Origin of the sequence: Streptomyces sp. YIM 121038, from assembly GCF_006088715.1 — a bacterium.
Classification (GTDB): Bacteria; Actinomycetota; Actinomycetes; order Streptomycetales; family Streptomycetaceae; genus Streptomyces.
Map to the genome: position 1 here is coordinate 8776230 of NZ_CP030771.1, position 57333 is coordinate 8833562.

At 72.5% G+C, this 57333-nt stretch carries 45 protein-coding genes (2 of these 45 running past the window's edge); 20 read left to right on the plus strand and 25 right to left on the minus strand.

What is annotated here, in order from left to right; genetic code table 11:
- From C9F11_RS36565 to C9F11_RS36585, 5 genes are all read left to right on the plus strand, one after another.
- Window positions 1-1029 carry the 3' portion of a condensation domain-containing protein gene (locus C9F11_RS36565; RefSeq protein WP_171075955.1) on the plus strand. It extends 456 nt beyond the left edge of the window, so only the last 1029 of its 1485 coding nucleotides appear in the window; its start codon lies beyond the left edge, outside the window; the stop codon is at window positions 1027-1029.
- Window positions 1030-1213: 184 nt separating this feature from the next.
- Window positions 1214-1978 carry an alpha/beta fold hydrolase gene (locus C9F11_RS36570; protein WP_138963830.1) on the plus strand — a complete coding sequence of 255 codons (765 nt, stop codon included), beginning with the start codon at window positions 1214-1216 and terminating at the stop codon, window positions 1976-1978.
- Complete coding sequence (locus tag C9F11_RS36575) at window positions 1968-3578, plus strand: condensation domain-containing protein (protein ID WP_138963832.1); 1611 nt, start codon at window positions 1968-1970, stop codon at window positions 3576-3578. The genes C9F11_RS36570 and C9F11_RS36575 overlap by 11 nt, the downstream gene beginning before the upstream one ends.
- Entirely contained in the window at window positions 3571-4965 is a 1395-nt protein-coding gene (locus C9F11_RS36580; RefSeq protein ID WP_138963834.1) for an ATP-grasp domain-containing protein, read from the plus strand. The genes C9F11_RS36575 and C9F11_RS36580 overlap by 8 nt, the downstream gene beginning before the upstream one ends.
- Window positions 4966-5077: 112 nt before the next feature.
- Window positions 5078-5860, plus strand: a complete 783-nt coding sequence (locus C9F11_RS36585) for a response regulator transcription factor (protein WP_171075956.1) — start codon at window positions 5078-5080, stop codon at window positions 5858-5860.
- On the opposite strand, the gene C9F11_RS36590 is transcribed toward C9F11_RS36585, so the two are convergent.
- From C9F11_RS36590 to C9F11_RS36615, 6 genes are all read right to left on the minus strand, one after another.
- Window positions 5854-6840 carry an MsnO8 family LLM class oxidoreductase gene (locus C9F11_RS36590; RefSeq protein WP_171075957.1) on the minus strand — a complete coding sequence of 329 codons (987 nt, stop codon included), beginning with the start codon at window positions 6838-6840 and terminating at the stop codon, window positions 5854-5856. The genes C9F11_RS36585 and C9F11_RS36590 overlap by 7 nt on opposite strands.
- Before the next feature lie 217 nt (window positions 6841-7057).
- The gene (locus tag C9F11_RS49010) at window positions 7058-8830 is read right to left on the minus strand and encodes an ABC transporter ATP-binding protein (protein WP_138963840.1); all 1773 of its coding nucleotides are present in this window, start codon (window positions 8828-8830) and stop codon (window positions 7058-7060) included.
- Entirely contained in the window at window positions 8827-12162 is a 3336-nt protein-coding gene (locus tag C9F11_RS36600; RefSeq protein WP_138963842.1) for a lantibiotic dehydratase, read from the minus strand. The genes C9F11_RS49010 and C9F11_RS36600 overlap by 4 nt, the downstream gene beginning before the upstream one ends.
- Window positions 12163-12182: 20 nt before the next feature.
- Window positions 12183-13520 carry a lanthionine synthetase C family protein gene (locus C9F11_RS36605; RefSeq protein ID WP_171075958.1) on the minus strand — a complete coding sequence of 446 codons (1338 nt, stop codon included), beginning with the start codon at window positions 13518-13520 and terminating at the stop codon, window positions 12183-12185.
- Window positions 13517-14509: a sulfotransferase domain-containing protein gene (locus tag C9F11_RS36610; RefSeq protein ID WP_138963846.1), complete on the minus strand. Its 993-nt coding sequence runs from the start codon at window positions 14507-14509 to the stop codon at window positions 13517-13519. The genes C9F11_RS36605 and C9F11_RS36610 overlap by 4 nt, the downstream gene beginning before the upstream one ends.
- A gap of 61 nt (window positions 14510-14570) precedes the next feature.
- A complete protein-coding gene (locus C9F11_RS36615) occupies window positions 14571-14771 on the minus strand; it encodes an FDLD family class I lanthipeptide (RefSeq protein ID WP_138963848.1) in 201 nt (66 codons plus the stop codon).
- A gap of 514 nt (window positions 14772-15285) precedes the next feature.
- Between C9F11_RS36615 and C9F11_RS49015 the strand changes: the two genes are divergently transcribed.
- On the plus strand, window positions 15286-15564 hold the full coding sequence (locus C9F11_RS49015) for a hypothetical protein (RefSeq protein ID WP_249402035.1): 279 nt from the start codon (window positions 15286-15288) through the stop codon (window positions 15562-15564).
- Between the two features lie 161 nt (window positions 15565-15725).
- Here the strand turns inward: C9F11_RS49015 and C9F11_RS36625 are convergent, their stop codons facing one another.
- The 5 genes from C9F11_RS36625 to xylB form a co-directional block, all read right to left on the minus strand.
- A complete protein-coding gene (locus tag C9F11_RS36625) occupies window positions 15726-17249 on the minus strand; it encodes an aldehyde dehydrogenase family protein (RefSeq protein WP_138963850.1) in 1524 nt (507 codons plus the stop codon).
- A 148-nt stretch (window positions 17250-17397) separates the two neighbouring features.
- Window positions 17398-18675 carry a helix-turn-helix domain-containing protein gene (locus C9F11_RS36630; protein WP_171075959.1) on the minus strand — a complete coding sequence of 426 codons (1278 nt, stop codon included), beginning with the start codon at window positions 18673-18675 and terminating at the stop codon, window positions 17398-17400.
- A 116-nt stretch (window positions 18676-18791) separates the two neighbouring features.
- Window positions 18792-19466 carry an N-acetylmuramoyl-L-alanine amidase gene (locus tag C9F11_RS36635; protein ID WP_138963852.1) on the minus strand — a complete coding sequence of 225 codons (675 nt, stop codon included), beginning with the start codon at window positions 19464-19466 and terminating at the stop codon, window positions 18792-18794.
- Window positions 19467-20570: 1104 nt separating this feature from the next.
- Window positions 20571-21770: an ROK family transcriptional regulator gene (locus C9F11_RS36640; protein WP_138963854.1), complete on the minus strand. Its 1200-nt coding sequence runs from the start codon at window positions 21768-21770 to the stop codon at window positions 20571-20573.
- The gene (gene xylB, locus C9F11_RS36645; RefSeq protein ID WP_138963856.1) at window positions 21767-23218 is read right to left on the minus strand and encodes a xylulokinase; all 1452 of its coding nucleotides are present in this window, start codon (window positions 23216-23218) and stop codon (window positions 21767-21769) included. The genes C9F11_RS36640 and xylB overlap by 4 nt, the downstream gene beginning before the upstream one ends.
- Before the next feature lie 253 nt (window positions 23219-23471).
- On the opposite strand from xylB, the gene xylA reads away from it, so the two are divergent.
- The gene (gene xylA / locus C9F11_RS36650) at window positions 23472-24638 is read left to right on the plus strand and encodes a xylose isomerase (protein WP_138963858.1); all 1167 of its coding nucleotides are present in this window, start codon (window positions 23472-23474) and stop codon (window positions 24636-24638) included.
- A 326-nt stretch (window positions 24639-24964) separates the two neighbouring features.
- The gene (locus C9F11_RS49020) at window positions 24965-25267 is read left to right on the plus strand and encodes a hypothetical protein (protein ID WP_138963862.1); all 303 of its coding nucleotides are present in this window, start codon (window positions 24965-24967) and stop codon (window positions 25265-25267) included.
- 29 nt (window positions 25268-25296) lie between these two features.
- On the opposite strand, the gene C9F11_RS36665 is transcribed toward C9F11_RS49020, so the two are convergent.
- The 3 genes from C9F11_RS36665 to C9F11_RS36675 all read right to left on the minus strand — a co-directional run bounded on the left by C9F11_RS36665 (window position 25297) and on the right by C9F11_RS36675 (window position 31429).
- A complete protein-coding gene (locus C9F11_RS36665) occupies window positions 25297-26655 on the minus strand; it encodes an esterase-like activity of phytase family protein (protein ID WP_138963864.1) in 1359 nt (452 codons plus the stop codon).
- Between the two features lie 539 nt (window positions 26656-27194).
- Window positions 27195-28562, minus strand: coding sequence for an SWF or SNF family helicase (locus C9F11_RS36670; RefSeq protein ID WP_138963866.1), 1368 nt, complete (start codon window positions 28560-28562; stop codon window positions 27195-27197).
- Window positions 28559-31429, minus strand: a complete 2871-nt coding sequence (locus C9F11_RS36675) for a DEAD/DEAH box helicase (RefSeq protein WP_138963869.1) — start codon at window positions 31427-31429, stop codon at window positions 28559-28561. Before C9F11_RS36675 ends, C9F11_RS36670 begins: the two co-directional genes overlap by 4 nt.
- Window positions 31430-31679: 250 nt before the next feature.
- Between C9F11_RS36675 and C9F11_RS36680 the strand changes: the two genes are divergently transcribed.
- Entirely contained in the window at window positions 31680-32735 is a 1056-nt protein-coding gene (locus C9F11_RS36680; protein WP_138963872.1) for an acyl-CoA desaturase, read from the plus strand.
- Between the two features lie 188 nt (window positions 32736-32923).
- On the plus strand, window positions 32924-33106 hold the full coding sequence (locus C9F11_RS36685; protein WP_138963874.1) for a hypothetical protein: 183 nt from the start codon (window positions 32924-32926) through the stop codon (window positions 33104-33106).
- Window positions 33107-33149: 43 nt separating this feature from the next.
- On the opposite strand, the gene C9F11_RS36690 is transcribed toward C9F11_RS36685, so the two are convergent.
- Complete coding sequence (locus C9F11_RS36690) at window positions 33150-34004, minus strand: hypothetical protein (protein WP_138963876.1); 855 nt, start codon at window positions 34002-34004, stop codon at window positions 33150-33152.
- Window positions 34005-34483: 479 nt separating this feature from the next.
- Complete coding sequence (locus C9F11_RS36700) at window positions 34484-34759, minus strand: hypothetical protein (RefSeq protein ID WP_138963878.1); 276 nt, start codon at window positions 34757-34759, stop codon at window positions 34484-34486.
- A gap of 97 nt (window positions 34760-34856) precedes the next feature.
- On the opposite strand from C9F11_RS36700, the gene C9F11_RS36705 reads away from it, so the two are divergent.
- The gene (locus C9F11_RS36705) at window positions 34857-35762 is read left to right on the plus strand and encodes an oxygenase MpaB family protein (protein ID WP_249402037.1); all 906 of its coding nucleotides are present in this window, start codon (window positions 34857-34859) and stop codon (window positions 35760-35762) included.
- Here C9F11_RS36705 and C9F11_RS36710 read toward each other — a convergent pair.
- Window positions 35751-36272, minus strand: coding sequence for a PadR family transcriptional regulator (locus tag C9F11_RS36710; protein WP_138963882.1), 522 nt, complete (start codon window positions 36270-36272; stop codon window positions 35751-35753). The two genes, C9F11_RS36705 and C9F11_RS36710, sit on opposite strands and share 12 nt — an antisense overlap.
- 160 nt (window positions 36273-36432) lie before the next feature.
- Here C9F11_RS36710 and C9F11_RS36715 point away from each other — a divergent pair, with 160 nt between their 5' ends.
- Window positions 36433-37188, plus strand: coding sequence for an alpha/beta hydrolase (locus tag C9F11_RS36715; protein WP_138967456.1), 756 nt, complete (start codon window positions 36433-36435; stop codon window positions 37186-37188).
- 31 nt (window positions 37189-37219) lie between these two features.
- Here the strand turns inward: C9F11_RS36715 and C9F11_RS36720 are convergent, their stop codons facing one another.
- Entirely contained in the window at window positions 37220-37819 is a 600-nt protein-coding gene (locus tag C9F11_RS36720; protein WP_138963884.1) for a methyltransferase domain-containing protein, read from the minus strand.
- A 435-nt stretch (window positions 37820-38254) separates the two neighbouring features.
- Here C9F11_RS36720 and C9F11_RS36725 point away from each other — a divergent pair, with 435 nt between their 5' ends.
- The 5 genes from C9F11_RS36725 (at window position 38255) to C9F11_RS36745 (ending at window position 43133) form a co-directional block, all read left to right on the plus strand.
- Window positions 38255-39028 carry an MHYT domain-containing protein gene (locus C9F11_RS36725; protein WP_138963886.1) on the plus strand — a complete coding sequence of 258 codons (774 nt, stop codon included), beginning with the start codon at window positions 38255-38257 and terminating at the stop codon, window positions 39026-39028.
- Between the two features lie 79 nt (window positions 39029-39107).
- On the plus strand, window positions 39108-41675 hold the full coding sequence (locus C9F11_RS36730) for a nitrate- and nitrite sensing domain-containing protein (RefSeq protein ID WP_138963888.1): 2568 nt from the start codon (window positions 39108-39110) through the stop codon (window positions 41673-41675).
- Window positions 41672-42106, plus strand: a complete 435-nt coding sequence (locus C9F11_RS36735) for a roadblock/LC7 domain-containing protein (RefSeq protein ID WP_138963890.1) — start codon at window positions 41672-41674, stop codon at window positions 42104-42106. The genes C9F11_RS36730 and C9F11_RS36735 overlap by 4 nt, the downstream gene beginning before the upstream one ends.
- Window positions 42107-42124: 18 nt before the next feature.
- Complete coding sequence (locus tag C9F11_RS36740) at window positions 42125-42538, plus strand: DUF742 domain-containing protein (protein WP_138963892.1); 414 nt, start codon at window positions 42125-42127, stop codon at window positions 42536-42538.
- On the plus strand, window positions 42519-43133 hold the full coding sequence (locus C9F11_RS36745; RefSeq protein WP_138963894.1) for an ATP/GTP-binding protein: 615 nt from the start codon (window positions 42519-42521) through the stop codon (window positions 43131-43133). The genes C9F11_RS36740 and C9F11_RS36745 overlap by 20 nt, the downstream gene beginning before the upstream one ends.
- A gap of 91 nt (window positions 43134-43224) precedes the next feature.
- Here the strand turns inward: C9F11_RS36745 and C9F11_RS36750 are convergent, their stop codons facing one another.
- The gene (locus C9F11_RS36750) at window positions 43225-43653 is read right to left on the minus strand and encodes a PPOX class F420-dependent oxidoreductase (protein WP_138963896.1); all 429 of its coding nucleotides are present in this window, start codon (window positions 43651-43653) and stop codon (window positions 43225-43227) included.
- A 93-nt stretch (window positions 43654-43746) separates the two neighbouring features.
- Between C9F11_RS36750 and C9F11_RS36755 the strand changes: the two genes are divergently transcribed.
- Window positions 43747-44160 carry a roadblock/LC7 domain-containing protein gene (locus C9F11_RS36755; protein ID WP_138963898.1) on the plus strand — a complete coding sequence of 138 codons (414 nt, stop codon included), beginning with the start codon at window positions 43747-43749 and terminating at the stop codon, window positions 44158-44160.
- 132 nt (window positions 44161-44292) lie between these two features.
- A complete protein-coding gene (locus C9F11_RS36760; protein WP_249402038.1) occupies window positions 44293-45396 on the plus strand; it encodes a DUF6397 family protein in 1104 nt (367 codons plus the stop codon).
- Window positions 45397-45452: 56 nt separating this feature from the next.
- Here the strand turns inward: C9F11_RS36760 and C9F11_RS36765 are convergent, their stop codons facing one another.
- The 3 genes from C9F11_RS36765 to C9F11_RS36775 form a co-directional block, all read right to left on the minus strand.
- Complete coding sequence (locus C9F11_RS36765) at window positions 45453-46040, minus strand: tetratricopeptide repeat protein (protein ID WP_138963900.1); 588 nt, start codon at window positions 46038-46040, stop codon at window positions 45453-45455.
- 104 nt (window positions 46041-46144) lie between these two features.
- Window positions 46145-47044 (minus strand): acyl-CoA thioesterase II, encoded by a 900-nt coding sequence (locus C9F11_RS36770; RefSeq protein WP_138963902.1) that lies wholly within the window; start codon window positions 47042-47044, stop codon window positions 46145-46147.
- A 37-nt stretch (window positions 47045-47081) separates the two neighbouring features.
- Window positions 47082-49655 carry a DEAD/DEAH box helicase gene (locus C9F11_RS36775; RefSeq protein WP_138963904.1) on the minus strand — a complete coding sequence of 858 codons (2574 nt, stop codon included), beginning with the start codon at window positions 49653-49655 and terminating at the stop codon, window positions 47082-47084.
- 61 nt (window positions 49656-49716) lie between these two features.
- Between C9F11_RS36775 and C9F11_RS36780 the strand changes: the two genes are divergently transcribed.
- On the plus strand, window positions 49717-50511 hold the full coding sequence (locus tag C9F11_RS36780; protein ID WP_138963906.1) for a metal-dependent hydrolase: 795 nt from the start codon (window positions 49717-49719) through the stop codon (window positions 50509-50511).
- Window positions 50512-50684: 173 nt separating this feature from the next.
- Here C9F11_RS36780 and C9F11_RS36785 read toward each other — a convergent pair whose 3' ends face one another.
- From C9F11_RS36785 to C9F11_RS36795, 3 genes are all read right to left on the minus strand, one after another.
- Window positions 50685-52307, minus strand: coding sequence for an MFS transporter (locus C9F11_RS36785; RefSeq protein WP_138963908.1), 1623 nt, complete (start codon window positions 52305-52307; stop codon window positions 50685-50687).
- Between the two features lie 1167 nt (window positions 52308-53474).
- Window positions 53475-55256 (minus strand): ABC transporter ATP-binding protein, encoded by a 1782-nt coding sequence (locus C9F11_RS36790; RefSeq protein ID WP_138963910.1) that lies wholly within the window; start codon window positions 55254-55256, stop codon window positions 53475-53477.
- Window positions 55253-57333 carry the 3' portion of an ABC transporter ATP-binding protein gene (locus tag C9F11_RS36795; protein WP_138963912.1) on the minus strand. The gene runs 19 nt beyond the window's last position, so the window shows 2081 of its 2100 coding nt (coding positions 20-2100); its start codon lies off the right edge, out of view — the gene reads right to left on this strand; it ends in the stop codon at window positions 55253-55255. Before C9F11_RS36795 ends, C9F11_RS36790 begins: the two co-directional genes overlap by 4 nt.

Here is a 57333-nt window from a genome sequence, read left to right on the forward strand (position 1 = left end):
TGGCTGGCCACGCTGGGGCCGGACGACCACGTGCTGGGCATCGTGGTGCACCACATCGCCTTCGACCGGGAGTCCTTGGCCGTCCTGGCCGGTGAGCTCTCCGCCGCCTACCGGGCCGAGGCCGCCGCCGGCATCCCCGAACTGCCCCCGCTCGACGCCCAGTACGCCGACTTCGCCCTGTGGCAGAACGGCCTGACCGGCACGCAGGAGTACCAGAAGGAACTCGGCTACTGGCGCGAGACCCTGGGCCGTCTGGCGCCCGTACTGGAGCTGCCCGCCGATCACCAGCGGCCGAAGGAACCGACCTACCGGGCCGGCGAGGCGGCGATCCACATCGACGCCGAGACCGCCGACCGGCTGCGGGCCCTGTCCACCGAGCGCGGCGCCTCCCTGTTCATGACGTGCCTCGCCGCCTTCCAGGGCCTGCTGTCGCGCTACACCGCGGAGACCGCCCTCGCGGTCGGCTGCCCGGTCAACGGCCGGGCGAAGGTGGCGTACGAGGGACTCATCGGGTTCTTCGCCAACTCCCTGCCGATCGGCGTCCACCTCGACGACGACCCGGCGTTCGCCGCCATGGTGGACCGGACGCGCGAGTCGCTGCTTTCGGCGCACGCACACCAGAACGTGCCGTTCGACCGGATCGTGCGGGAGCTGTCGCCCGTGCGCGACCTCAGCCGCAACCCGCTGGTCCAGGTCTGGTTCGACCTGGACGCGGGCGACACCGGCACGGCGGCCGACCTCCTGGCCCTGCCCGGGGTGCGGAGCGAGTACTTCACCGAGGGGCGGGTGCGGACCCGGTTCGACGCCGAAATGCACCTGGGCGAGCGCGCCGACGGGACGATCACCGGCCGACTGCTGTACGCACAGGACCTGTTCGCGGCCGAGACGGCGAACGGGCTGTGCGAGCACTATGCGAACTTCCTGGCGGCGGTGGCCGCCGACCCGGCGCTGCGGCTTTCGCGCGTGCCGCTGTTCTCCGCGCACCAGCGGTCCACCCTGCTGGACGACTGGAGCGTGGGCAGCGGTTGACGGGCTGCCGGGCGGCACGGGCGGCGAGCGGGGGCCGCTCGGCCAGGAGCGGGCCGTACGGCCCGCGCGGACCGTGCCGCCGCGGCCTGCCCGCTCGACCGGCACACCGAGACGCCACCTCGCCGCCGCGCTCGCGCACCACAGACGACCGGGCCCAGACCATCCGCCGAGAGGGAATCCGCCGATGACGACCGCCGACGCTCTGCTGCCCTTCTGGGACGACCGACTGCCGGGCGCCCGAGCCACCATGTTCTGCCTGCCGCACTCGGGCGGGGGCGCCTCGGCCTACCGGGAGTGGGTCAGGGCCTCCACCACCCTCGACGTCCAGCCCGTCCAACTGCCGGGGCGCGAGCACCTGATCGGCACGCCCGGCATCGAACGCATGCCTGAGCTCGCCTCCCTGATCGGCGAGCTGATGGTCGAGCGGGCCCCGCGGCCCTTCGTGCTCTTCGGACACAGCATGGGCGGCGCGATCGCGGCCGAGGCGGCGGCCTGGCTGGAGCGCGGCGGGCATCCCGCGCCCGCACTCCTGGTCATCTCGGCCCGCCCGCCGGTGAACCAGGCCCGGCCCGGGCCCGGCGAGAGCGAGGACGAGTGGCTCCTGCGGCGCGTGACCGCCATGGGCGGAACCCCGGCCGAAGTCCTTGAGGAGCCCGAACTGCGCGAGCTGATCCTCGGGACGTTCCGCGCCGACACGCGCCTGCTGCGGGACTACGTGCCGCGGTTCGGCCGCCTGTCCCTGCCGCTGCTCGCCCTGGGCGGCACCGAGGACTACGTGACCGAGTCCCGCCTCGCCCCCTGGCAGGACCACTTCACCACGCCGATCCGCATCCGCATGTACCCGGGCGGTCACTTCTATCTGCGCCGGCACCGCGACGCCGTCCTGGCCGCCGTGGAAGAGGCCCTCACCGACACCCTGGCAGGAAAGGAGACGGCCCATGACGCCTGAGCCGACGGCCCACGCGCTCCTCACGATCTTTCAGGAAGAGATCGGGTCCGACCGGATCGGGCCGGACGACGACTTCTACGCGGTCGGCGGGGACTCCCTCATCGCCGTGCGGGTCGTCACGCGCGCGACCGAGCAGGGCATGCCGCTGCGCCTGATCGACCTGCTGATGAACCCGACGGTGGACGAACTCGTGGACCACCTGCGCGCCGCGGCCACCGACGGCGCCGACCCGCAGGAGGCGGCGGTCGCCCCGGCGCACCCGGGCGAATCCCTGGTGGAACCCGAGGACCGGGCGGCCCTGCCCGCGGGCGCGCTGGACGCGCTGCCCGCCTCGGCGCTCCAGACCGGTCTGATCTTCCAGTGCGAGATGGCCGAGGACCCGAGCCTCTACCACGACCTGATCGGGCTGCGCGTGACGGCGCCCTACGACGAGGACCTCTTCCGGTCGGCCCTGCGCGAGTTGATGGACCGGCACCCCGCGCTGCGCAGCTCCTTCGATCTGGGCAGCTACTCGGAGTCCCTCCAGGTGTTCTGGGACGACGTGGCCGAGCCACTGGAGAGCGAGCGCGTGGGCACGGCCGCCGAGGCCGACGCGGCCGTGTCCGCCTGGCGTGACAAACAGCTCTCCACCACCCTGGACTGGGAGCAGGCGCCCCTGTTCCGCTGCCACGTGGCCGCCGGTCCCGGCGACACCTTCCGGGTGACCGTGGCCATGCACCACGCGATCATGGACGGCTGGAGCTTCGCCACCGTCGTCGTCGACCTGCTCACCCTCTACGACGCCCATCTGTCCGGCACCGGCCACGGACTGCCGGAGCCGCCCGCGGCCGCGGCCGCCGAGTTCGTCCGCCTCGAGCGGGCCGCCGTGGACTCCCCGGAAGCCGCCGCGTTCTGGCGCGCCCAGTGCGACGCGCCGACGCTGGTGGACCGGGAGCGGTACGGCCGTTCGGCCAACGCCTCGGAGCGGCGTGCCACGGCACTGCCCGCCGGCCTCTTCGCCGACCTGCGCGCACGGGCCGCGGAGGCACGGGTCCCGCTGAAGAGCCTGCTCCTCGCGGTGCACTGCCGGTCCCTGGGCCGGATGGCGGGCCGCACCACCGACGTGGTCACCGGCGTGGTGGTCAACGGGCGCCCCGAGCTGCCGGACGCCGACCGGGTCGTCGGACTCTTCCTCAACACCGTTCCGCTGCGCCTGCCGTCCCTGTCCGGCACCTGGGCCGAACTGGCCCGGACGCTGCGGGAGACGGAGACCGCCGCCGCGCCCCACCAGCGCTATCCCCTCGCGCTGATCGAGGAAGACGCCGGGCGGCGGTCCTTCGACGTGGCCTTCAACTTCACCGACTTCCACGTCTACCGCCGCGTGTCCGACCTCACGGCCCTCTCCGCCGACGGATGGTGGGACCGGGACAAGGCCAGCCACCCGATGTCCTGCGACTTCACCCTCGACTACCCCGGCTTCGGCAGTGGCCTCCTCCTCTCCTTCGACCCGCACCTGGTGAGCGAGGAACAGGTGGCGAAGTACGAGGCGTTGACCATCGACGGCCTGCGCGCCGCGGCCCGGGACGTGCACACGGCCGGGACGGAGCCTCACGATGGGTGAACCGGCACCGCTCGTGGTGGCGTACGACGTGGGCTCCGTCTCCCCGGCTGAGATCGCGGTGGGCGTGGCGGGCCTGGCCCCGGTGGTCTTCCTGCTGCCCCGCTCCCCGCACGTACGCACGCTGCGCCCGGTCCTGGCCCAGCTGGGCCGGGTGGTCCAGTTGACGGGCAGCGCCCAACGGGACGCCGTCCTCGTACGACGGCTCGCCCCGGCGGGGGTGCTCACCTTCTCCGAGAACCTGCTGCGCGTCACGGCCGGTCTCGCCCACGCCCTGGGCCTGCCCCACCACACGCCGGAGGTCGCCGAGGCCCTCACCGACAAGTACCGGCAGCGGCAGCGGTTGCGGGCCGCCGGAGTCGACGCGGTGGCCTGCCGCCTGGTGCCGGACGCCGCCGCCTGGGAGGAGGCGCTTGCGGCCGTCGGACTCCCCGCGGTGGTCAAACCGGTACAGGGGCAGGGCAGCCGGGGCACCTTCGCCGTCCACGACCGGGCGGAGGCGGAAAGGCTGCGGTCACGGCTCTTCACCGACCCCGGCGAGTCCTGGGTGGTCGAGCAATTCCTGAGCGGACAGCCGGGCGGGCCCTTCGGCGACTACGTGTCGGTCGAGACCGCGACGGACCCGCACGGCACGCGGGTGCTCGCGGTGACCGGCAAGCACCCGCTGACCCCGCCCTTCCGCGAGACCGGCCAGTTCTGGCCCGCAGCGCTGGCCCCCGACCACACCGCGGCCGTGTCGGACCTGGCGGTACGGGCGGTCACCGCGCTCGGCGTCACGACCGGCATCTGCCACACGGAGATCAAACTCACCCCCCACGGCCCCCGCATCATCGAGGTCAACGGTCGTCTCGGCGGCCACCTCAACGAGCTGTCGCGCCGCGCCTGCGGAGTGGACCTCGTCCGGACGGCCGCGCTCCTCGCCCTCGGCGCCGCCCCGCCGCCCGCTCCGGCACCGCCCGACCGGGTCTTCTTCCAGTTCAACGGCCTGGCCCCGGACAGCCCCTGCCACTTGCGGGCCCTCACCGGCGCCGACGAGATCCGCTCCCTGGAGGGCATCACCGGCTACCGGCCCTACGTCCGCCCCGGCGACCACCTCTCCGGCGGTGTGGGCAGCACCTTCATGGACCTCCTCACCGGCGACGCGCCCGACCACTCCGCGATGGTCGATCTCCTGGACCGGGCCTTGCCCCTTCTTCGTTACGAGTTCACCGACGGCGCCACCACCTGGACCGTGTCCCCACAGCGGGCGCGGGGGGACGACACGGCGCAGCGCACTCCGGCGACGGTCACGGCCAAGGCGGTGGAGGGCGCGAGCGTGGGCCCCCGGGGCAGCACGCCCCCTGCCGGGGCCCGCCGCGTTTCCGTCCGCACGGCCCGGCCGAACCCTTAGTGGGTTGGAAAATCAAACTCACCCGGTTACCGTTCGACGTGCCAGTACATCCAGCTGTCACATCCTCAGGATTCCGGGGCGTGTGACCTGGCCTGTTCGAGAGGTGTGCGCAGTGACACATTCGTCGGCAGATCCGATTCGCGTGTTCCTCGTCGAGCGGAATCCCATCGTCAGGATCGGTATCCGTGCCGTTCTCGCGGACAGCGCCGTACGGCTGGTGGGCGAGGCCCCGGACGCCGGGACGTGTCTGGAAGGCATCGGGGACGCGCGACCCGACGTCGTGCTCCTGGACCTCGACCTGCCGGGAGGCTCGGGGCTCGACACCGTCCGGGCGCTGGCGCACCGCTCCCCGCCCCTGGGCATCCTGGTGACGGGGTGGGCGCGGGGCGGCTGGGACGAACTGGTGCTGGCGGCCCTCTGCGCGGGAGCCAAGGGCTTCCTGCTCAAGGATGCGGAACCCACCATGGTCCTCGACGCCATCAGGCTCGTCCGGGGCGGAGGCGTGGCGTTCAGCCCCGGCGTCGAGTACGCGCTCTCCGCCCTGCGGGGCCCGTCGGCACAGGTGCGGAGGCAGGGCGCCTTCCCCGCGCTCACGGCCCGTGAGTACGACGTGCTCCGGCTCGTCGCTCGCGGCTTCGACAACCGGCGCATCGCGCGCGAGTTGACCCTCTCGGACAAGACCGTGCGCAACTACGTCTCGGCCGTCCTGGGCAAACTCGGTGTCGGCAGCCGCGGTGAAGCCATCGTGGCGGCCCTCTCCGCGGGGCTGACGGGAACCGGCGACCGGAGCCCGGCCCGGTCGCCGCTCGCCTCCCGCCCGGGGCGGTTCCCGGAAGGCTTCCGGATGTTCGACGCCCGACCGCGGTGGCCCGCCGTGCTCCCCGGAGCTCAGTGAGGCAGAGCGTCCCGGACGAGCTCCAGCGCGCGGACGCGTCCGTGGAGGTCGGGGGACCAGACCGTCACCATGAGTTCGTCCGGTTCGTGGAGCGAGAGGTGGTCCGCCAGGGGCCGGCGCAGCGTTCGCCCGTCTCCGCGGATCAGCATGCTGCCGACGTCCGGTACGGGTACGGGCGTCAGCGGAGCGTCCGGGAGACACGAGGCCGTCGTCGGCAGGGCGCCGGAAGCCAGCTGCCTGCGCGCCTCGGGCGGCAGGTGGGCGGCACCGGCCAGGACACCGGCGAAGCCTGCGGTCAGGGCGTCGACCGTGTCGGCCGAGTCGGCCGCCGCCACACGGAGGGCCAGTACGGCCTTAGGAGTCTCCAGCCACGGCGAGGGCTCGAACGCCTCGCGGTACAGGCCCACCAGGTCGGGCCGTGGGTCCTTGAGGGCGAACTGGCCGAAGACGTAGGGGAGTCCCAGGCGCGCGGCGAGCCGTGCGCTGCCGGGCCCGGAACCGGTGATGATCAGGGGCATGCTCTTCAGGTCTCCCGCGCGGCGTCCGAGGAGCCTGACCAGTTCGGCGGCGAGTTCCTCGAAGGGCCGGGGGAGGCCCGGAGCGTGATGGGCGACCAGGGCCGCGAGCGCCTCCTGTGTGGCACCGGGACCGCGGCAGACTCCGGCATCGGTCCGTCCCGGAGCGAGACCCGCCAGGACGCTGATCGACTCGGCCACCTTCCAGGGCGCGTACAGCGGCAGGGGGAAGGCACCCACCCCCACCCTGATGCGGGTGGTGACGGCGCCGATCGCGGCGGCCAGCACCTCGGGGGAGCCGCAGGCGTGCGAGCGGTCGCCGTGGTGCTCGGCCACCCAGAAGCGGTGACAGCCCAACTCCTCGGCGGCCTGCGCGAAGGCGACTGTCTCGGCGAGGGCGGTGCTTCTCCGCGTCCCGTAGTGAACGGGTACCTGGTCGAGCACGCTCAAGGGGATGCGCGTCACGGTGTCACCGCCTTCGTGCCACCGGCTCGTTCCCCCGTGGCCGCCCGCGTCGCGCTTGTCGGCACGGCGGCGCCTGTCTGTGCTGATCGCATGCTGCTCCTCTGCGTCGGTGATCCGGTGCTTGTGGTGCACGGCGCGGGCGTCGGGCGGGCGCCGGCGCCAAGGGGGCGGCCGTGCGAGCCCGTTGGGCGGGCGCACGTTAGACCGCGGCCGGGCGCTATCGGTACCCCGCGGCCTGGAGGCGGAAGAGACGGGCGTAGAGGCCCTGTGACGCCATCAGGTCGTCGTGCGAGCCCTGTTCGCGCACTCTGCCCGCGTCGATGACGACGATGTGGTCGGCGGTGCGGACGGCGGAGAACCGGTGGGCGACGAGCAGGGACGTCGACCCTTCGTGCACCTTCCTGAGCAGGCCGAAGATCTCGGCCTCCGCGGCGGCGTCGACGGCGGCCGTCGGCTCGTCGAGGAGCAGGACGGGGGCCTCGCGGAAGAAGGCGCGGGCCAGGGCCACCTTCTGCCACTGCCCGCCGGAGAGCTGCCGGCCCCCGGAGAACCAGCGGCCCAGATACGTATCCAGCCCCTGCGGCAGTGCGTCCAGGAAGCCGAGTGCCCGTCCGCGGTCGGCCGCGGCGCGGATGCCCTGCTCGTCGTCGAGGCGTCCGGCCCTGCCCAGGCCGATGTTCTCGCGGGCCGGGGCCTCGTACTGGATGTAGTCCTGGAAGATCGCGCCGATGCCGTCCCGCAGCTCGGCGAGGTCGTACTCGGCAAGGGGGCGGCCGTCCACCAGGATGGTTCCGCTCGTCGGCTCGTAGAACCGGGCGAGGAGCTTGAGCAGGGTGGACTTGCCCGCTCCGTTGCTCCCCACCAGGGCGACGCAGGTGCCCGCGGGAACGGTGAACGAGACGTCTTCGAGGACCGGTTCCGCACTCCCGGGGTAGGTGAAGGACACATGGCGGAACTCGATGCCCTGGCGCAACCGCTCCGGAAGAGCGCGGTGCCCCTGTGCGACGGACTCCGAGGGGAGGTCGATGAAGGCGAACAGGTTCCCGAGGAACAGGTTGTTCTCGTAGAGCTGCGTGGCGCTGGCGAAGAGGGTCTGCACGGACGTCTGGATCAGCGCTATGCCGGTGATGTACCCGGCGAGCGCCCCGACCTGTCCGGTCCGCAGCGCCGTGTGCACGGCCAGCAGCACGGCCCCGCCGGTGACCAGCGTGCTCACCAGCCCGGCCAGCGCCGTGGCCAGGGCCTGGCGTCGCTCGATGTCCCGGTCGACGCCGTAGAACTCGTCCACCAGGGCCTTCGACCGGCTCAGCAGCAAGGGGGCGAGGTCGAGCAGGCGCGTCTCCTTGTACGTCTGGTCGTTGGTCAGCAGGTGTTCCAGATAGATGAGCTTGCGCCGGTCCTCCGCCCGCGCGTTCTGGACGGCGTGCGTGCGTCGGCTGAACGCCAGCCCCACCAGCGCGGACGGCACCGGGGCGAGACAGAGGGCGAGCGCCAAGGGAATGTCGTTGTGCAGCAGCACGGCGCCGACGGAGAGGAAGGACAGCAGGGACGAGACCACGGAAGCGAAACCGGTGAACGCCTGGTAGGGGCGGAAAGCAGCCTCACGGGTGGCACGTTGCAGCGCGTCGTAGGTTTCCGCGTCCTCGAACTGCTGGAGTGAGAGCCGGGCGGCCTTCTCCATGAGCAGCAGAGTGACGGCGTCCGACAGCCGGGTGCGCAGGAGCGTCTCCTGGTACGTCCGCAGCACCCCCAGGAAGTGACCGACGACGGACAGAGCGACCAGACAACCCCCGGACAGCAGCGCGGGACCCTGCTCGGCGGCACCGGTGCCGCCGAAGCCGTCCGCCACGAGCTGGACGGTGCGGGCCGTCAGGTGGACCTGGAGCGCGGGGACGACGGCGCCGAGCACGGTGACCGCGGTGAGCACCAGGACCTGCGCACGGCCGATGCCCCACAGGAGAGCCAGGGCCCGTTGCCACGAGCGGCTCATGCGGTCTCCGGGAGCGGCCGTCGGCGACGGCTCTCCTCCGGCGCGTCCGGGCGCCCCGACAACGAGCGCAGCGCGAGGGTCCACAGGTCGTGACACCGCCGCTCCCGCACCCGGTCCACGCCCGAAAGGCGGATGCTCTGCATGTGCAGCAGGCTGCGCAGGATCTCGTCCTCCGTGCCGACGAGCCGTCCGGCCGCCGCGAGCTGCCGGACGTGCTGCCCCGCCCGGGCCACCGCCCGTGACTGCCGGGCGAGGACGGCGCCGAGGTCGTCCGCCCAGAGCCGGGCGGTGGGGTCGGGATGGGCGTCCCAGGGGGCCAGGAGGTCGCACAAGGTGGCACGCAGCGCCCGGAACCGGGTTCGTGCCTCGGCGGAGACGCCGTGCGCGTCGCCCGCCGCCCCGGACGAGCTCGCCGGTGCCCCCCATTGCCGGGAGAGGGTGTCCATGGCGAACACCCCCACCACGTCCGGGTCCAGCTGCCCGGGGCGGGCATGCTGGAGGCCCACCAGGGCCGCGGCGGTGTCACTCCCCGCCTCGAAGGCCGCCTCCAGCGCCTCGATGGCCTCGGGTCCCCCGTACCGCTCGGTCTCCCTGTCGTACGCCACCACGGCGAGATCGCGCGCTAGCCCCTCGTCCACCAGGGCCCTGGCCCAGGCGATCGCGCGGTGGAGGAGGGACGCGCCGTCCGTGCCCGGCGCGCGCCGCAGCCGTATCCGCAGATGGGGGTGGGGGTCGCAGTAGCGGATGAAGAACCACCGGTCGACGAGGTGCTCCTCGCGCAGCTCCTGGACGAAAGCGGGCAGCGGACCGCTGATGATGTCGTCGTGCCGCGCGAGCGCCGCGTACACCTTGAGATGGGTCCAGTCACCGCCCACGAGGTGGTGCTTGACGTGTGCCGACGCGCTGCGGCGGGCGGCGGGCCCGGTGACCGGCGCGGCGACGGCCGGGCGACGGGTGGCCGCCGCGTCCCGCGCGAGGAGCGGAACGACGATCTCGCTGGCGTACGGGCGCCCGCTCTGGTCCCGCAGCCACAGCTGCGAGAAGTCGGGGAGCATCTCCTCCAGCATGAGGGGGAGCGAGCCGGCGGCCGTCGTGCGGCGCAGCTCGCGGTGGATCTCGTCCACGCAGAGGGGGTGGTCGAGATCGAGCAGGAGCTTGTTGTCCAGGACGGAGAGACAGACCCACTTCGGCACGCGCCACGTACGACGCCACTCCTGGAAGGCGTCGAAGAACCGGTCACGGTCGGGCAGCGCGCCGGTGAAGGGCTGGACCGCGCCGGGCACGCCGACGTCGATGCGCCACCGCGCCGGTCGCAGTACGACGCGGCCGCGCGAGACCCTCGGCAGCACCGGTGCCGAGTCCAGCAGGCCCCAGTCGAACTCCGCGAGCTGGGCGAAGCCGTCGTCCGACACCTCCAGGAGGAACCGGCAGATGTTCGGGGCCTTGTACGGGTTCAGCACATGGCTCTGAGTGACCCTCAGTTCCCTTCCCAGCGTCGCCGACCGCAGGTAGAGGCGGTCGTCGGTGGCGCCGACCAGCACGTCCGAGAGGAGGATCTGCTGGACGGGTCCGCCCGAGGGGGAGGTGTTGACGCAGATCTCATGGCTGCGCAAGGACGGGTGAATGGCCAGGTTGCCGCCCCTGCCTTCCTGGTGGACATAGCTGAGCTCGACGAACAGGGCCTCTGGACAGAGCGCTTCCTCCGCGGCGGCGATCTGCCGCAGCCGGGCCGTCAGATCGTGCCCGAGGACGTCGGAGAACCGGCCGAGCAGCCGTCCGCCGTCCCGCAGCGGCGCGGGGGAGAGCACCAGCTTCCACTCGCCCCGGTCGAGGGCCTCCTTGGAGCTGCTCGCGATCTGCGCGGTGACGTCCAGCGAGGGCCTGGCGGCAGGGTCCGCGGTACCGGCCGGGTCCCACGTCTCCAGGAAGGCGTCGGTGATCTCGATCTCGTTCCGGCCCTGGTGCAGGGCGGCGGCAGCGAGGGAGGCGAGTGCCTGCTCGGCCCGTCCCGGGCCGTGCTCGGGCAGGGGTGGCAACGGGGTCGACCGCGGAGGATAGGAGTAGGTCTCGGGTGCGTCGAGCCCCTGCTCCGCGTTGAGGAGCCGGAGGACCGGCACTTCGGCGCCCACGCCATGGCGTTCGACGAACGCCTGGTGGTACTGGGCCAGATGGCGCGGGCGGCTGCGCTGGAGCCCCAGCCGCAGGAGCGTCTCGGCGGCGTCCGCGGCGGCCTCCGCGACGTCGGCCTTGATCACGGGGGTGAGGAGAGCGGCGGTGGCGTCCACCTGGTACGCGTCGCGTTCGTAGTCGGGTGCTGTCGATCGCTGGTGGGCGTCCAGCAGGGACAGGCGGCGGGAGAGATCCGCTCGCGGCGCCTCGTCCACCCGGGCCGCGTAGGCGTGTGTGCGCTCCAGTGCGCTCCGGTACGGCTCGGCGCTGTCGATGCCCTGGATCCGTTCGAGGAGAGCCTGCTCAGGGCGGGTGTCAGTGGTGGCCGGGCGCAGATCGCTGGTGAGGATGTGCAGGTCCCAGAGCCCGTCCACCAGCGCCCTGGTCCTGTCCTCGCCCGCTCCGGGCAGCGCGGACCGCATGCGTGCGACCAACTCGGCGTACGAAGGCCGGCCCTCGGCGCACCGCAGCGCCAGGTCCACGGCGCGGGTGGTCCGCACGCTGGCCGAGCGGTTGTCGGACTGCCCGTAGACGTCGGTGACGGGCAGAACCAGGCGCCCGCCGCTGCGGTAGAGGCAGGGGTTCACCACGACGCGCAGGGCGTCCCGCAGGGACCGGTCGCCCTCCATGGTCCTGATCAGCGTCAGCAGCCAGCCCACGTCGGCCCGGGTCCGGGTGGAGGCCGGGGCCTCCCGCACCCGCTCCAGCCGCGTGGCGTCGCCGAACTCGCCCGCTCCCACCTGGGCGAAGAGACCGAAGGGGGTCGGCCGGGTGCTCATCCGCGCCAGGTACCGCAGGAGGGACGAGTGCACGCGCTCGTCGGCGTCGCCGTTGTCGCCGTCGCGTGCCATCCGTTCCAGCTCCCGGAACAGGCTGGGGCTCGCCACCTGGACGGCCTCGCGCAGCAACGGCTCCTGCGCCAGGTCCAAGAGCCGCGCACGGGCCCGTTGACGCCGGTGGGCGAGGTTCTCCGTCGGCCACGCGAGGGCGGAGAGCTCCGTCTCCCCGTCGCCCGTCACGGCGCTGTGGTAGTCGCGGAGCCCCCGCGGCTCGTCGTCCAGAACGTACCGGTAGGAGTCGGCGGTCAGAGTGGGGGTGCGCAGGAGGAAGAAGCCGGCGGGGCGGTACGGCGCCGGGCGTGCTGGGCTGTGGGACCGGGACATGAGGGTTCTCTCCGCGAAGGTCAGGCGATGAGCAGGCAGCGCTGCCAGCGTCCGGAAACCGATGAGGACACCGACCACAGGGCGGCCGCGACACCGGCCGCGCCCACCAGAAGGTCCGGATTGTCGATGGGCGGGTGGTGCGGTTCGCTGTTGCGCACCCCGAACGGCAGGTCGGGATGGCACGCGTCCACCACACGTTCGGTGAGCCACGGCAGCGACGCGCGCAGGGAGGCGCTCCGCGTGGTCCGCGCGGCCGCGGCGGTGATGGCGAGGACCCCGGCCAGACCGTGGCACAGCGTGGCCGCGTACGCGTGCCGCCCGGCCCGGATGCGCCGCAGCGACGCCTCCAGCGCGGTGGTCGCGAACTCCCTCAGCCTGTCGTCGCCCGTGGCGTGCGCGGCCTGGAGCAGGGCGCTCGTGATCCCCGGCGCTCCGTAGCACCAGGCGGCACGCGCCGGGCTCGCGGCCGGTGTCTCGTCGCCGTCGGGGCCCAGGGGCACCCCGGTCGGCCAGTCGACACCGAACTCGTCCCGCACGGCGGTGGCGCAGAGGTACGTCGAGGTCCGGTGAATGGCGGTGGCCAGGCCCTTGCGCCGGTATCCGGCCCGCCACGCCAGCGACAGCGCGGCCAGCGGCCCGGCGAGACCATGGGCGAGGCCGAGGTTGACGTACCCGTGCGGATACTCCTCCAGGTACTCGGGCAGCGGGTAGTACCGGGGCGGTATGACCCAGTGGGGGGCCGCGCCACGCCGGGTCGGCAGACACAGCTGGACCAGGTGGTCGATGAGCAGGTGGGCGCCCTGCCGCAGCCTGGCGCGGTGCGCGGGCACGGACACCAGATGGCCGAGGACGCCCGCGCTGCCCTGGATGGCGTCGTAGTCGCTGTCCCGGACTCCGCCCTCGCCGACCGTGGGCGGGGCGGCGGTGAGCTGGTCCAGGAGCTGGCCGTGCAGCTTGTCGAGGGCCTCGCCGTAGCGGGGTTCGTCGGCGGCGAAGTCCGACACGACCAGGGCGAGGCCCGCCGTGCCGTACCCCATGCCGGGGCCCCGCACCGGAATCTCCCGCGTGCTGCGCACCGCCGCGGCGAGGCGGGCACGCGCCGACCGCGCCCAGAACTCCGCTGATTCGGGCAGCGCGCGGGACGCCGTGCGCAGCACCAGGGCGATGCCCGCGTCACCGGCGAGCAGGGAGCTGTCGAGTCTCGCACCGGGTGTGTTCGGGTCCGTGGGCGACGCGGCCACGGTTGCCGTGACGTGCTCGGGGTCGGCGATCCGGGTGGCCAGGAGACGCGCGGTGGCATGGGCCCGCTCGGCGAGCGGCCTGTCGAGCAGCGCGTCGGCCGCGACGGCCGCCCTCACGCCGTCTCCCGGTTCCCGCTCGCGCCCCGGGCATATCCGAAGGCGTCGAGGACGTGTCCGTACCGGCTCTCGAACTGCTGGGTCAGTCGGGGGGTGAAGGCTTCGCGCCAGCGGCCCGCGCGCCCCTTGTTGAGCGTGAACGACTTCTTCCCGAGCATCGCGTCGGCCACCGACTCCCGGTCCACGTCCAGACCGAGCCAGTCGGCCACCTTGCCGACGGCGGCCAGCTGCTCCGCACGAGTGCCGCCGCCCCGGGGCCCGACCAACTCCTCGAAGGACACCTTGCACACCTGGGGGTGCCGCAGCAGGGTCATGGCGGACTCGAAGTCGTCGAGGAGGGGCATGTTCGGGTCGGTGATCGCGTAGGCGAGCTTGTCGGCCAGGGAATCGATCGATTCCATCGTCGGGCCGAAGACCGCGGATTCCGGATACCTGATGAAGTCGAGCCCGTTGCTCCGGGAGAAGAAGTTGACGAGCGAGAGCAAGGCGTCCCGCGGGTCCCGGTAGTTCAGGATGACCTTGGGGTTCCCGGTGTGGAGCCACTCGGCGAGGAACTTGTTGTCCATGCGCCAGACATCCACCGAATGGAAGATCCAGCTCATTCCCGCGGGGGTGGCGGAGAACGGCGAGGTCCAGAAGTCGGTGCGGGTCTTCAGCCTCAGGACGGATTCGGGGGCGACCGACTCCACCTGAGCGAGCGGTGCCACGGCCAGCCTCACCTGCCAGGCCCACGCGAGCTCCTGCCACAGCTGGTCCGTCGTGCGCAGGAACTCCGCCCGGTCGCGCCGGTGGTCGAGCCCGGCCAGCTCGTCCGGGTCGAGGTAGCGCTCGGCCAGCTCCTGCCGTTCCGTGACGCTGAAGGCGGGCCGGCCCTCGCGCGGCGGCACCGGCTCTCCGTACACCCGGTAGCCCAGCTGCACCATCAGTTCCTGGATGAGGTGCGTTCCGCTCTTGCGCGGAGATATCACCAGTACGCGGTCGGTGGTCATGTCTTCCTTTCTCCTGGAGGGAGCGGCCCTCCGGCGGGAGGGCCGCTCCGGCGATCTCAGATCAGCACAGTCGGCAGGACGTGCTGCCCCCGCAGAAGCAGAGGGAGAGGGAACAGGTCCCCTTGCAGGAGAGCCAGTTGCTGGATGAGCCTTCGGGCGAGTGGATTTCCGTGTTCACGGCGATCCGCACGTCCAGGTCGAATTCGTCGACCGCGTCGAATTCGTCGGCTCGGGTGGGCGTTTCCACAACCGCGTGCGTCATTGCTCCGCCTTCGATGAGAGAGAACCCGGCGCGGGATTTCCGCACCGGTGGCATCGTCGTGCGCGGCGCGTCCCGGTCACCAGGGGCGGTTGTCCCGATGGTGTCCCGGGACAGGTGCGTCGGGCTGGGCGGCGGTCGCCTCCCACCCCGCGAGCGCGTCAGCGCCTCGCGCTCATGGGCTTCCGGCTGCGCCCCGTTCCCCCATCCGGGAAGTCGTACGGTGGCCGAAGCCGAGCTCCCGGACGCATGCTGATGCGCTGGGCAGGGCCGACCCAGAGGACCCCGCCCCACTGCCGGCCGACGTCGTCGATGCCCCGCGCCGTTCGGCTCCTGGCCCGGGGCAGCACGACAGGGGCCACCGACGCGGCCCCGGCCAGGCACCAGGCTGCCGCACGCCGGGCGTGGCACATCGGTATGTGTTTTCCGAGCAGGACCAGTTTCCGCGCGACAGGCGTGCCGGGCGGCCGCCGGGAGGTCGACCGCCTCGCGCAGGGCCTCCGCCGCCGAGAACGGTGTGAACTGCTGCCGGGGGCGGCCGGGGGCGGCCGGGGGCGGAGGGCTCTACCGCACCGAGGACCTCGGCGACCTGGACACCCTCGCCCTGGTACGGGCCACCATCGGCACGGGCGGAGGGCAGGGCGCCGCCGCGTGCGGCGGAGAGCGCAGCCGGACCCTCGACTTCCACCACTACGCCAAGTTCCTGGACGGCGTCAGGGAGCAGGCCAACCGTCTCATCGAGCAGTCGATGCAGGAGTGGGACCGTGTCAGCAAGGGCGCGGCGCCTGAGCGGTGATGCGGGGTTTGGTCCGCCACTGGTCCGGAACAGCTGGTCAGATGGGGGATAGCGGTGGGAGGAACTGGGAGTTACAACGTAAACCGGGCCCTGCGCTGAGCGGGCCGAACGGAAGGCGCCTGACCGGCGAAGAGCCAGGTCAGGCGCCTTCTCTCGGGCCTCTAGAAGAAGCCGAGCTTCTTCGGTGAGTACGACACCAGGAGGTTCTTGGTCTGCTGGTAGTGTTCCAGCATCATCTTGTGCGTCTCGCGGCCGATGCCGGACTGCTTGTAGCCGCCGAAGGCGGCGTGTGCCGGGTAGGCGTGGTAGCAGTTCGTCCATACGCGCCCCGCCTGGATCGAACGCCCGGCGCGGTACGCGGTGTTGATGTCCCGCGTCCACACCCCCGCGCCGAGGCCGTACAGGGTGTCGTTGGCGATCTTGATGGCGTCGTCGAAGTCGTTGAACGACGCGACCGAGACGACCGGGCCGAAGATCTCCTCCTGGAAGATCCGCATCCGGTTGTCGCCCTCGAAGATCGTCGGCTGTACGTACCAGCCGCCCGCCAGCTCACCGTCGTACTCGATGCGCTGGCCGCCGGTGAGGATCTTCGCGCCCTCCTGCTGGCCGATGTCCAGATAGGAGAGGATCTTCTCCAACTGGTCGTTGGAGGCCTGGGCGCCGATCATCGTGTCCGTGTCCAGGGGGTGGCCCGGCTTGATCAGCTCGGTGCGGGCGACCGCCGCCTCCAGGAACTCGCTGTAGTTCCCGCGCTGGACGAGCGCCCGCGAGGGACAGGTGCAGACCTCGCCCTGGTTGAGCGCGAACATGGTGAAGCCTTCGAGGGCCTTGTCGCGGAAGTCGTCGTCGGCCGCCCAGACGTCGTCGAAGAAGATGTTCGGGCTCTTGCCGCCGAGCTCCAGCGTGACCGGCTTGATGTTCTCCGAGGCGTACTGCATGATCAGCCGCCCCGTCGTGGTCTCGCCGGTGAACGCGACCTTGGCCACCCGCGGACTGGACGCCAACGGTTTGCCCGCCTCGACGCCGAAGCCGTTGACCACGTTCACCACACCCGGCGGCAGCAGGTCGCTCACCAGGCTCAGCCACACATGGATCGACGCCGGGGTCTGCTCGGCGGGCTTGAGCACCACGGCATTCCCGGCCGCGAGCGCGGGCGCCAGCTTCCACGTCGCCATCAGGATCGGGAAGTTCCACGGAATGATCTGCGCCACCACACCGAGCGGCTCGTGGAAGTGGTACGCCACCGTGTCGTCGTCGACCTCGCTGAGCGTCCCCTCCTGCGCGCGGATCACCCCCGCGAAGTACCGGAAGTGGTCGATGGCGAGCGGAATGTCCGCCGCCAGCGTCTCCCGCACCGGCTTGCCGTTCTCCCAGCTCTCCGCCACCGCCAACTGCTCGAGGTTGGCCTCCATGCGGTCCGCGATCTGCCGCAGGACGGCCGCGCGCTCACCGGGGGACGTACGCCCCCACGCGGGCGCGGCGGCGTGCGCCGCGTCCAGCGCCCGCTCCACGTCCTCGGCCGTACCCCTGGCGATCTCCGTGAACGGCTGCCCGTTGACCGGGCTCGGGTTCTCGAAGTACTGCCCCCGCGCCGGCGGCACGTACTCGCCCCCGATGAAGTGGTCGTACCTGGCCTGATAGGACACGACCGCGCCCTCGGTACCGGGCGCCGCGTAACGGGCCATGTGACTGCCTCCCCGGACACGCTGCCCGCCGTTGGGCAGCTCTCGGCGGGAGCGTACGGAGGGCGAGGTTGCAAGTACGTTGCGTGCCGCCGCCCGTAGGGTGGCCAGGGCTCCGGCGGCGGGACGGGGCGTACGCCGTGCCGCGGACCTACGGTCGCAGCGTGGGGTCGAATCCGTCCGCCGCGAGCTCCTGGTCGAGGGAGCGCACGCGGGCCACCACCGGTGGCGTCGGCCGCACCGCGGCCAGCGCCCGCCACACCTCCACGTCGTCCTCCCCCCACGGCGCGTGCGCCCAGTCCGACAGGAGGTCCGGGTCCCCGCGGACGATCAGCGCCGCCCGCATCTGGTCCGCGAGCCGCCGCCGCAACCGCACCACCGCGGGCGCCTGGGCCCCCGGCAACAGCGGTCCCGCATAGACGGAGAACGCCGCCGTCACCGCCCCGCACCCCAGCCGCCGCTCCACGACGTCCACATCCGACGTGACCGGCACCGCGAGGCGGTACGGCCGCGACCGCAGCACCTCAGGGCCGAGCACCTGCCGCAGCCGCGTCAGTTCCGCCCGCAACGTCACCGGCGTCACCGCCTGGTCCTCATACAGCGCGCACAGCAGTTCGTCGCCGGTGAGGCCCTCGGGGTGCCGGGCCAGCAGCACCATGATCTCGCTGTGGCGTCGGCTCAGGCGCCGTTTGCGTCCGCCCACGAGCACCAAGGCCTCGTCCCGGCCGAGCGCTGTCAGCTCCAAGGTGTCCGCGGGGGCCGCCTCGGGTGCGAGCAGGGCCAGTTGGGACTCCGCGGCCCGCGCCACCGCTTGGACGAACGCCAGGCTGTGGGGATGGGCGAGGCCGTCCCCACCGGTCACGTCGACGGCTCCGAGCAGCCGCCCGGTGCGGGGGTCGTGCACCGGCGCGGCCGCACACGTCCACGACTGGACCTCGCGGACGAAGTGCTCCGTGGCGAACACCTGCACCGGCCGGTCGACGGCCACAGCCGTCCCCGGCGCGTTGGTCCCCATCGCCGACTCCGCCCAGCGCGCGCCCGGCACGAAGTTCATCCGTCCCGCCTGCGCCCGGGTCGTGGTGTGCCCCTCGACCCACAACAGCCTGCCGTGCGCGTCGCACACCGCGAGCAGGTGCTCGCCGTCCTTGGCGAAGCCGCCCATCAACTCCCGGAACAGCGGCATCACCCGGGACAGCGGATGCTCCGCCCGATAGGCACCCAGATCCCCGGCCGTCAGCTCCACCGACGCCCCGGTGCCCGCGGGGCTGACCCGGGCCCGTGCCGAACGACGCCACGAGTCGGCCACCGCGGAGCGCACCGGGCGGGCGACGGTCCCCGCCGCGGTGAACCGCTCATGGGCCCGACGGATCGTGCGAACCCGCTCGGCGGGGTTGGCGCCGGGCTCGAGGGCCACCCATGGATCGGTCAAGTCGGCCTCCGTACGGTGATGACGGCGATGACAGCGGTGCGGTGCTGCCATCGTCACCCCGGGAACAGAAGCCGACAAGCGCCCGCGCGCCCCCGCTGGCCGGTCTTTCCCGGCCGTCAGGCGGAGTTGACCAAGCGGATGTAGCGCGACCAGTCCCAGTAGCGTCCGGGATCCGTGTGATCGGTGCCGGGGACCTCGACGTGGCCGATGATGTGCTGGCGGTCCTTGGGGATGGCGTACTTGTCGCAGATCGCCGCTGTGAGGAGGGCGGACTGTTCGTACATCGCGTCGGTGAAGTACTCCGGTCGATCCACCCACCCTTCGTGCTCGATGCCGATGCTGCGCGTGTTGTAGGTCCAGTTGCCCGCGTGCCAGGCGACGTTCCGCTCGCTGACGCACTGTGCGACGTGTCCGTCCGCCGAGCGCACCACGTAGTGCGCGGACACCTTCTTCGCCGGGTTCTTGAAGATGGCCAGCGTGTCGGCGTACGTCTCCTGTGTGACGTGTACGACGACATAGGTGATGGGGTAGCTGCTGGGGCGGTTGGAGGCGGTGTAGTTCGAGGAGCTGGCCGGGACCCACTCGACGGGAGGGTAGGCGGCCTGGCGCGGCGTCTTCGCCATGGCGTGGGGGGACGTCAGCAGGGCCGAAGGCACGGCGGCGAGTGCCGCGCCCTGGAGGATGCGGCGCCTGCTGGGCAGGAGTCTCGCCGGGCGCGGCGCCGGTGGTCGAGTGCTGTCGCCCGGCGCGTCCGGCGGCTGGTGCGCAGCTCGTTCACTTGCTTGATCCATGGCTGTTCTGCCTCTCGGTGGGGGGGAGTGGCTGGGCTGCGCGGTGGGCGCGTCCCGGGGTGCGTGGAAGGCCGGATCCTGCAGGCAGAGCTTCATATCTCGTGGCGCGCGGCATGACGGCGAGGGCGCGGCCGCTCCTCGCGGAGCTTCGCCACGCACGTGTGGTTCGTGTGGGGATCGTTCGCCACGGTCGTTTGCACAGTGTGAGTGGCGCGCTGGGGCACGTCCAGATTGCTGAAGTCGAAATCTTGTGCGGGCTGTTGTGGGAGGTCGCGTTCGGTGAGCGGGTCGGCTGCGGCGCTCGGCATGAAAGGGGCGTGCGAAGCGCATGCGAGGCGTGGATCGGGCACGGCGCCGGGAGTTGTGGGGGTGAGGCGTGGCGCGCCGCTGAGTGGCCAGGCGTTCCGGTCCGGCCTGGCGCGGATGCCGAGCGGAGGCGGGGTGTTCATCGGGTGGTGCTCCGCTCTGGGCGGTGTGGCTGCAAGTCGTGCGTACGGGCGGTCTGGGGCGTGTGGGAGATCCGGTTCGTGCGGCGGATCCGGATCGCGCGGCGGGCCCGCACGCGCCGTCGCGGGCACGAGGGTGACACTTCCAGCCATGCCTTCACGGAGCTGACGCGCCGCTCCCGGCTTGATTTCCCCTGACGTGTGACACCCCGTCGCGTGCGACCGCGAGGTGTGAAACCCCGACGCGCGCGTCGTCGGCGTGCGAAGTCCCGACATGCGAATCCCCCGGTAACCGTGGCCTCGCCCCGCCGTGTGCGGAGCGCTCTGCTCATGTGAATCACCGTACGGGCATGGGCGATTGAGGTGGAAGTGCCCGCAGCGCATCTGTGCACGGAGCGGTGGCTGTGGAAAATCTGACCACTCGTGTGGGGGACAGGAGGGCGGAGGCTGGCCCCACGCCTGGGTGGAGCATGCGGGGAGGTCGGGGACACGCTGCGTCGGGACGTTCCGTGCCGGGGACGCGCTGCGCCAGGACGTTCCGTGCCAGGGACATGCCGGGCCGGGGGCGTGCCGGACCGGCCCGGCGGTGGGCGCTCGGAAGGCCTGGATCCGGCCGGACCTCGCCCGGCTGTATTTCGTCCGGCCGGACCCAGTGGAGCTACGCCACCCCCGCCGGATCGTCGAGCACCGCCCGCACCACAGCGTGCGCCGCCCCCAGCAGCGGCCCTTCCGCGCCGAGGCGCGAGACGGCGACGGCGCAACCCGGGCCTGCGATGCGCTGCCCCAACTCGCCTTCCAGACAGGGCAGCAGCCACGGCGCCAGACGGGACAGGGCGCCGCCGAGCACGATCGTCCGCGGGTCGAGGAGATTGACGGCGCCGGTGAGGGCGATCCCCATCGCGGTCCCGGCGTCGCGCAGCGCCCCGAGAACCCCTTCGTCCCCGGCGATGGCGCGTTCGACGAGGAGGCTGACCCGGTCCGGACCCGGCGGCAGCCCCGCGGCGCGCAGCACCGCTTCCTCACCCGCGTACCGCTCCAGACACCCGCGTCCGCCGCACGCGCACCTCGGCCCGTCGGGGCGGACCGGCACGTGCCCCAGCTCGCCCGCGAAGCCCCGGCTGCCGCGCAGCAGCATTCCGTCGACCACGAGGGCCGCGCCGATGCCGATCTCCGCGGAGACGTGCAGAAAGTCGTCCGGCGCGCCGTCGCCGAGCCACAGCTCCGCCAGGGCACCGAAGTTGGCTTCGTTGTCGACGGTCAGGGGCAGGTCCGACGCCAAGAGCGGGCCGATGTCGGTGTGGTGCCAGTCGAGGTTGGGGGCACGCACGACGGTCTGGCTGTCGCGGGCGACCAGACCGGGCACCGCGACGGCCAGACCTGCCGGACGCAGCCCTTCGCGCTCGGCGTCCTGGGTGATCTCGCGGATCAGGGAGGCGAGGTCCGTGAGCACGGGCCCGGGCGCCCGCCCCCGGTTGCCGACCTGTCGCTGCGCACGCGCGCGTACGTCGCCGCGCAGGTCGACCGCGCACACGGAGAGACGGTCGACGCCCACCTCCGCTCCGATGCCGACGGGTCCTCGCGCGCTGACGGCGAGCGCGGAACCGGGGCGGCCCACCCTGCCGGGCCGCTCGGGGCCCAACTCCTCCAGGAGCTCCGAGCGGACCAGTTCGTCCACGAGCGTGGACACGGCTGCGCGCGTCAGGCCGATTCGGGAAGCCACGGAAGCGCGCGACAACGGTCCGTGCGCGGCGACCGTGTGCATCACGCGCGCGAGATTGCGGCGCCGCATGCCCTGTTGGGTGTCGGGCAGCCGGGCGCCGGTCGCTCCGGGGTGGGTGGTGCGGGGCGGCGCGCTCATGCTGTGGCGTCCCCGTCCAGCAGGGGAGCCGCGTCGCGGAGCACGTCCGCGATCCTGGAGAGCGCTGCCTCGTCCCGGTCCACGGCGTCGAAGACCTGCCCGCGCGCGGTGTTCCAGCGGCGTGCGACCGCCGCCGGGTCCTCGCCCGTCAGCAGCCCTGCCGCCTGCGCGGCGGCGCCGAGCGCGACGAGTTCACGGGCATCGGGAATCTGTACGGGGCGGCCGGACAGGCGCCGTACGGTCTGTTGCCACGCGGTGCCGCGTGCCCCGCCGCCGATGAGGAGCAGGGGCTGCGAGCGGTCCGCGTCCGCGTCGAGGACGGCGTCCAGAGCGCCCAGGAGCGCGTGGACCGCCCCGTCGTAGGCCGCCTGGAGGATCTGCCCCGCTGTCGTGTCGTGGCGCAGCCCCTGGAGCAGACCCGAGGCGTGCGGCAGGTCCGGGGTGCGCTCGCCGTCGAGATAGGGGAGCAGGGTGACGGACCCGCCGGACTGCACAGCGTCGCGTTCCAGGCTCAGGAGCGCGGCCACGCGGTCGACGGCCAAGGTGCAGTTGAGCGTGCAGGCGAGCGGCAGCCAGGCGCCGCGCGCGTCGGCGAACCCGGCGACCGTGCCCGTCGGATCCGTACTGCGGTGCTCCGAGGCCGCGTACACCGTGCCGGACGTGCCGAGGCTGAGCACGGGGGTGCCGGGGCGCAGGCCGAGCCCCAGAGCGGCCGCCGCGTTGTCGCCGGTGCCGGGCGCCACCAGTGTGCCTTGGGAGAAGGGCAGTTCGTCGCCGCCGCGCACGGTGCCGACGACCTCCCCGGGGAGTGCCACGCGGGGCAGTGCCCCGGGGTCGAGGCCCACGAGGCCGAGGATGTCCTCGTCGTACGACTCGGTGGCGGACGCCCACCAGCCCGTGCCGGAGACGTCGCCCCGGTCCGTGGTGCCGGAACCGGTGAGGCGCTGCGTGAGGTAGTCGTGGGGGAGCCGTACGGCGGCGGTCGCGCGGGCCGACGCCGGCTCGTGCTCGGCGAGCCAGGCCCACTTGGTGACGGTGAAGGACGGCCCGGGGACGCTGCCGACGCGGTCGGCCCACGCCTTGGCGCCGCCCAGTTCCTCGACGAGCCGCCGGGCCTGGGGTGCGGAGCGCACGTCGTTCCAGAGCAGCGCGGGGCGCACGGGCCTGCCGCGCTCGTCGAGGGTGACGAGGCCGTGCTGCTGTCCGGCGACCGACACGGCGGCGGCCTCGCGCGCGTAGGTGCCGCACTGGCGCAACGCGTCGCCCAGGGCGCTGAACCACTGCTCCGGATCGCTCTCCCGCCGCGAGCCGGAGGTGACCGTGTGCGGTGCCTGACCGCCGGCGACGACCCGCCCTGTGGCCGCGTCGACGACCAGGACCTTGGTGGACTGCGTGGAACTGTCCACACCGACGACAAGGGGACCCTCGGCTGCTGGCGCTGACGACATCGGCTTCTCCGTTTCCGCTGCTCTGCGCTTCTCGGGAGTGCCGGGCTCTCGCCCGGCACACGATCCGTCCCACCGGGATGTACCCACCGGGCTGTACCCACGGGATGTGCCCACCCCTGGGAGGTGCCTCTGCCCCGGGGCGTGCCCGCCCAGAGATACCCGATGTGGGCCTCGGCCTTCTCAGCGGCGCGTGAGCATACTAATTTGTCAATCGCCATGACGAAATAGCTTCGGAGCCGTCGAGGAGCCACACATGAGCTACCAGCCCACCCCGGAGGACAAGTTCAGCTTCGGCCTGTGGACCGTCGGCTGGCAGGGCCGGGACCCCTTCGGCGACGCCACCAGGGCGCCGCTCGACCCGGCCGACGCGGTGCGCCGCCTCGCGGACATCGGGGCCTACGGAGTGACGTTCCACGACGACGACCTCATCCCGTTCGGCGCCTCCGAGGCGGACCGCGCCACCCACGTCAAGCGCTTCCGCGAGGCCCTGGACGCCACCGGACTCGTCGTCCCGATGGCGACCACCAACCTGTTCACGCACCCCGTCTTCAAGGACGGCGCGTTCACGGCGAACGACCGGGACGTCCGCAGGTACGCGCTGCGCAAGACGATCCGGAACATCGACCTCGCCGTCGAACTCGGCGCGCGCACCTACGTCGCCTGGGGCGGGCGGGAAGGTGCCGAGTCCGGCGCGGCCAAGGACGTGCGCGCCGCGCTCGACCGGCTGAAGGAGGCCTTCGACCTGCTCGGCGCCTATGTGACCGAGCAGGGGTACGACCTGCGCTTCGCGATCGAGCCCAAGCCGAACGAGCCGCGCGGTGACATCCTGCTGCCCACCGTGGGACACGCCCTCGCCTTCATCGAGCGCCTGGAGAGGCCCGAACTGTACGGCGTGAACCCCGAAGTGGGCCACGAGCAGATGGCGGGCCTGAACTTCCCGCACGGCATCGCGCAGGCCCTGTGGGCGGGCAAGCTCTTCCACATCGACCTCAACGGCCAGAACGGCATCAAGTACGACCAGGACCTGAGGTTCGGCGCGGGAGACCTGCGCAGCGCCTTCTGGTTGGTCGACCTCCTGGAGAGGGGCGATTACGACGGGCCGCGCCACTTCGACTTCAAGCCGCCGCGCACCGAGGACGACGCGGGCGTATGGGAGTCCGCCGCGGGCTGCATGCGCAACTACCTGATCCTGCGCGAGCGCACGACGGCCTTCCGCGCCGACCCGGAGGTGCACCAGGCGCTGCGCGAGGCGCGTCTGCACGAACTGGTGAAGCCCACGGCTGACGACGGCCTGACGGGGCTGCTGGCCGACCGCGGCGCCTACGAGGAGTTCGACGTGGCAGCGGCCGCCGCACGCGGGATGGCCTTCGAGCGGCTCGACCAGCTGGCCATGGACCACCTTCTGGGAGCGCGGGACTGACGGCCGACCCGCAAGGACGTGGGGTACCGGAACTGTCTGTTCCGTAGCCCGTGTGTGTATCAACTCCCGCGCAGGGGTCGCGTCGTGACCGGTGCGAGGTGTCTCTTTACCGTATGACCATGCCGCCGGTACCGCCGCCTCCTCGTCCGCCCGGTGATGTCCCTCCTGGAGGCGGTGGCTTCGGTCCGCCTTCCGGAGGTGGCGGTTTCGGGCCTCCGGGCGGTGGCTTCGGTTCGCCGCCCGGAGGGTACGGGCCGCCTCCCGGAGGAGGCGGGTGGCAGCCGCCGCCCGAGGGGAGACGGCCCGGGCGGCGCAACGGCCTGTTCATGCTGCTCGCCGCGCTCGTGGCGGTCGGGGTGATCGTCGTCGTGGTCCTCGTCGCCACCGGAAGTGACGACTCCCCTGACGACAAGCGGCCTTCGGAGAGCACCAAGAGCAGCGAGACCCGCCCTACGCCCTCTTTGAGCATCCCGACACAGCTCCCCACGCGCCTGCCGAGCGACTTCCCCAGCCAGCTCCCCACGGGGCTGCCCACGGAGCTGCCCAGCGACTTCCCGACGCTGCCCACAGGGCTGCCGAGCGACCTCGAATCGCTCTTGCAGACACCTGCGGGCAACGAAGTGCCGTAGAAGGCCCCGCCGTTCCGGGACCGGGGCGGCTACAGGGCTCGGGGGAGCCGCACGTACGTCACGGAGGTCTCCACACCGCTGTCGACGAGGCGGCCGTTCTTGTCGAACGCCTCGGGGCCGTCCGTCATCCCGAAGTCGTTGTCATTGATGAGGGCCAGCGTGCGGCGGTCGACCAGGGCCACCCCTTCGATCTTGCCGGGCACCCCCTTGAGGGTGCCGAGATCCACGGCCAGGCGCTTGCGCAGCACCGGTACACCCGCGGCCCGGGGGTCGTCGAGCTGCTCCAGGGAGGGGCGCGTCGCGCCGTTGTCCCACTTCTTGCCGAGGATGTTCGCGCGCCGGTCCAGGCGCACGAGCTGCAACCGGGCCGCCTTGTCGGTGCGCTCCTCCACGAGCAGGCGATCGCGGCCGACGGCCACGAGGGAGGAGATCTTCAGCTCGGAGGTGTCGTCCTCCCCGGGGTCCACGACACCCACCGGGTCGAAGCGGTACGCGTACTCGGCCGTCACCGCCTGCTTGCCCGGGGAGAAGCGGAGCAGCCGGACCGTCCGCGAGCCTTCTCCCGCTTCCTGGTCGGGCGGCGACAGCGGGCTCTGCACGGCCATCACCAGGTCGCCACCCGGCAGCTGCGTGAGCCCTTCGAAGCCGCGGTTGACCTTCCGGTGCAGCAGCACGCTCGGCAGCGCCTCGACGACCGGATAGTCCGTGCCGCGCAGCTTCAGCCCCTGGGGGACGTAGCGCTTGATGACCTTCCCGCGCGCGGAGACGTGCACCAGCGACGGGCCGTACTCGTCGACCAGCCAGAAGCTGCCGTTCGCGGCTCGGACGATGCCCTCGGTGTCCAGGCCGTTCGGGTCGTAGGCGAGCGGCTTGGCGGCGTTGTACGAGTACGGGGCCTCGTCGCGCCCCTCCTGGTTGGGCAGCCCGGTGACCGGCTTCCCGGAGCGGGTGGTGATCGGCAGGGCGTCGATGACCTTCACCGAGCGTCCGGACACCCGGATCTTCACGATCGCCGGGTCGAAGCCGGGGACGGGGAAGGTCCGGCGCTTCTTGCCGTCGACCTTGATCTGCCCGTTCGGCCCCCGATCGGTGACCGTCCAGAATTCGCCCTTGCGACCCGCCGGGTAGATGTCGCTGCCTATGCCGCCGAGATCGACACCACGGTCGTCGCGCACTGTGCCGGGCAACAGACGGTTGCTGAACGGGCCCAGAGGGATGTCGCCCAGCGTGGCCTGGGAGGTGACGCGTGCGGCACCTCCCTGGTGTCCGGAGTCGGCGGGGGCGCCGAGGGCGGTGCCGCTGACCGCGAGAGCGGTGAGCAGGGCGAGCGGCACGCCGACAGCGGTGGTTCGACGGACACGGCGCTGACCGGCGACGGGCGCGGACATCGGAGCCTCCTGGGGCACGAGATCGGTAACGGCGCCACCTTCAGCCGCGCTCACGAACGCCAGGTGTCGTGAGGGTGAACCGTCAGGAGTCCTGTGGGTGAATCACGTGCTGTTCGTGCAGATCGCGTCGTGAGGCCCGTGTCGTGAGGCCTCCATCCCGAAGCCCGTGTCGCGAGGCCTGCGTCTCGAGGCCCGCGTCCTGAATCCTGTGTCCCGAAGCCCGGCGCCGTGTCCGGTGTGCTGCCCGGGGCCGGGCATCCGGGACGCGCCGACGGCGCCTCCCGCGAGGGGCAGGAGGCGCCGTCGGACATCACCAGCCGATCAACAGCGGCGGGACACCTACCTCGTCATCCCCTTTCGTCTGGATCCGCTCGGCTGCACCGGCGTCTCCACGGTCCTCGACGTCGTGACCTTGCTCAATCCCTGACCGGGGCGAGTGCGCGTCCCGGTGTTCCCGGCGCACACGGCGCACCCCGTGGGTACGCCGGTGTCGCCGTACACGTTTCAGCCAGCCGAGCCGGCGCCTCGGACCGGAGAGGTCACTCGCCGCCCGTCACCACGGCCAGGGCGGTCGCCGGGTCGTGGGCCGCCGGTCCCGCGGGCATCCAGCGACCGCGCTCCTTGCGGTACGGCCACCAGCGGCCGTCGTGCCCCTGGCGGAGCTGGGCGTCGGCGCCGACGGCCGTCCAGTGGTTGTGCGCGGCCCGCAGCGTTGGCCGCTCGTCCTCGTCCCACGCCGCGTCGAGCGCGGCACGCGCGCGTGCCAGGGCCTCGCCCTCCGGAGCCCACTCCTCCTCAAGGACGGCGAGCGCGGCCCGCCCGCCGTGCTCCCAGGCCCGTACGGCCCGCGCGAGCCCGTCGCTGTCCCTGCCGGAGCCGTCCGCGAGCCGGGCGCCGATCGCCGCGGGCGCGGCCGTCGCAAGACGCACGGCGTCCTCGGCGAGCGTCAACTCGGCCTCGACGGCCAGCGTTTCGTGCCCGGAGGAGAGGGCCTCGGCCAGCAGTCGGTGCGCCTCTGCCGCCGCGCGGGCCGCGAGGAACGCGAGCGCCGGTACGTCGACGCCGGGCGCCGGCTCCGTCTCCGTGTCGAGGGACGGCGGCAGACCCGGCTCCGCGGGCAGCGGAGGCAGTGCGGGCAGCGGAGGCAGGATCAGCCCGTCCGCGTATGCCTGGGCGGCGTCCACGCCCTCCTGGACGGTCTCGGCGGACTCCGCCCGGGAAGGCTCTTCGAGGTCCATGTGCGCGACGCTGCGGACCTGAAGCTCGTCGAGGAGCTCACGCTCGCCGCGGCCCCGCATCAGGAGCAGGACGAACGGATCCTGGTCGAGCAGCCGCGCCACTTGGTAGCAGAGCGCGGCGGTGTGGCCGCAGTGGTCCCACGCCTCGCAGTCGCACTCGGGCTCCAGGTCGCCGATGCCCGGCAGGAGGTCGACGCCCGCTGCCGCCGCGTCCTCCACCAGGTGGGGCGGCATGTCCCGGTCGAGCAGGGCGGCGATGTGTCCGGCCCGCTCGACGGCCATGTCCAGGAAGCGGTCCCACTCCTGTGGGCTCAGCCGCTGCAGCAGGACGTCCGAGCGGCGCGGTGTGCCGTCCTTGTCCTGGACGACCGCCGTGATGCGGCCGGGGCGCACGGAGACCGCGCCCACGGCTCCCGCGCGCGCCAGCCTGCGCCCCGTCTTGAGCTGCGCGGTGTCCAGAGCCGTGTCCTCCAGGGCCTGGAGCCAGGCGAGACCCCACCACGTCCGGGCGAAGCCCCGCCCGTGCGCGGGCGGCAGGGCGGCGAAGGTCCGCTCGCCGTCGCCCGCCGCCGACCCGCCGTCGTACGTCGTCAAATGGTCACTCCCGTCGTTGTCGCCCATGCCGCCCGCGTGCGCCCCTGAGGACGCCTCGTCGTACGCGTCGCTCATCGCGCGCCCCCTCGCAGCTCCACCAGGTCGGTCAGCTCGGCGTCGGTCAGCTCGGTCAGGGCCGCCTCGCCGGAGCCGAGGACGGCGTCGGCCAACTCGCGCTTGCGCAGCAGCATCTCGGCGATGCGGTCCTCGATGGTCCCCTCCGCGATCAGACGGTGCACCTGGACGGGCTGCGTCTGCCCGATGCGGTAGGCGCGGTCGGTGGCCTGCGCCTCGACGGCCGGGTTCCACCAGCGGTCGTAGTGCACGACGTGCTCGGCCCGCGTGAGGTTCAGACCGGTCCCGGCCGCCTTCAACGACATCAAGAAGACCGGCACTTCACCGTCCTGGAAGCGCTGCACCATCGCCTCGCGTTCGGTGACGGGGGTGCCGCCGTGCAGGAACTGGGTGGGGACGCCGCGCGCCGCCAGGTGCTGTTCGATAAGCCGGGCCATCTGCACGTACTGCGTGAACACGAGCACGCTCGCGTCCTCCGCCAGGATCGTGTCGAGCAGCTCGTCCAGGAGCTCCAGCTTCCCCGAGCGGCCGGTGAGGCGCGGCGCGTCCTCCTTGAGGTACTGCGCGGGGTGGTTGCAGATCTGCTTCAGGCCGGTGAAAAGCTTGACGATCAGGCCGCGGCGGGCGAAGCCGTCCGCACCGGAGATCTCCGCGAGCGCCTCGCGCACCACCGCTTCGTAGAGGCCGGTCTGTTCGGTGCTGAGCGACACCGCGCGGTCGGTCTCCGTCTTGGGCGGCAGCTCCGGGGCGATGCCCGGGTCGGACTTGCGGCGGCGCAGCAGGAAGGGGCGCACCAGCTTGGCGAGCCGCTCGGCCGCGGCCGGGTCCGCGCCGCCCTCGACGGCCTGGGCGTAGCGGGTGCGGAAGGTGCTGAGCTTGCCGAGCAGTCCCGGGGTCGTCCAGTCGAGGATCGCCCACAGTTCGGAGAGGTTGTTCTCCACCGGGGTGCCGGTGAGTGCCACACGCGCGCGTGCCCCGACGGCGCGCAGCTGCTTGGCCGTCGCGGAGTAGGGGTTCTTGACGTGCTGGGCCTCGTCGGCGACCACCAGGCCCCAGTCGACTGTGTCGAGCCGCTCAGCGTCGAGCCGCATCGTCCCGTAGGTGGTGAGGACGAACTCGCCGTCGGCCAGGTCCTCCAGGCCGCGCTGGGCACCGTGGAAACGGCGCACCGCCGTGCCGGGCGCGAACTTCTGGATCTCCCGCTGCCAGTTGCCCATCAAGGACGTCGGGCACACGACCAGAGTGGGGCCCGCCGTGGTCTCGTCGCTCTGGCGGTGGAGGTGCAGCGAGATCAGGGTGATGGTCTTGCCGAGGCCCATGTCGTCGGCGAGGCAGCCGCCGAGCCCCAAGGAGGTCATCCGGGCCAGCCAGTTGAGGCCGCGCAACTGGTAGTCGCGCAGTTCGGCGGCGAGCGCGGCGGGCTGTCCGACGGGCTCCATGCCCTCCGGGTCCGCGAGGCGCTCGCGCAGCGTCGCGAGCCATCCGGTCGGCTGTACGTCGACGCGACGGCCGTCCACGTCCGTGGTGCCCGTCAGGGCGGCGCTCAGCGCGTCGATGGGCGTGACCTTGCGGTCCTGCTGGGCGAGGGCCCGGCGCGCCTCCTCGGGGTCGATGAGCACCCACTGGTCGCGCAGCCGGACGACGGGCCGGTTGGACTCCGCGAGCCGGTCGAGCTCCTCACGGCTCAGCTCCTGTTCACCCAGCGCGAAGCGCCAGTTGAAGGCGAGCAGGGCGTCCGCGGAGAGGTAGGACGGCGTGTCCGACGTCAACTTGTCGGGGCCCTGCGGGGCCTCGCCGTCGGACGGGCCGATCACGGCGCGGGCGGTGAGGCTGCGCGCGAGTTCCCTCGGCCAGTGCACGTCGACGCCCGCCACGCCGAGCACGCGCGCGCCCTCGCCGAGCAGAGCGGTGACCTCTTCGTCGGCCAGCTCGATGGCATCGGGGACCGTCGCCTGGAGCAGCGGGCCGAGCGGTGCCCACGCGCGCGTGGCCCGCCGCAGGGCCAGGAGCGCGTCCATGCGCGCACGCGGACCGAAGGCCTCCGCCGCGGCGCCGGAGCCGGACCACACCTCCGCGGCGTCGGCGACGAGCGAGGGGTCGCTGACGCTGTGGATCTGGACCACGGCCCGGAACGGCAGCCGGGTCTCCTGGGAGGCCTCGGCAAGGAGACCGGGGACCTCAACGCGCAGCGAGATCCGCACGCCCGCGTCGTGCCCGGCGGCGACGTCCGTGGCCCAGGAGCGCTGCTCCGGCACGTGCTGGGGCTCGGGCGCGGCGAAGGCCCGGTGGCCCGCGGCCGGTACGGCTGCGGGGGAGCGGGGCAGCGTGTCGGCGACCGCGTCCAGGAACTGGCGCAGCAGCCGCTCCGGCGCGGGCAGCCGCGGCGGCACGGCACCGTCGAGCGGGACGGTGTGCGCCGCGGGCGGCATCGCGGCGGCGAGCTCACGCAGCCGCTCCAGGTCCCCGGCCCCGAGCGGGCCCGCGCGCCAGGCGTCGTGGTCGCTGTCGGTCAGGCCGGGCAGCAGCAGCCCCCGGGCGGCCAGTTGCAGCGCGAGCACGGCGGCCGTGCCCCAGAAGGCGGCCGTGGGGTGAGCCCCGGAGGCGGCCCGTACCCGGGTGAGGACGGGCAGCGCGACCCGTACCGGAAGCAGCACCGCCGGGACGTCGTGCAGACGGACACCGTCGTCGTCCGGCAACGCGACGGTCAGGTCCTGGGCAGTGCCCGCGGCCGGGGTGGGCGGAGCGTCGCCGTCCAGGTGCCAGAAGGCGACGTGTCCGGCCCGTCCGGGGTCGCCGGGCACGAACACGACGGAGCACTGGGAGAGTTCTGAGATCTCGGAGGGAGTGACAGCGGGGAGCCTGTGCACAGCGATGGCGCATTCCTCAAATTTGACTAATGAGACCGGAGCGGCCGAGAGTACAACACGTTTCCGGCCGACCGGGCCCTGTTCGGTGGTGATCCCGATCACTCTCCGTGGCGGGGGTGTATCCAGCACCCCTCCGGCCTCCTGCTGGCACCCTTCCCGATACGGGTGGTGGCGCCATGGTTGCCAACGGTCACTGATTCGTACGTTCTCTCAGGTCAGCCCATCCTCGTGGAAGCCGGAGAACCGTCCCATGCCCCAGGCAAGCACAGCCGTCGCGGTCCGCCCCGCGCGTGCGCCCCGGCAGTCGCCCGCCGGAAGCGACTTCGCTCCGCTGCTGCGCACCGTCAGATCCCAGGGGCTCCTGGAGCGGCGCACCGGCTGGTACGCCCGCACCATGATCGTCAACGCGGCGGCACTGGCGGCGGTGGCGGTGGGCGTGTTCGCCCTGGGCCACACCTGGTGGGTCCTGCTGCTGGCCCCCGCCCTGTCCGTGCTGTGCGTCCGCACCGCGTTCATCGGCCACGACGCCGGGCACTCCCAGATAACCGGCAACCGCACGGCCGCCCGGCTCATCGGGCTCTTCCACGGCAACCTCCTGCTGGGCATGAGCGTGAGCTGGTGGAACGACAAGCACAACCGTCACCACGCCAACCCCAACCACATCGAGAAGGACCCTGACGTCGCCGCCGACGTCCTGGTGTTCACCAGCAAGCAGGCCAGGGTCCGCGTCGGCTTCCGACGCTGGCTCACCCACCATCAGGCCTGGCTGTTCTTCCCGCTCACCCTGCTGCAGGGCATCGCCATGAAGGTGTACGGCTTCCGGGACCTGCGCCGCCAGAGCCCGCGCGGGCGCGTGGTGGAAGGCGCCCTCCTGGTGGCTCACCTCGTGGGCTACGGGGCCCTCCTCCTGGCCGCGATGCCTCTGGGGCACGCACTCGCGTTCGCCGCGCTTCACCAGGCCCTGTTCGGCCTGCACCTGGGCATGGCCTTCGCGCCCAACCACAAGGGCATGGAGATGCCCGACCCGGACGGCGAGCGCTGGGGGCACCTCCAGCGGCAGGTGCTCACCTCCCGGAACATCCGCGGCGGCGAGGTCACCGACTGGTTCCTCGGCGGCCTCAACTACCAGATCGAGCACCACCTCTTCCCGAGCATGCCGCGCCCGCATCTGCGGCTCGCCCAGCCGCTGGTCCGCGCGCACTGCCATGCTGTGGGTATGCCATACGCAGAGACCGGCTTGATCGATTCCTACCGGCAGGTGCTCCGCCACATGTACGAGGTGGGAGAGCCGCTCAGGGCCGAGTGACGCCGAGGGCGCCACGGAGCCCCCCGGGCGTGACTCGGAGGGCGCCGAGGAGCCCCCGGGGCATGACTCGGGGTTCTCTCGGGGTCGCACCTCAGGGATCGGTCAGGGTCGCGTCCTGGAACTCGGCGCGGGGCCGATCCCGTTTCTCAGGGCAGAGAGCGGCAACAGCCGCGAAGGAGGCGACGGACATGTCGAAGAAAGCGAAGATCGCCGCGGGAGGCGTGGCTGTAGGGCTCTTCCTGCTGATCTGGCTGCCCTGGTGGGCCGCCTTCCTGATCGTGATCGGCGTTCCGGCGGCGGCCTATCTGACACTCGACCCCTCACAGCGGCGCAGGCTGCGCCGCGTCAGCCGCAAGGAGCTCGGCCGCTGAGCGGAGACGGCCTGGGAGTCGCCGCCCTCGGGAACCGCTCCTCCTAGGAGGGGCGCACCGCCATCCTGTCGAGCGCGGCCAGGAGCCCGGGGAGCTCCGGACCGCGCCCCACCGGAAGCACCTCACCCGGCTCCTCGTCGAGCAGGACGAACGCGATGTCGTCGGTCCTGGCGACCATGGACCAGCCGGGACCGTCGGCTCGCAAGGTGCGGGCCTCCCCGGAGGCGAACGACGACCGGACCCGGCCCAGGGGCGGCGGCGTCTCCACATAGGCGCGTACTTCGGCGAGGACGCGGCGTACGCCCGTCAGCGGCTCGGCGTGCGTGGCCTCGGCGGCGGCCGACCGGGAGCCGTCCTGGGGCGGCTCGACCCCGGTCTCGCTGTCCGTCGCGAAGTCGGCGTCGTCGATCTGCTCGCGCCAGGCCGCCCACTGCAGGGCGATCTCGTCGGCGCCGAGACGTCGCTGCGCGGGCCCCCACGCGTCCGACCCCGGTGGCGACAAGGGAGCGCGGTGGGGCCGGTCGGGCTCGGGCTCCGGATCGTGCGGCGCGGGCACGCCCGGCGCGGCCACGGCCAGCGCGAGCGGCCAGCCCGGCAGCGCCTCGACCACGGTGCGCTCACCCGGCGACAGGTCGTACTCCATACCGCAGTCCCAGGCGGCGATCGCGACGGCGACGAGCGAGACGTCGTCGGTCACGACCGTCCACCGCGCGCCGGCGCCGTCCTGGCCGAGCACCAAGCCGTATCCGGCGGCCACCGGCGACAGGCCGAGAGCCGCACACGCCTCCGGATAGTCGTCCCCGAGTACGCTGGGGAACTTCGCGGGCGTCAGCAGGACCGCTGTGAGCACGTAGAGCGCATCGTCATCCGCGGCGACGGCATCGTCCGTTCCGGCCATGCAGGCCTCCCCATCAGTGCCCACTTGTTTCTCCGACGGCGCACCATAACCACTGGCCCCAGGCGTCGTCGAGGGGCGGTGACCAGGAAAACCCGCTCGTGCGCCGATGAGGGAGGCCTCTACGCTGCGTGTCATGTCCCGTGCCAGTTCGCACTTCGTGTGTCTCGCGTGCCGCGTGTCGTTCAAGAAACCGGCCGACCACGCACGCGTGCGTCACGACGCCTGCCCGCGCTGCGGCGACCCGCTGGTCGACGCGGGCTCCGCGCTCGCCGTGCCCAAGCGCCGGGACATCTCCGCCTGGCGTGCCCTGTCAGCGCTCCTGAGGGCGGGTGTGCGCTTCCACCAGGACTGCTGCGGATGGGGTCCGGGCTACCGGCCCCGCACGCCGCGCGAGGTCCGTGAACGGCTCGCCCACGCCGCCGAGGCCGGCGTTCCGCTCGGGACGGCGCTCGTCTGCCCCGACCCCACCCACACCGACGTCACGCGGCGGGCAGGCCGAGGAGCGTACGCGCCACGGCGCCCGGCGACTCGTCGTGTTCCCGGGCGAGGGCGATGACCGCCCGGCAGGCCAATTCGTTCACTCCGAAGGACAGCGCTTCGGGCGAGACCCAGCCCGCGGCCTCGTCGATCTGCTCCTGGTCGTCCTCGGCGCAGGCCGCCACGTAGACGGCGGCGGCTTCGAAGAGGTTGTGGGCGCGCTTGTCGTCCTCCGGCGCCGTGTCGACCCTCCAGAGCTTGCGGATCCTGTCGAACATTCAGGTCACCTTCCCCCGTATGGGCCCGCGACTGGGTGCTCATCCTCCGTACTCCAAAGTAAAGTTGAAGGCTCGGCGGAAGAAGGGGATCCGTGCGGTGAAGCGCTACGAGCGGCTCCAGCAGATCCGGCGCCTCGACCCGGAGAAGGACTTCCTGGAGATCTACCGACTGTCCGCGGCCTACGAGTTCCCCTGGGACCACACGCGCGCGCTGGAGCTCGCGCTGTACCGCACCTATGCGGTGCCGAGCATCGGCGCCCTCCTGGCCGAGACGGCGGAGTTCACCACGCGTGCGCAGAAGCGGTACGACGACACGGCGCTGCTCCTCGACGCGGTCATCGAGCACGGCTTCGACAGCGACGAGGGGCGCACGGCGATCCGCCGCATCAATCAGATGCACCGCAGCTACGACATCAGCAATGACGACATGCGCTACGTGCTGTGCACGTTCGTCGTGATGCCCAAACGGTGGATCGACGCCTACGGATGGCGTCGGCTGTCACGGCACGAAACGGTCGCGTCGGCGCTGTACTATCGCACGCTGGGCCAGCACATGGGGATCAAGGAGATCCCCGGTTCCTACGAAGAGTTCGCCCAGTGCCTCGATGCCTACGAAGAGGCGCACTTCGGCTGGGACGAAGGGGCGCGCGGCGTCTCCGACGCGACCTTGGGGCTGATGGTCTCCTGGTACCCGCGCCCGTTGGCGCCCGTCCTGCGCGCGGCGACCCTGGCCCTGCTCGACGAGCCGCTGCTGCGGGCCTTCGGCTACGAACGACCCTCCGTTCTGACGCGCGCCGTGACCCGGCGCGCGGTGCGGCTGCGCGGCCGTGCGGTCCGCCTGCTGCCGCCGCGCAAGGCCCCGCACTACGGACGGCAGAACTGGGAGGTGAAGGGCTATCGCGACGGCTACCGGCCCGGCGACCTCGGCACCTGGCCGGTGCCCGGTGTGCGCGGCTGTCCGGTGCGGCACACCGAGGTGTCCGCGGCGGGCTCAGCCGAGTGACGCGAGGGTCTTGCGCAGCCAGGTGAGCTCGGCGCGGCTCGTGGCCCGCGCGATGGTGAGGATGCCCTGCCGGAACGGGTCGTCCAGTTCCTCCGCGCGCAGCGGCCGGTCACCGTCGTAGAAGAAGCTGGCGGGCTCCTGGAGGAAGGCGAGGCGCCGCCGCAACACCGCGGCCTGGGCGTCCGGGTCCTCCAGGTGCCGCAGGAAGGCGAGCACCGTGAACCAGCGGTTCTCATCGGTGATGTCCGTCCGCGCGGGCTCGGCCAGACGGCGGCGCAGCTCGCTCCTGCCGTCCGCGGTGAGGCTCAGGACGTGGCGCGGCGCGGCCACGGCACCGGGCTGGGTCTCGCGGGCGAGCAGCCCCGCCTTCTCGAGTCGCTTGATGGCCGGGTACAGCGTGCTCTCCGCGACCGGGCGGACGTGCCCCGTCAGGGCGGTGATGCGCTTGCGCAGCTCGTAGCCGTGCAGCGGACGTTCGTACAGGAATCCAAGGATGGCGAGCTCCAGCATGCCCGCATTCTGCCGCACCTACGGAGTACATCGGTGCCGTAGTACTGCGGGTCCGATGTATTGTGGGCGAAGACGTCGGCCGAAGGCCCGGAACGCGACAGGCGGACGCGGGACACGGCATGCGGCGGAACGAACCACTCAGGGGGAGCGGAACATGACGATGCGAGGCGCGAGGTTCGACGCGGAGGGCAGCCTGATCCGCTGGACGGAGTGTGAGGGTGAAAACCCCGCGCGCGTGTACGTACACGGTCTCGGGGCGGCGTCGGCGCCCTACCACGCGCACCTCGCCGCCCGGCCCGAACTGGCGGGACGCAGATCGCTGTTCGTGGACCTGCCCGGCCATGGACTGAGCGACCGCCCCAGCGGCTTCGGCTACAGCCTGGAAGACCACGCGGAGGCCCTCGCGACGGCGCTGGACGAGGCGGACGTGCGCGACGCGGAGATCGTCGCGCACAGCATGGGCGGCTCCGTGGCCATCGTGCTGGCCCACCAGAGGGCCGACCTGGTGGCCCGCCTCGTCCTCACGGAGGCGAACCTCGACCCGCACCCGCCGAAGACCGCGGGAAGCAGCGGAATCGCGGACTACGAAGAGGACGCTTTCGTCACCGAGGGCCACGCGCGCGTACTGGAGAAGGTCGGTCCGGGGTGGGCCGCGACCATGCGCCTCACCGATCCGCGCGCCCTGCACCGCAGCGCCACGGGGCTCGTGCGCGGGACGAGCCCCACGATGCGCGCGATGCTGATGGCCCTCTCCGTAGAGCGTGTCTACGTGCAGGGCGCGCTGAGCGGTGACGTCCCGGGCGGCGATGACTTGGAGGCCTCCGGCGTCCGGGTCGTCACCGTGCCCGCCGCCGGGCACAACGTCATGCTGGACAACCCGGCCGCCTTCGCCGCGGTGCTCACGGCGCGCTCCTGAACGCCATCCCGTGTGCCCCCGCGCGGGGGCGTCAGGCCTGGCGCAGGGCCAGGGCGAGGAAGCGCGTGTCCTCGTCGACGTACGACGTCATGCGCCAGCCCGAGCCGGCGAGCAGCGGACGGAGGTTGCCCTCGGCGCGCAGGTCTTCCGGGGTGATCTGGCGGCCCTGACGAGCCGCCAGAGCCGCGCGCCCGACGGGGTGGAACAGCGCGAGCGCCCCTCCCGGACGCACCACCCGAGCCAGCTCCCGCAGGTTCTCGGCCGGGTCGGGCAGATGCGCGATGAGGCCCGCACCGAACACGGCGTCCAGCGCCCGCGTCCGCACGGGCAGCCGCGCCACGTCCGCGAGCAGGAGCCGGCTGCAGGACTGCCTGCCCGCCCGCACAGCGGCCTCCAGCATGGCCGGAGTGAGATCGACCCCCAGGACCGTCCCTGAGGGCCCCACCGCGTCCCTCAGTGCCGGTAGGGCGCGGCCCGTGCCGCATCCGGCGTCCAGGACCCGGGCGCCCGGGGGCAGGCCCAGTTCGGCCACGGCGGCACGGTAGGCGGGGCCGTCGTCGGGGAAGCGGCTGTCCCAGTCGGCGGCGCGCGCTGCGAAGAACTCCTGGACGCGTGTGTGGTCGTCGCTCATGGGCTCATGATCCCGCATGCCTCGGCCACGGCGTAGGACATGCTTCGTCCTTAAACGATCACGTTTCCTAGGGTCTGTGCCTCATGACGCCGCAGAAGCGTGACTACGCCAAACTCTGGTCGGCCTCCGGAACTTCAGCACTGGGGGACGGGGGCACCCTGGCCGCGGGCCCGCTCCTGATGGCCACTCTCACCGATGCCCCGCGCTCATCGCCGGTGCCGTCTTCGCGCAGCAGCTCCTCTGGCTGCTCTTCTCCCTCCCCAAGGGGGAACTCGGTGCTTCCCCAAGGGGAATCCGGTGCCTCCTCAAGGGGGAACCGGGGCGCGCACGTTCGAGCGTGGCGCGATCGTTCAGGGACATCTCCGCACCAGATAGCAGTAGCTTTCGAAATGCGCCCCCGCCGCGCGCCCCCCGCGGGTCTAGCGTCCCTGGGCCATGGGACACCTGGACCACGCCACCTTCGGCTGGCTGACGCCCGTGCTGTCGTACGTGATGGCGTGCGTCGGCGCCGCACTCGGTCTGCAGTGCACCGTGCGCGCCCTGGGCACCACGGGACGCTCGCGGCGCAACTGGCTCCTCACCGCGGCCTCGGCGATCGGCACCGGCATCTGGACGATGCACTTCGTCGCGATGCTCGGATTCGGAGTCAGCGGTACGCAGATCCACTACGACGTGCCGCTGACGCTTCTGAGCCTGCTCGTCGCCATGGCCGTCGTCGGCGCCGGGGTCTTCGCCGTCGGCTACGGAGCCGACCGAGCGCGCTCGCTCGCCCTCGGGGGCCTCACCACGGGGCTCGGCGTCGCGAGCATGCACTACCTGGGCATGGCCGCGCTGCGCCTGCACGGCGATGTCGGCTACGACCCGGCCGTCGTCGCCCTGTCCGTGGTGATCGCCGTCGTCGCGGCGACCGCCGCGCTCTGGGCGGCGCTGAACATCAAGTCGACGCTCGCGGTGGCCGTCGCCTCGCTCGTCATGGGCGGCGCGGTGAGCAGCATGCACTACACCGGCATGCTCGCCGTGAGCGTACGTGTCACCCCCTCCGGGGCGGCACTGCCCGGGGCCACGACGATGCAGTTCATCTTCCCCCTCGCCGTGGGCCTGGGCTCCTACCTGTTCCTGACCTCGGCGTTCGTTGCCCTGTCCCCGAGCGCGGGCGAGCGTGCGGCCTCCGCGTCGGCTCAACGCCCCGTCGGACACACCGCCCCGTAGCGGCGCCCACGACCCGGCCACGAGCGGGCCGTACGCGCCGCGTCGCGGGCCCACCCCGACCCTTCCGAGCGAGGAGGCCATGCGCATACCCAGGAACACCCCCGACCCCGGCACACGGGCCCCCGGCGCACCGGCCCAGGCCGCCCCCACGGCCCGTGGCCGCCGAGCACACGCGGGCCCGCCCGCCGACGAACACCCGCCCGCAGGGGCGCCGCCTCCCAGCGGAACAGAGCGCACCGGAACAGAGCGCACCGGAACAGGGCCCATCGGCACGGGTCTCCCGCGCGCGGGCCGCCGGTGGTTCCGCCCCCGCACCGTGCGCGCCAAGGTCGTGTGTCTCCTGATGGTGCCCGTCGTCTCCCTCCTCGCCCTGTGGGCGTACGCGACCGTCAGCACCGCCCAGGACGTCGCCTCGCTGCGGCAGACCCAACGCGCCGACGCCGCCGTGCGGGCACCGGTCGCCGCGGCCGTCACCGCTCTCCAGGCCGAACGGGCCGCGGCCGTGCGCCACGCGACGCGACCCACCGCCGACCGCGCCGCCGCCCTCCGGAGGCAGGCGGGCCGGACCGACCGGGCCGTGGCGAAGCTGCGCCTGGGCAAGGACCACACCGTCGCCGACGGAGCGGGGTTGCCCGCGGCCGTGGGGAACCGGCTCGCACAGTTCGCCACCGACGCCGAGCGGCTGCGTACCGTGCGCGCCTCCCTCCTCGACCGCCGCACCGGGTGGGGCGACGTCTACGGGCAGTACACGAAGACCATCACGGCAGCCTTCGGAGTCGGCGGTGCGCTGTCCGGGCTCCAGGGCGCCGAACCGGGCTCCCACGCGCGCGTGCTGCTCGAATTCTCCCGGGCGGGCGAAATGCTGGCGCGCGAGGATGCGTTGCTGGCAAGCGCCCGTCTCGCGGGCACCCTCGACGGCGAGCGGCTGCGCCGGTTCACCGGAGCCGTGGACACCCGGCAGACCCTCATCGAGGCGGCCGCGGCGGACCTGCGCGGACCCGAACGCCGGGCATGGCGGCGCCTCGTACAGGAACGCGCGTACGCCGCCGTCGGGGCCGTCGAGGGCAGGGTGCTCGCCGCCAGGCCCGGCAAGAAGGCCCTGGAAGCGGCCCCCGCCCTCACCTGGGACCCCGCCCACGCGACCGTACGGGACACCCAGCGCACCCTCGCGGAGCGCGCGGCAAGGGACGCTGCGGACCGGGCCGACCCGCTGACGCGCGGCGTGTTCACCGTCGCGGGTGCCGCCGTCCTCTGCGGTCTCGCGGCCGTCGCGGCCTCCCTCGTGATCTCCGTACGCATCGGCCGCGGCCTGGTCGTCGAACTCGTCGGACTGCGCAACCGCGCCCTGGAGATCGCCCGCCGCCAACTCCCCGACACCATGCGGAAACTGCGCGCGGGCGAGGAGGTCGACATCGCCGCGGAAGCCCCCGAGGAGCCGCCCGCCGAGGACGAGGCGGGACAGGTCGCGGAGGCGATCGGCACGGTGCACCGCGCCGCGCTGCGGGCCGCCGTGGAACGCGCGGAGCTGGCGAGCGGCATCTCCGGGGTCTTCGTGAACCTCGCCCGACGCAGTCAAGTGCTCGTCCACCGGCAGCTCAGCCTGCTGGACACGATGGAGCGAAGGGCCGACGACCCGAACGAACTCGGTGACCTCTTCCGGCTCGACCATCTCACGACCCGTATGCGGCGCCACGCCGAAAGCCTGATCATCCTCTCCGGGGCCGCGCCCGGCCGTGCCTGGCGCACGCCGGTGTCCCTGACGAACGTCGTACGCGCCGCGGTCTCCGAGATCGAGGACTACGCGCGCGTGGAGGTACGACCACTGCCCGAGGCCTCCGTAGTGGGCGGTGCCGTCGCCGACCTCACCCACCTGATGGCCGAACTGGTCGAGAACGCCGCCCAGTTCTCGCCCCCGCACACCAAAGTGCGGATCACCGGTGAGCCCGTGGGCAACGGCTACGCCCTGGAGATCGAGGACAGGGGCCTCGGCATGAACCCCGACACGCTCGCCGAAGCCAACCAGAGGGTCGAGGAGTCCGAGGCGCTCGACCTGTTCGACAGCGACCAACTGGGCCTCTTCGTAGTGAGCAGACTCGCCGCACGGCACGGCATCCGGGTGCGCCTGCTGACCTCCCCGTACGGCGGCACCACCGCCGTCGTCCTGCTGCCCACCACGCTGCTCCAGAACGACGACTCCACCCGCACCACGCAACGCGAACAGGGAGAGCGACAAGAGGGGTTCACGTCAGCCCCCGTGCCCGACGCGCCACCCGTGCTCAGTGCGTCCGGCGCCAGGCAGGGCGATCACCGGGCACTGGGCCCGTCCGCCGGGCGCCCCGTGCCCGCACCGTCACCTCCAGGCGTCACGGCACTGCGCCTGCGCAGGCCCGCGGACACGGCGTCCCCCAGGGACGCGCCTGACCCCGCGTCCGCCGAGCCTCCGTCGGACGAACTGCCGCGCCGCGTACGCCAGGCGAGCCTCGCCCCGCAACTGCGGAAACACCCGCCCGCGACCGAAAGCCCGGACCCCGTCGGCGAACGCAGTCCGGAGCGCGTACGGAGCCAACTGGCCGCCTACCGGGACGGCTGGGCCCGGGGCGGCGGGCGCCCGCCCGGCAGCGACAGCAGCGAAGGAGACCCCGCATGATCCAGGAAACCGGCCTCACGGCGCACCGGTCCGGCGAACTCGACTGGCTCCTCGACGACCTGGTGTCCCGCGTCGGCGACGTACGGCACGCGGTCGTGCTGTCCAACGACGGGCTCGCGGTCGGCGCCTCGACGGCCCTCACCCGGGAGGACGCCGAGCACCTGGCCGCCGTCGCCTCGGGGTTCCACAGCCTCGCCAAGGGCGCGGGGCGGCACTTCGGGGCGGGCGGCGTGCGCCAGACGATGGTCGAGATGGACGACGCCTTCCTGTTCGTGGCCGCGGCGGGCGACGGCTCCTGCCTCGCCGTCCTCAGCACGGTCACCGCTGACATCGGCCTCGTCGCGTATGAGATGGCACGCATGGTCAAGCGCGTGGGGGCGCATCTGACGACCCCCACGCGCTTCTCCGAGCCGCCACCGAGCACCGGATGACCTGGGCGGCGGCAAGCGATGAGCGACAACAGCGACGGCGCCGCGCGACAGCACGGCAGCCAGTGGTACGACAGCGAAGCGGGACCCTTGGTCCGCCCGTACGCGATGACGGGCGGGCGCACGAGACCTGCCTCCAACGGTGTGCGGTTCGATCTGATCGCCCTGGTCAGCCTCACCGAGGGAGCCGTGCGGCCGGGCGACGACGTGACGCTCGGCCCCGAACACCGGGTGCTGCTCCACCTGTGCCGCGCCGAAACCCAGTCCGTCGCCGAACTCGCCGCGGGCGCCGACCTGCCTGTGGGCGTGGTGAGGGTGCTGCTCGGCGACCTCCTGGAGGAGGGCCGCGTTCAGGTGCGACGGCCCGTGCCTCCCGCCCAGCTACCTGACGAGACGATCCTGCGAGAGGTGATCGATGGGCTCCGAGCACTCTGACGCCACGGCCGACGGGACCGGTGACGACACGGCCCTGGCGTTGAAGATCCTGGTCGCCGGAGGCTTCGGCGTCGGCAAGACCACGCTGGTCGGCGCCGTCAGCGAGATCCGGCCCCTGCGTACGGAGGAACTCCTCAGCGAGGCGGGTCAGTCGGTCGACGACACCGACGGCGTGGACCGCAAGGTCACCACCACGGTCGCGATGGACTTCGGCCGCATCACCATCAGATCCGGGCTCTCGCTGTACCTCTTCGGCACCCCGGGACAGGACCGCTTCTGGTTCCTGTGGGACGAGCTGTCACAGGGAGCCCTCGGCGCCGTGGTCCTCGCGGACACGCGGCGGCTCGAGGACTGCTTCCCCGCCGTGGACTACTTCGAGCACCGCGACATCCCGTTCGTCGTGGCGGTCAACTGCTTCGCGAACGCACGGACGTACGGCGCGCACGAGGTGTCACGGGCCCTGGACCTCGACCGCGGAACCCCTGTGGTGCTGTGCGACGCCCGGGACCGGGACTCGGGAAAGGAGGTGCTGATCCGGCTCGTCGAGTACGCCGGGCGGAGGCATACCGCCCGGCTGCTCGACTCGGTCGGCTGACGGGTCCGCCCCGCCGCGGCGGCCGGGCGCCGGTGGGGTGAGGCATCGCTCCCGTGAGGTGCCGCCCCGGTGAGGGCGGGACCGCGCGCCGTCAGTCGGACACGGCCGCGTACGCGAGCACCTTGTCGATCCGCACCCGCACGAGGAGCTCGCCGGGCACGCCGTTGCGCGCGCCGAACTCCTCGGCCCGGTCCTCGCCCATGTAGCGCCCGCCGATGCGGGCCGCCCAGTGCCGCACCTGCTCCAGGTCCTCGGACAGTTCCGCACTGCCCTGCAGAACCACGAAGGCGAACGGAGGCGCGTCGTCGTCGACGCACAGTGCCACACGCCCGTCGCGTGCGATATTGCGCCCCTTGACAGTGTCCTTTCCCGTGTTGAACACCAGGTCGTCGCCGTCGAGGAGGAACCAGATCGGTGCCACGTGCGGGCTGCCGTCCGCGCGGACGGTGGACAGCTTGCCCGTGCGGGTGCCCTGCGAGACGAAGGCCCGCCACTGCTCGTCAGTCATCTTCTGTGCCATGTCCCCATCATGCTTGCCGGGACGCCGGAGGTGGTGAAGGCTGGCAGGTCAGATCCTCCAGCCAGGGGGAGGGACGCACGGGGAGAAGGGACCATGGCACAGAACACGGGCCTGGGCTGGCTGCTCGACGACCTGACGAGGCGTGTGGAACACGTGCGGCACGCACTGGTGCTGTCCAGCGACGGTCTGGTCACGGGAGCGAGCTCGGACCTGCCGCGCGAGGACGCCGAGCACTTGGCGGCGGTGTCGTCCGGCCTGCACAGTCTGGCGAAGGGCTCCGGACGCCACTTCCGCGCGGGCAACGTACGCCAGACGATGATCGAGTTCGACGACGCCGTCCTGTTCGTGACCGCGGCGGGCGAGGGCAGCTGTCTGTGCGTCCTCAGCTCGGCGCAGGCCGACATAGGCCAGGTCGCGTACGAGATGACACTGCTGGTGAACCGTGTCGGGGAGCACCTGGGCGTAGACGCGAGGCACCCGGAGCGGACACCGGTCGTAGATCTCTGACCTCCTACTGACCCGCGCCTGAACTGCGTGAACGTGGGCGCGAGCAGAGTTATCCACAGGCCAAGCGGGAGACGGGCCCCGCGGGCTACGGTTTTTCCCAGAAGCAGTGACCAAGCACGGGGGAGAACCACCATGGCCGGCGACACGCAGACCATTTCGCATTTCGCGTCCACCACGCCCAGGAAAGCGGCCGCGCCGCCGGCGGAAGGGACCGCGCCGCCGACGGAAGTGGCCGCGCCGCCGACGGTCCGAGCGGGTCGGCCCGGACCGCTGGCACGCAGCAGCGCCGCGCGGGAACTGGGCCTCAAGCGGGGAGAGTTCGAGCTGGCCGTGATGCTGGGCCGGGTCCGTACCGTCCCCGATCCGGCGGGGGTGCGCCGCCGGGTCAGCCGTGAGGAGATCGACCGCGTCCGTGAGACACCCGGCTTCCCGGAGTCCCTGCGCGACGGCGTCAAGACCGTGGGCACCGCCGAGGGCGCGGCCCTGCTGGACATCACCCAGGCCCGCTTCACCCGGCTCGCCCGCACGGGCGTGCTGACGCCCGTGAAGTTCTATCTGAACCGCTACCGGGCCGTCGTCTGGCTCTATCTGGCGGAGGAGCTGCGCGAGTTCGCCGCGTGCGAGGCCAACGCCCCGCTGCTCACCGGCCGGGCGCCGGACATGATGCGGGCGCAGCTGACGAGCGGCGCGGACCTGCGGGCCCGCAACTGGCGCCGGCGACAGGTGGGCTTCCTGTTGCGGCAGGCGGAGGGCCCGTGGGAGCGCGTCGCCGTGACGGCCTCCTTCCTGGACCCGATGAGCCTCGCACAGCTCGTCAGGGATCCGTACGAGCGGGCGTATCTGCATCGCCTCAGCCCTCAGCCGCTCACCCAGGCAGGCCCCGAGTCTCCGACGACCCACATCGTCGAGCGCATCACCACGGCCGACGACCCGGACGAGATCAGCTGGCTGCGGGCCAATCTGAGCCTCGGCCTGGCGGAAGCGCGGCGGCACCGACCCGCGCCACGGCCGGGCCGTCCGCCCCTCAGCGCCACGGTGCGCCCGCACGGCGCACCGGAGCAGCCGCAGACCCCTGCCCTGGGCGACAACTGCGGAGCGGCCTGGGCTTCGGAGGCCGCCTCCTCGGCGGTCACCGCTCCGGCGCCCTTGTCCCGGGAGAGGGACACGGGCCGGAGGGAGGAGCCGCGCGGGCTGCTGAGGTGGCTGCGCCGCAGGCGTGGACGGCCGGAGGACTGACAGCACGACGGAGGGCCCGCGATACCTCGCCGGCGCGGAAGCAGCGGCCCGGCGCGCTAGAGGGTCGCGTCGAGGTCCTTGGCGTAGTACTCGATGGCGGGACGGTAACCGGCGATCTCCGGATCTCGGCTCGTGGTGGCGATCAGGTTCAGCAGGAGCGCCATGGCGTCATGGTGCCGCCCCGTGTTGTACAGCGCCATGGCGAGGAAGGTCCGCAGCGCTCCGTCGTCGGGGTACTCCGCCACCGCGTCCCGGAGGACGGCGACGGCCTCCGGGTACTTGCCGAGGACGCGATACGTACTGCCGAGACCCAGGAGGGCCCCGCGGCGGTCCTCGTCGGAGAGGCCGGGGCGCTGGATCGCGCGCAGGTAGTGCGGCAGGGCCTCGGCCTCCAGGCCGAGCGTGTCGTGCACCCAAGCCGTCTGGTAGGCGACCTCGGCGTCATCGGGGTGGCTTTCGCTCAGGGGGAGCAGGAGGGCGCGGGCCTCCTCACGACGGCCGCTCTCCCGTAGTCGGACGGCCTGGGCGAGTATCTCGTCCCGGCCGGTGCCCGCCCGGACCTCCGCGTTGCCTTCCTGAGGGGCCGCGCCGCCCTCCTGAGGTTCCGCGCCGCCGTTCCGTCCCGTGCCGTCGGTGTCGTTCATGCCGTGCTCCCGTCCCCGTAGCCGTCCCCTGCGTCAGGAGGCGCCCGTGTCCCGTCACCCGAACCGACCCTGTCGCCCCTCGACGGCAGGACCCGCCGTGGGACTCAGCCGTCCGACTGGCCGCCCGGATGTCGGGGCGCGTGCGGGCGGAACAGACCCTCCTGGACGACCGATACGAGCAGCCGTCCCTCCCGATCGTAGATCCGCCCGCGCGCCAGGCCGCGGCCCCCCGTCGCGATCGGCGACTCCTGGTCGTACAGGAACCACTCGTCGGCCCGGAACGGCCGGTGGAACCACATGGCGTGGTCCAGCGAGGCCATGTCGAAGCCGCGCGGCCCCCACAGCGGCTCCACCGGAATGCGGACGGCGTCCAGGAGCGTCATGTCGCTCGCATAGGTGAGCGCGCAGGTGTGCACGAGCGGGTCGTCGCCCAGGGGGCCGACGGCACGCATCCACACCGCGCTGCGCGGCTCGGCGCCCCGGACCTCCTCGGCGGTCCAGCGCAGCCGGTCCACATAGCGGATGTCGAAGGGCTGGCGCCGAGCCATGCGTTCCAGCTGCTCGGGGAGCGCGCCCAGGTGTTCCTTGATCTCTTCGGCGACCGTCGGCAGCGACTCCGGGTCGGGGGCGTCGATGCGCGGCGGCAGCTGGTGTTCGAAGGAGCCCGGTTCGGGCTTGTGGAAGGAGGCGGTCAGATTGAAGATGGTGCGGCCCTGCTGGACGGCCGTGACGCGGCGCGTGGTGAAGGAACGCCCGTCACGGACCCGCTCGACCTGGTACACGATCGGCACGCCCGGGCGGCCCGGGCGCAGGAAGTACGCGTGCAGCGAGTGCACCGGTCTGTCGCCCTCCGTGGTGCGCCCGGCGGCGACGAGCGCCTGCCCGGCGACCTGCCCGCCGAAGACGCGCTGCAAGGACTCCTGGGGACTGCGGCCGCGGAAGATGTTCACCTCGATCTGCTCGAGGTCCAGCAGGTCGACCAGTCGGTCCGCGGGGTTGTTCATGGGAAGTCCTCGACTCCTGTCCGGGAACGTGGGGAGCTCAGAGCTGGCCGACGTCCGTGACCCGGACGACGGCGCGGCCCTCCGCGTCGGAGGCCGCGAGATCGACCTCCGCGCCGATGCCCCAGTCATGGTCGCCGTTCGGGTCGGCGAACGTCTGGCGGACGCGCCACAGACCGTGCTCGGGATCCTCCTCGATGCGCAACAGCTTGGGGCCGCGCGCGTCCGGCCCGGTGCCCAGGTCCTCGTACTCGTCCCAGTACTTGTCCATGGCCTCGCCCCACGCGTCCGCGTCCCAGCCGGACTCGGCGTCCATCTCGCCCAGCTCGTCCACCTGGTCGAGGGCGGCGAGCTCGACACGGCGGAAGAGCGCGTTGCGCACGAGCACGCGGAAGGCACGGGCGTTGGCCGTCACAGGCTTGACCTCGTCGGCCTTCTCCTGCGCTTCCTCGGCCGTCATGACCTCCGGGTTCGCCAGCTGCTCCCACTCGTCCAGGAGGCTGGAGTCCACCTGGCGGACCATCTCGCCGAGCCAGGCGATCAGGTCCTCGAGGTCCTCGGACTTCAGGTCGTCCGGGATGGTGTGCTCCAGGGCCTTGTACGCGTTCGCCAGGTAGCGCAGCACGATGCCCTCGGTGCGGGCGAGCTCGTAGAAGGAGGTGAACTCGGTGAAGGACAGCGCCCGCTCGTACATGTCCCGGATCACGGACTTCGGCGACAGGGGATGGTCGCCGACCCACGGGTGGCTGGTGCGGTAGGTGTTGTAGGCGTGGAAGAGGAGCTCCTCCAGCGGCTTCGGGTAGGTGATGTCCTGCAGCCGCTCCATGCGCTCCTCGTACTCGACGCCGTCGGCCTTCATCAGCGCCACGGCCTCGCCGCGCGCCTTGTTTTGCTGGGCGGCGAGGATCTGGCGCGGGTCGTCGAGCGTGGACTCCACGACGGAGACCATGTCGAGGGCGTACGAGGGCGACTCGGGGTCGAGGAGCTCGAAGGCGGCCAGGGCGAAGGTGGACAGCGGCTGGTTGAGCGCGAAGTCCTGCTGGAGGTCGACGGTCAGGCGCACGATGCGGCCGGTGGCGTCCGGCTCGTCGAGCTTCTCCACGACACCGCCGTCGAGCAGCGAGCGGTAGATGGCGATGGCGCGGCGGATGTGGCGCAGCTGCTGCTTGCGCGGCTCGTGGTTGTCCTCCAGGAGGCGGCGCATCGCCTCGAAGGCGTTGCCCGGCCGGGCGATCACCGCGAGGAGCATGGTGTGGGTGACGCGGAAGCGGGAGGTCAGCGGCTCCGGCTCGGCGGCGATGAGCTTCTCGAAGGTGCTCTCGGTCCAGCCCACGAAGCCCTCGGGGGCCTTCTTGCGCACCACCTTGCGCCGCTTCTTCGCGTCGTCGCCCGCCTTCGCGAGCGCCTTCTCGTTCTCGATGACGTGCTCGGGCGCCTGCGCCACCACGAAGCCCGCCGTGTCGAAGCCCGCGCGCCCGGCGCGGCCCGCGATCTGGTGGAACTCGCGGGCGCGCAGGGTGCGCACGCGACTGCCGTCGTACTTGGTGAGCGCGGTGAACAGCACGGTGCGAATGGGCACGTTCACGCCGACGCCGAGAGTGTCGGTGCCGCAGATGACCTTCAGGAGGCCCGCCTGGGCGAGCTTCTCGACGAGGCGCCGGTACTTGGGCAGCATCCCGGCGTGGTGGACGCCGATGCCGTGCCGCACGTAGCGCGAGAGGTTGCGGCCGAACTTGGTGGTGAAGCGGAAGTTGCCGATCAGCTCGGCGATCTGGTCCTTCTCGGCGCGCGTGCACATGTTGATGCTCATCAGCGACTGCGCCCGCTCCACGGCCTGGGCCTGCGTGAAGTGCACGATGTAGACCGGGGCCTGCTTGGTGTCGAGGAGCTCGGTGAGCGTCTCGGTGATGGGCGTGAGGCGGTACTCGTACGACAGCGGCACCGGGCGCGTCGCGGAGCGGACGACCGACGTGGGGCGCCCGGTGCGGCGGGTGAGGTCCTTCTCGAACATCGAGACGTCACCGAGCGTCGCGGACATCAGGATGAACTGTGCCTGCGGCAGCTCAAGCAGCGGAATCTGCCAGGCCCAGCCCCGGTCGGCCTCGGCGTAGAAGTGGAACTCGTCCATGACGACCTGGCCGATGTCGGCGTCCTTGCCGTCACGCAGCGCGATGGAGGCGAGGACCTCGGCGGTGCAGCAGATGACGGGGGCGTCGGCGTTCACCGAGGCGTCGCCGGTGAGCATGCCGACGTTCTCGGTGCCGAAGAGCTTGCACAGCTCGAAGAACTTCTCGGACACCAGGGCCTTGATCGGGGCGGTGTAGAAGGTGACCTCGTCGCGGGCGAGCGCCGCGAAGTGCGCCCCGGCCGCGATCATGCTCTTGCCGGAGCCGGTGGGCGTCGACACGATCACGTTCGCGCCGGACACGACCTCGATCAGAGCCTCCTCCTGGTGGGGATAGAGGGTGATGCCGCGCTCCTGGGCCCAGCCTTCAAAGGCTTCGTAGAGGGCATCGGGGTCGGCGTCCTGCGGCAGCTGATCGATAAGGGTCACACCCCCATCTTGCCTTCCCGCTGCCCGGATCAGGGAACCGGACGACGGCTCCAAGATCATGAACGCTACGCTGGGTCGTCAACGGGGCATCGCGACAACAGAAATGGGGCGGGCAGCACCGATGATGGGACCGGCACACTCACTGTCAGGGGCGGCGGCCTGGCTGGGGGTCGGGGCGGCAGCCACGGCCGCCGGGCACTCGATGCCCTGGCCGGTCCTCCTGGTCGGCGCCCTGATCTGTGCCGGGGCCGCGCTCGCCCCGGACCTCGACCACAAGTCGGCGACCATCTCGCGCGCCTTCGGCCCGGTGTCCCGCGGCCTGTGCGAGATCGTCGACAAGCTCTCGTACTCCGTGTACCGCGCCACGCGCAAGCAGGGCGATCCGCGCCGCTCCGGCGGGCACCGGACGCTCACCCACACCTGGGTGTGGGCCGTCCTGATCGGCGCGGGCTCCTCCGTGCTCGCGGTGACCGGCGGCCGGTGGGCGGTGCTCGCCCTGCTCTTCGTGCACATGGTGCTCGCGATCGAAGGGCTGCTGTGGCGGGCGGCGCGCGGTTCGAGCAGCGATGTGCTGGTGTGGCTGCTCGCCGCGACCAGCGCCTGGATCCTGGCCGGGGTTCTGGACAAACCGGGCAATGGTGCGGACTGGCTGTTCACCGGAGACGGCCAGGAGTATCTGTGGCTGGGCCTTCCGATCGTGCTCGGCGCGCTGGTGCACGACATCGGGGACGCGCTGACGGTATCCGGCTGCCCGATCCTGTGGCCCATCCCGATCGGCCGGAAGCGCTGGTATCCGATCGGGCCGCCGCGGGCGCTGCGGTTCCGGGCGGGGAGCTGGATCGAGCTGAAGGTGCTGATGCCGGTGTTCATGCTGCTCGGGGGAGCGGGCGGCGCGGTCGCGCTGAACTTCGTCTGAGGCCGGGGCGGCGCCGCGACGGCCCGGCGGATGGCGCCCGGGCCCGGACCGATGCCTTCGGCGGTGCCTGCCCGGGGCGAGAGGGCGAGGAGAGCGAGGGCACGCGGGGCCATGCCGCTGCCGCCGCCCTGGCCGGGCTGCCCGGCGAACCGGGACGGGGCCTGACCGCGAGGTCACGGCCCGGACCCGGCCTGAGGCTCAGGCCGAGCGGTCCTGCCAGGGCGGGCGGCCTGAGCCTCAGGCCGAGTGCCAGCCTCAGGCCGAGTGCCAGCCTCAGGACGCGTGCCGGCCTCGGGTCCCGCGTCGGCCTCGGGCCCCGCGCCGGGCCGAGCCCCGGGCTCAGTCCCGCCACCCGCTCCAGCCCTCCATGCCCCAAGTCCCCACCACACCCCCATCAGCAGGCACACCCCGCCACACCCCACCGCAGTGGTCCGCAGCACCGCGTCGTGGGTCGCCCCGGTGCTCGCCCCGTCGGCCCGGTCGGTGATGGCTCCGGTGAGGCCCACGCCGAGGCCCGCCGCGAGGGTGAGGGCGGTCTTGGTGACGCCGGAGGCCTCACCGGCCCGCTCGGGGGTGATGACGGCCTGCGTGGCGATGAGGGTCAGCGCGTTGGCGATGCCGAGGGCCGCGCCGCACGCGGTGGCGGCGGTGAGGTACGCCGTCAGCGAGGAGGCCGCGGGCAGCGAGCCGAGGCCGAGCGCCCCCGCGCCCAGGCAGGCCGTCATGAGCGGCACGGCGGCGCGCGTCGGTACGCGTCCGGCGAGGGGGCCCGCGACCGCCATGGCGAGGGCCGGGGCGAGGAAGGCCTGACCCGCGGAGGCGACGGGGAGCGCCCACCGCCCCTGGAGCGCGAGGGGGACGACGAGCAGGAACATCACGGCCGCGGTGTTGGCGGCGGCCCCGGCGAGCGTGAGCGCCACGTACGGCCCGTTGCGGAAGAGCGTGAGTCGTACCAGTGGCCGACGGGCGGCACGTTCGTACCGTACGAACAGGACCAGCAGGCCCGTCACGACCAGGGCCCCTACGCAGAGCGCGGGGCGGGGCAGGGCCGGGCCACGGTCGATGAGGACGCCGAGAGCTGCGAGCGCGGCCGTCGCGGTGAGCAGGCCTCGCCAGTCGACGGTGCGGGACGCGTCGGTGTCGTGGCTCTCGGCGGTGCGCGCCGCGCAGATCGCTCCGAGGGCGGCGAGCGGGACGTTGAGCCAGAAGACGGCCCGCCAGGACACGGCGTCGGTGAGGGCGCCGCCGATGAACGGCCCGCAGGCGGTGGCGATACCGCCGATGCCGAGGGCCCAGCCGGTGGCGCGGCCGCGCAGATGGCCGGGGTAGAGGTTGGTCAGGAGGGACAGGCCCACCGGCATGATCATTGCCGCGCCCGCGCCCTGGGCCACGCGGGCGCCGACGAGGAGGGGGAGCGACGCGGCGAGCGCGCACACCACGGATGCCGTGCCGAAGAGGGCGAGCCCGGTGACCAGGAGCCGCCGACGTCCGAGGAGGTCGCCGAGGCGTCCGGCGCCGAGCATCAGGGTGCCGGTGGACAGCAGATACGCGCTGATCACCCACTGCGGGCCGGACCCGCCCGCGTCCAGGTCGCGACCGATCCGCGCCAGGGCGAGGCTGAGGCCGAACGCGTCGAGCTGGATGCAGAAGACGCCCAGGGACAGGGCGAGGAGAGCGCATCTGCGTTCGCCGACCGACGCTGTGACCGACGCTGTGACCGACGCCGTGACCGACGCCGTCGGGCTCCCGTCGCCCGGCGGTACTGCGCTGACGTCGTTGCCGGTGTGTGTCCGCATGGTCCTGCCTCCTCCGCCACGTGGTGAGCGGGCGGCTTGAGGGCGCTACTCACCGTGGACACCGCCGTCAGGGTGTACGGCGGTGGACGTGCTGGTTGGGGGAGGGAGCTGGTGCAGCCGGAAGGCGCCCTGGGGAGCGGGGCGTCGCTGCGGGAGATCCGGGACCTGGAGGCCAGGGAACCGGCGAACGGGGGGGAACCGGCGAGCGGGAGGACCGGGGAACGGGGACCCGGAGATCTGCGGGGCCGACGAAAAGGTGAATCCAGAAAAACTGAGACCTGGAGAACCTGAGGGCCACGGAAAGGGGCAGGGACGCCGAATGAAGGGGCGTCGCCCTCGGGGGTCGCTCGATGAACGACTGAAGCAGCATCACCGTAACTGACACGGATTCACTTGCCAACCCCTTCGCCCGTGCGGTCACACGCCCGCGGAATCGGCGCGAATCGATGTTCGCCGGGCCGTGCGGGCCATGATTCGGCCATCAAAGCGGGGATCGTGGACGCATGCCCCGGCGGCCGTCCATGCCCTGTGGTGCCCCGCCGCCGAGTGTCGCGGCGGGCCATTCGCCGACCGTGGGGGACTGCCGTGTGGTGGGGCTTGGACCCGGTCGGGCCTGGGGCGTTGCCGTGACAAGCCGGAAAGGTCCGCTTTCTCGAACCGGCGGCCTGAATCAGCCCCGGGGTGTTGGCTGCTGTTCGGCCTCCTGTTAGTACTTTCTTGCCGCATAAGAGGGACGGTTGTCGGGCGTTTCCCGCGCGTCTGTTGAAGGGTTCCGATAACAACCTTGCGGAATGGTTCCAGGTGGTGCGGCGGCGCTATGGCGCACGAGTGCGATGAATGCGTGACCGGCCCTCGGGCTGATCCTCGGCACCTGCAATTTCCGTACTTCTCACCACCGGCTCGGGCGGATGTGACGTCGTTGAACAGGCAGGAACGGAACGCGCAGGAACGGAACGCGTACAGACGGAACGCATACGGACGGAACACGCACGAACGGAACACGCACGGGCGGAACGTGCGGGCGGAACGTGCGGGAACTCGTCGAGGCCGTCGGCCCACGGCCTCGCACGGTGGCCCGTGGACGCGGGCCCGACGGCCTGAGACCGGTCCGCCCGCTCCTCTACCTCCCCCGGGAGGAGCGGGCGGACCTCTGCCGTCACGACCCCGTCACCCGTGCCAGGACTTCCACAGCGCCGCGTACGCGCCCTGGGCGCGCACCAGCTCGTCGTGGCTGCCGAGTTCGCTGATGCGGCCGCTCTCCACCACGGCGATGACGTCGGCGTCGTGCGCGGTGTGCAGGCGGTGCGCGATGGCGACCACCGTGCGGCCCTCCAGGACCCGCGAGAGCGAGCGCTCCAGATGCCGGGCCGCGCGCGGGTCCAGGAGCGAGGTCGCCTCGTCGAGCACCAGCGTGTGCGGGTCGGCGAGGACGAGCCGGGCCAGGGCGATCTGCTGCGCCTGCGCGGGCGTCAGGCTCAGACCGCCCGAGCCGACCTCCGTGTCCAGGCCCTCGTCGAGGTCCCGCGCCCAGGTGTGCGCGTCGACCGCGCCGAGGGCGTCCCACAGCTCGGTGTCCTCGGCCCCGGCCCTGGCGAGACGCAGATTGTCGCGCAGGGAGCCCACGAACACGTGGTGCTCCTGGTTGACGAGCGCCACGTGCGCGCGGACGCCCTCCGCGGGCATCCGGGCCAGTTCGGCGCCGCCGAGCGTCACCTGGCCCGTACGCGGTCCGTAGATTCCGGCGAGCAGCCTGCCGAGCGTGGACTTGCCCGCGCCGGACGGGCCGACGAGCGCCACCCGGGAGCCGGGTTCGACGGCGAGGGACACCTCGCGCAGCACGTCGACGCCCTTGCGGTAGCCGAAGTACACGTCGTCCGCGAGGACGTCGCGTCCGTCGGGCACCACGCCCGCGTCACCGGCGTCCGGCTCGATGTCGCGCACGCCCACGAGCCGGGCCAGCGAGACCTGCGCCACCTGGAGTTCGTCGTACCAGCGCAGGATGATGCCGATCGGGTCGACGAGCATCTGCGCGATGAGCGTGCCCGTCGTCAGCTGGCCCACGCCGATCCAGCCCTGCAGGACGAACCAGCCGCCGAGCATCAGGACCGCGAACAGGACGGTGATGTGGGTGGCGCTGATGACGGGGAAGAGGACCGACCGCAGATAGAGCGTGTAGCGCTCCCAGGCGGTCCACTCCTTGATGCGGCGCTCCGACTGCTCGACGCGGCGCGCGCCGAGGCGGTGCGCCTCCACGGTGCGGCCCGCGTCGACGGTCTCGGCGAGCGCGGCGGCCACGGCGGCGTACCCCGCGGCCTCCGAACGGTACGCGGCCGGGGCCCGTTTGAAGTACCAGCGGCAGCCGACGACGAGCAGCGGCACGGCGACGAGCAGTGCGGGTGCCAGCGGAGGCGCGACCACGGTGAGCCCGCCGACGAGCAGCACCAGCCAGACCACGCCGATGGCCAGCTGTGGCACGGCCTCGCGCATCGCGTTGGCGAGCCGGTCGATGTCCGTGGTGATGCGGGACAGCAGATCACCGGTGCCCGCCCGCTCCAGGACGCCCGGCGGCAGCCCGACCGACCGGACGAGGAAGTCCTCCCGCAGGTCGGCGAGCATGCGCTCGCCGAGCATGGCGCCGCGCAGCCGCACTTGGTGCACGAAGGCGGCCTGTACGACGAGCGCGAGCGCGAACAGGCCCACGACGCGCTCCAGATGGAGTTCGCGCGCGTCGTCCGACACGTCCTCGACGAGGCCGCCGAGCAGATACGGCCCCACCATCGAGGCGGTCACGGCGAGCGTGTTCACCACGACCAGCAGGACGAAGGCCCTGCGGTGCCGCCGCAGCAGCTCGCGCACATAGGTCCGTACGGTCGCGGGGGCGCCGACGGGCAGCGTCTCCGCCGTGGTCGGGGCCGCCGGGTCGTACTCCGGCGGCGCCAGGCCGATCATGCCGTCTCCTCGATGTCGATGGTGTGTACGCGGGCTCTTCGCGAAGCGGAGCCGGGGCCGGAGCCCGGGCCCGGGCCTGGGCCGGAGTCGGGGCCCGCGCCCTCGTCGGCGGGAGCGCGCCCGGCCCGGGCGGCGTCCACGGCCTGCGCCGACCCCGCCGCCCCGGCCGTCTCCTCAGGGGTCTCCCGGGTGACGACCGCGCGGTACTCCGGCTGGGTGACCACGAGTTCGCGGTGCACGCCGACGGCGCCTACCTCGCCGTCGCGCAGGAAGACGACGCGGTCGGCGCGGTCGAGGAGCAGCGGCGACGAGGTGAGGACGACTGTCGTGCGACCCGCGCGCAGCTCACGCAGGCCGTCCGCGATCCGGGCCTCCGTGTGGGAGTCGACGGCGGACGTCGGCTCGTCGAGGACGAGCGCCTCGGGGTCGGTGACCAGCGACCGCGCGAGCGCCAGGCGCTGGCGCTGGCCGCCGGACAGGGACCGGCCGCGCTCGGTGAGGTGCGCGGCCATCGGGTCGTCGGCCACGGAGCCCTGCACCAGCGCGTCTAGGACGTCGGCGCACTGCGCGGCGGCGAGCGCCCGTCGCGGACCGACCGCCCCGGACGCCGGTACGTCGAGCAGCGACCCCAGCGTTCCGGAGAGCAGTACCGGGTCCTTGTCCTGAACGAGGACCGCGGTGCGGGCGGTGTCGAGCGGCAGCTCGTCCAGGGGGACGCCGCCGAGGCGCACCGACGGCAGGTCCGTCTCGAACGCCGGGTGCCCGCCGAGCCGTTCGGCCAGCCGCCCGGCCGCGTCCGGGTCGCCGCACACGACGGCGGTGAAGCGCCCGGCCGGGGCGAGCAGGCCCGTGGCGGGGTCGTAGAGGTCTCCGGCGGGCACCACCGGTTCTCCGGCGGACAGCACCGGCTCCGCGGCGGGCGTCACCGGCTCCGCGGCGGGCGTCACCGGCTCCCCGATGGCCGTCACCGGTTCTCCTGCGGACGGCACCGGTCCTCCCGCGGACGGCACGGGCTCCCCGATGGGCGTCACCGGCCCTCCGGCGGACGTCACCGACCCTCCGGCGGACGCCGCGGACGAGCCCCCACCCCCCGCCCCGGTCGTGCGCTCCAGCGACAGCACCCGGGCCGCCCGCTGCGCGGAGGGCCGCGAGAAGGAGTACGCCATGGCGATCTCCTCGAAGTGCCGCAGCGGGTAGTTGAGCAGCATCACCGCGCTGTAGACGGTGACCAGCTCGCCGACCGTGACGCGGCCCTCGCGGGCCAGGTGCACGCCGTGCCAGACGAGCCCGATGAGCAGGAGGCCGGGGAGCAGGACCTGGATCGCGGAGATCACCGCCCACATGCGCGCGCTGCGCACGGCGGCGGTCCGCACCTCCTGCGAGGCGTGCCGGTAGCGGTCGAGGAACAGTTCCTCGCCGCCGATGCCGCGCAGCACCCTGAGGCCCGCGACGGTGTCCGACGCCAGCTCGGTGGCCCGCCCGGCCTTCTCGCGCTGGTGGTCGGCGCGGCGGGTCGCCCGGGGCAGCAGCGGCAGCACGGCGAGCGCGAGCACCGGGATGCCGACGGCGACGACGACGCCGAGCGCGGGCTCGTAGACGACCAGGCCCACACAGACGACGAGGACGGTCACGGCCGCCGCGGCGAAGCGCGACAGGGCCTCCACGAACCAGCCGATCTTCTCCACGTCACCGGTGGACACCGCGACGACCTCACCGGCGGCCACGCGCCGGGTGAGGGCGGCGCCGAGCCGCGCGGTCTTGCGGGCGAGCAGTTGCTGCACACGGGTCGCCGCCGTGATCCAGTTGGTGACGGCCGTGCGGTGGAGCATCGTGTCGCCGCCCGCGACGGCGAGCCCCGCGAGCAGGATGACGCCGCCGGCGAGGGCGAGCCGCGCGCCCGAGCCGTCGATCACGGCCTGCACGGCGAGGCCGACCATGTAGGGCAGCGCGGCGATGCCGAGGAAGTGCAGCAGCCCCCAGCCCAGCGACTTGAGCTGGCCGCCCAGCTGGTTCCGGCCGAGCCACAGCAGGAAGCGGGGGCCGGAGCGGGTGTCGGGTTCGCCCGGGTCGGCGTACG

Coding starts and splice junctions, on each gene's coding strand:
- C9F11_RS36750 (WP_138963896.1), bottom strand. CDS start 43,653: ATGGCACAGAAGATGACTGACGAGCAGTGGCGGGCCTTCGTCTCGCAG.
- C9F11_RS36785 (WP_138963908.1), bottom strand. CDS start 52,307: ATGCGGACACACACCGGCAACGACGTCAGCGCAGTACCGCCGGGCGAC.
- C9F11_RS36745 (WP_138963894.1), top strand. CDS start 42,519: ATGGGCTCCGAGCACTCTGACGCCACGGCCGACGGGACCGGTGACGAC.
- C9F11_RS36680 (WP_138963872.1), top strand. CDS start 31,680: ATGCCCCAGGCAAGCACAGCCGTCGCGGTCCGCCCCGCGCGTGCGCCC.
- C9F11_RS36625 (WP_138963850.1), bottom strand. CDS start 17,249: ATGGCCCGTTACGCGGCGCCCGGTACCGAGGGCGCGGTCGTGTCCTAT.
- C9F11_RS36635 (WP_138963852.1), bottom strand. CDS start 19,466: ATGGATCAAGCAAGTGAACGAGCTGCGCACCAGCCGCCGGACGCGCCG.
- C9F11_RS36730 (WP_138963888.1), top strand. CDS start 39,108: ATGCGCATACCCAGGAACACCCCCGACCCCGGCACACGGGCCCCCGGC.
- C9F11_RS36770 (WP_138963902.1), bottom strand. CDS start 47,044: ATGAACAACCCCGCGGACCGACTGGTCGACCTGCTGGACCTCGAGCAG.
- C9F11_RS36790 (WP_138963910.1), bottom strand. CDS start 55,256: ATGATCGGCCTGGCGCCGCCGGAGTACGACCCGGCGGCCCCGACCACG.
- C9F11_RS36600 (WP_138963842.1), bottom strand. CDS start 12,162: ATGTCCCGGTCCCACAGCCCAGCACGCCCGGCGCCGTACCGCCCCGCC.
- C9F11_RS36780 (WP_138963906.1), top strand. CDS start 49,717: ATGATGGGACCGGCACACTCACTGTCAGGGGCGGCGGCCTGGCTGGGG.
- C9F11_RS49020 (WP_138963862.1), top strand. CDS start 24,965: ATGCTGCTCGCCGCGCTCGTGGCGGTCGGGGTGATCGTCGTCGTGGTC.
- C9F11_RS36640 (WP_138963854.1), bottom strand. CDS start 21,770: ATGAGCGCGCCGCCCCGCACCACCCACCCCGGAGCGACCGGCGCCCGG.
- C9F11_RS36575 (WP_138963832.1), top strand. CDS start 1,968: ATGACGCCTGAGCCGACGGCCCACGCGCTCCTCACGATCTTTCAGGAA.
- C9F11_RS36715 (WP_138967456.1), top strand. CDS start 36,433: ATGCGAGGCGCGAGGTTCGACGCGGAGGGCAGCCTGATCCGCTGGACG.
- C9F11_RS36775 (WP_138963904.1), bottom strand. CDS start 49,655: ATGATCTTGGAGCCGTCGTCCGGTTCCCTGATCCGGGCAGCGGGAAGG.
- C9F11_RS36740 (WP_138963892.1), top strand. CDS start 42,125: ATGAGCGACAACAGCGACGGCGCCGCGCGACAGCACGGCAGCCAGTGG.
- C9F11_RS36610 (WP_138963846.1), bottom strand. CDS start 14,509: ATGACCACCGACCGCGTACTGGTGATATCTCCGCGCAAGAGCGGAACG.
- C9F11_RS36720 (WP_138963884.1), bottom strand. CDS start 37,819: ATGAGCGACGACCACACACGCGTCCAGGAGTTCTTCGCAGCGCGCGCC.
- C9F11_RS36755 (WP_138963898.1), top strand. CDS start 43,747: ATGGCACAGAACACGGGCCTGGGCTGGCTGCTCGACGACCTGACGAGG.
- C9F11_RS36580 (WP_138963834.1), top strand. CDS start 3,571: ATGGGTGAACCGGCACCGCTCGTGGTGGCGTACGACGTGGGCTCCGTC.
- C9F11_RS36725 (WP_138963886.1), top strand. CDS start 38,255: ATGGGACACCTGGACCACGCCACCTTCGGCTGGCTGACGCCCGTGCTG.
- C9F11_RS36665 (WP_138963864.1), bottom strand. CDS start 26,655: ATGTCCGCGCCCGTCGCCGGTCAGCGCCGTGTCCGTCGAACCACCGCT.
- C9F11_RS36615 (WP_138963848.1), bottom strand. CDS start 14,771: ATGACGCACGCGGTTGTGGAAACGCCCACCCGAGCCGACGAATTCGAC.
- C9F11_RS36690 (WP_138963876.1), bottom strand. CDS start 34,004: ATGGCCGGAACGGACGATGCCGTCGCCGCGGATGACGATGCGCTCTAC.
- C9F11_RS36765 (WP_138963900.1), bottom strand. CDS start 46,040: ATGAACGACACCGACGGCACGGGACGGAACGGCGGCGCGGAACCTCAG.
- C9F11_RS49010 (WP_138963840.1), bottom strand. CDS start 8,830: ATGAGCCGCTCGTGGCAACGGGCCCTGGCTCTCCTGTGGGGCATCGGC.
- xylA (WP_138963858.1), top strand. CDS start 23,472: ATGAGCTACCAGCCCACCCCGGAGGACAAGTTCAGCTTCGGCCTGTGG.
- C9F11_RS36670 (WP_138963866.1), bottom strand. CDS start 28,562: ATGAGCGACGCGTACGACGAGGCGTCCTCAGGGGCGCACGCGGGCGGC.
- C9F11_RS36685 (WP_138963874.1), top strand. CDS start 32,924: ATGTCGAAGAAAGCGAAGATCGCCGCGGGAGGCGTGGCTGTAGGGCTC.
- C9F11_RS36700 (WP_138963878.1), bottom strand. CDS start 34,759: ATGTTCGACAGGATCCGCAAGCTCTGGAGGGTCGACACGGCGCCGGAG.
- C9F11_RS36710 (WP_138963882.1), bottom strand. CDS start 36,272: ATGCTGGAGCTCGCCATCCTTGGATTCCTGTACGAACGTCCGCTGCAC.
- C9F11_RS36760 (WP_249402038.1), top strand. CDS start 44,293: ATGGCCGGCGACACGCAGACCATTTCGCATTTCGCGTCCACCACGCCC.
- C9F11_RS36735 (WP_138963890.1), top strand. CDS start 41,672: ATGATCCAGGAAACCGGCCTCACGGCGCACCGGTCCGGCGAACTCGAC.
- xylB (WP_138963856.1), bottom strand. CDS start 23,218: ATGTCGTCAGCGCCAGCAGCCGAGGGTCCCCTTGTCGTCGGTGTGGAC.
- C9F11_RS36570 (WP_138963830.1), top strand. CDS start 1,214: ATGACGACCGCCGACGCTCTGCTGCCCTTCTGGGACGACCGACTGCCG.